Source organism: Vibrio sp. 1727, assembly GCF_033344415.1.
Classification (GTDB): Bacteria; Pseudomonadota; Gammaproteobacteria; order Enterobacterales; family Vibrionaceae; genus Vibrio; species Vibrio alginolyticus.
In genome coordinates this window covers 57171-109302 of sequence record NZ_JAWPOT010000017.1, presented here as the reverse complement: position 1 = coordinate 109302, position 52132 = coordinate 57171, and the positions used below count along the sequence as shown (strand labels likewise).

General features: G+C 50.9%; 77 protein-coding genes (2 of these 77 only partly in view). 62 read left to right on the top strand and 15 right to left on the bottom strand.

Going from position 1 to position 52132, the window contains the following annotated elements:
• Positions 1 to 3186, top strand: partial view of a conjugal transfer protein TraG N-terminal domain-containing protein gene (locus tag R8O10_RS16745; RefSeq protein ID WP_000534551.1) — the 3' portion only. Its footprint begins 429 nt before the window's first position; the window shows 3186 of its 3615 coding nt (coding positions 430-3615); its start codon lies beyond the left edge, outside the window; its stop codon occupies positions 3184 to 3186.
• 37 nt (positions 3187 to 3223) lie between these two features.
• Here R8O10_RS16745 and R8O10_RS16740 read toward each other — a convergent pair whose 3' ends face one another.
• Positions 3224 to 3586: a hypothetical protein gene (locus R8O10_RS16740; RefSeq protein WP_000683483.1), complete on the bottom strand. Its 363-nt coding sequence runs from the start codon at positions 3584 to 3586 to the stop codon at positions 3224 to 3226.
• A 715-nt stretch (positions 3587 to 4301) separates the two neighbouring features.
• On the opposite strand from R8O10_RS16740, the gene R8O10_RS16735 reads away from it, so the two are divergent.
• From R8O10_RS16735 to R8O10_RS16720, 4 genes are read left to right on the top strand one after another with little or no spacing between them, the layout of a single operon-like run.
• Positions 4302 to 4574: a helix-turn-helix domain-containing protein gene (locus R8O10_RS16735; protein WP_000356489.1), complete on the top strand. Its 273-nt coding sequence runs from the start codon at positions 4302 to 4304 to the stop codon at positions 4572 to 4574.
• On the top strand, positions 4574 to 5107 hold the full coding sequence (locus R8O10_RS16730) for a transglycosylase SLT domain-containing protein (protein WP_000790610.1): 534 nt from the start codon (positions 4574 to 4576) through the stop codon (positions 5105 to 5107). The genes R8O10_RS16735 and R8O10_RS16730 overlap by 1 nt, the downstream gene beginning before the upstream one ends.
• A gap of 10 nt (positions 5108 to 5117) precedes the next feature.
• Positions 5118 to 5726 carry a hypothetical protein gene (locus R8O10_RS16725; RefSeq protein WP_000891157.1) on the top strand — a complete coding sequence of 203 codons (609 nt, stop codon included), beginning with the start codon at positions 5118 to 5120 and terminating at the stop codon, positions 5724 to 5726.
• Positions 5723 to 6274 (top strand): FlhC family transcriptional regulator, encoded by a 552-nt coding sequence (locus tag R8O10_RS16720; RefSeq protein WP_001020646.1) that lies wholly within the window; start codon positions 5723 to 5725, stop codon positions 6272 to 6274. The genes R8O10_RS16725 and R8O10_RS16720 overlap by 4 nt, the downstream gene beginning before the upstream one ends.
• 59 nt (positions 6275 to 6333) lie before the next feature.
• Here the strand turns inward: R8O10_RS16720 and R8O10_RS16715 are convergent, their stop codons facing one another.
• From R8O10_RS16715 to R8O10_RS16705, 3 genes are read right to left on the bottom strand one after another with little or no spacing between them, the layout of a single operon-like run.
• Positions 6334 to 6753, bottom strand: coding sequence for an H-NS family nucleoid-associated regulatory protein (locus R8O10_RS16715; RefSeq protein ID WP_000651490.1), 420 nt, complete (start codon positions 6751 to 6753; stop codon positions 6334 to 6336).
• A gap of 1 nt (position 6754) precedes the next feature.
• Positions 6755 to 7048: a hypothetical protein gene (locus R8O10_RS16710; RefSeq protein ID WP_000919078.1), complete on the bottom strand. Its 294-nt coding sequence runs from the start codon at positions 7046 to 7048 to the stop codon at positions 6755 to 6757.
• A gap of 16 nt (positions 7049 to 7064) precedes the next feature.
• The gene (locus R8O10_RS16705) at positions 7065 to 8048 is read right to left on the bottom strand and encodes a ParM/StbA family protein (RefSeq protein ID WP_000077457.1); all 984 of its coding nucleotides are present in this window, start codon (positions 8046 to 8048) and stop codon (positions 7065 to 7067) included.
• Between the two features lie 498 nt (positions 8049 to 8546).
• Between R8O10_RS16705 and mobI the strand changes: the two genes are divergently transcribed.
• From mobI to R8O10_RS16690, 3 genes are read left to right on the top strand one after another with little or no spacing between them, the layout of a single operon-like run.
• Positions 8547 to 9086 (top strand): conjugative transfer protein MobI(A/C), encoded by a 540-nt coding sequence (mobI, locus tag R8O10_RS16700; protein WP_001447712.1) that lies wholly within the window; start codon positions 8547 to 8549, stop codon positions 9084 to 9086.
• Positions 9087 to 9090: 4 nt separating this feature from the next.
• Complete coding sequence (locus tag R8O10_RS16695) at positions 9091 to 9378, top strand: hypothetical protein (RefSeq protein ID WP_000127321.1); 288 nt, start codon at positions 9091 to 9093, stop codon at positions 9376 to 9378.
• A gap of 20 nt (positions 9379 to 9398) precedes the next feature.
• Positions 9399 to 10463: a RepB family plasmid replication initiator protein gene (locus R8O10_RS16690; protein ID WP_000044788.1), complete on the top strand. Its 1065-nt coding sequence runs from the start codon at positions 9399 to 9401 to the stop codon at positions 10461 to 10463.
• 1036 nt (positions 10464 to 11499) lie between these two features.
• Here R8O10_RS16690 and R8O10_RS16685 read toward each other — a convergent pair.
• Positions 11500 to 11934, bottom strand: coding sequence for a hypothetical protein (locus R8O10_RS16685; RefSeq protein WP_004201092.1), 435 nt, complete (start codon positions 11932 to 11934; stop codon positions 11500 to 11502).
• Positions 11935 to 11951: 17 nt separating this feature from the next.
• Positions 11952 to 13067, bottom strand: a complete 1116-nt coding sequence (locus R8O10_RS16680) for a phosphoadenosine phosphosulfate reductase family protein (RefSeq protein WP_000946104.1) — start codon at positions 13065 to 13067, stop codon at positions 11952 to 11954.
• A 267-nt stretch (positions 13068 to 13334) separates the two neighbouring features.
• On the opposite strand from R8O10_RS16680, the gene R8O10_RS16675 reads away from it, so the two are divergent.
• The 17 genes from R8O10_RS16675 (at position 13335) to R8O10_RS16595 (ending at position 22934) form a co-directional block, all read left to right on the top strand.
• Positions 13335 to 13943: a hypothetical protein gene (locus R8O10_RS16675; RefSeq protein ID WP_000849069.1), complete on the top strand. Its 609-nt coding sequence runs from the start codon at positions 13335 to 13337 to the stop codon at positions 13941 to 13943.
• 4 nt (positions 13944 to 13947) lie between these two features.
• Positions 13948 to 14469 carry a hypothetical protein gene (locus R8O10_RS16670; protein ID WP_000393783.1) on the top strand — a complete coding sequence of 174 codons (522 nt, stop codon included), beginning with the start codon at positions 13948 to 13950 and terminating at the stop codon, positions 14467 to 14469.
• A gap of 2 nt (positions 14470 to 14471) precedes the next feature.
• Positions 14472 to 14993, top strand: coding sequence for a hypothetical protein (locus R8O10_RS16665; protein WP_000648873.1), 522 nt, complete (start codon positions 14472 to 14474; stop codon positions 14991 to 14993).
• A gap of 96 nt (positions 14994 to 15089) precedes the next feature.
• Entirely contained in the window at positions 15090 to 15563 is a 474-nt protein-coding gene (locus R8O10_RS16660; RefSeq protein ID WP_000057876.1) for a hypothetical protein, read from the top strand.
• On the top strand, positions 15529 to 15867 hold the full coding sequence (locus R8O10_RS16655; protein WP_342761341.1) for a hypothetical protein: 339 nt from the start codon (positions 15529 to 15531) through the stop codon (positions 15865 to 15867). The genes R8O10_RS16660 and R8O10_RS16655 overlap by 35 nt, the downstream gene beginning before the upstream one ends.
• A 4-nt stretch (positions 15868 to 15871) precedes the next feature.
• Entirely contained in the window at positions 15872 to 16726 is an 855-nt protein-coding gene (locus R8O10_RS16650) for a hypothetical protein (RefSeq protein WP_000539391.1), read from the top strand.
• A complete protein-coding gene (locus tag R8O10_RS16645; protein ID WP_000829617.1) occupies positions 16726 to 17685 on the top strand; it encodes a S49 family peptidase in 960 nt (319 codons plus the stop codon). The genes R8O10_RS16650 and R8O10_RS16645 overlap by 1 nt, the downstream gene beginning before the upstream one ends.
• A gap of 15 nt (positions 17686 to 17700) precedes the next feature.
• A complete protein-coding gene (locus R8O10_RS16640; RefSeq protein ID WP_000139696.1) occupies positions 17701 to 18561 on the top strand; it encodes a DsbA family protein in 861 nt (286 codons plus the stop codon).
• A 33-nt stretch (positions 18562 to 18594) separates the two neighbouring features.
• On the top strand, positions 18595 to 19023 hold the full coding sequence (locus R8O10_RS16635; protein WP_000591076.1) for a hypothetical protein: 429 nt from the start codon (positions 18595 to 18597) through the stop codon (positions 19021 to 19023).
• Positions 19024 to 19080: 57 nt separating this feature from the next.
• Complete coding sequence (locus tag R8O10_RS16630; protein WP_000422769.1) at positions 19081 to 19440, top strand: hypothetical protein; 360 nt, start codon at positions 19081 to 19083, stop codon at positions 19438 to 19440.
• A complete protein-coding gene (locus R8O10_RS16625; protein WP_000919343.1) occupies positions 19440 to 19886 on the top strand; it encodes a hypothetical protein in 447 nt (148 codons plus the stop codon). The genes R8O10_RS16630 and R8O10_RS16625 overlap by 1 nt, the downstream gene beginning before the upstream one ends.
• Positions 19883 to 20401 (top strand): nitrite reductase, encoded by a 519-nt coding sequence (locus R8O10_RS16620; RefSeq protein ID WP_000210757.1) that lies wholly within the window; start codon positions 19883 to 19885, stop codon positions 20399 to 20401. The genes R8O10_RS16625 and R8O10_RS16620 overlap by 4 nt, the downstream gene beginning before the upstream one ends.
• The gene (locus tag R8O10_RS16615) at positions 20401 to 20631 is read left to right on the top strand and encodes a hypothetical protein (protein WP_000972665.1); all 231 of its coding nucleotides are present in this window, start codon (positions 20401 to 20403) and stop codon (positions 20629 to 20631) included. The genes R8O10_RS16620 and R8O10_RS16615 overlap by 1 nt, the downstream gene beginning before the upstream one ends.
• Positions 20618 to 21475 carry a hypothetical protein gene (locus tag R8O10_RS16610; protein WP_001167036.1) on the top strand — a complete coding sequence of 286 codons (858 nt, stop codon included), beginning with the start codon at positions 20618 to 20620 and terminating at the stop codon, positions 21473 to 21475. Before R8O10_RS16615 ends, R8O10_RS16610 begins: the two co-directional genes overlap by 14 nt.
• A 219-nt stretch (positions 21476 to 21694) precedes the next feature.
• Positions 21695 to 22222, top strand: coding sequence for a thermonuclease family protein (locus tag R8O10_RS16605; protein WP_001210659.1), 528 nt, complete (start codon positions 21695 to 21697; stop codon positions 22220 to 22222).
• A 57-nt stretch (positions 22223 to 22279) separates the two neighbouring features.
• Complete coding sequence (locus R8O10_RS16600; RefSeq protein WP_001043046.1) at positions 22280 to 22552, top strand: HU family DNA-binding protein; 273 nt, start codon at positions 22280 to 22282, stop codon at positions 22550 to 22552.
• Positions 22553 to 22640: 88 nt separating this feature from the next.
• On the top strand, positions 22641 to 22934 hold the full coding sequence (locus R8O10_RS16595; RefSeq protein ID WP_001239998.1) for a hypothetical protein: 294 nt from the start codon (positions 22641 to 22643) through the stop codon (positions 22932 to 22934).
• Between the two features lie 26 nt (positions 22935 to 22960).
• Here the strand turns inward: R8O10_RS16595 and R8O10_RS16590 are convergent, their stop codons facing one another.
• Together R8O10_RS16590 and R8O10_RS16585 are read right to left on the bottom strand one after the other, a co-directional pair.
• Entirely contained in the window at positions 22961 to 23263 is a 303-nt protein-coding gene (locus R8O10_RS16590; protein WP_000124640.1) for an XRE family transcriptional regulator, read from the bottom strand.
• Between the two features lie 4 nt (positions 23264 to 23267).
• Positions 23268 to 23618 (bottom strand): type II toxin-antitoxin system RelE/ParE family toxin, encoded by a 351-nt coding sequence (locus tag R8O10_RS16585; RefSeq protein ID WP_000270043.1) that lies wholly within the window; start codon positions 23616 to 23618, stop codon positions 23268 to 23270.
• A 162-nt stretch (positions 23619 to 23780) separates the two neighbouring features.
• Between R8O10_RS16585 and R8O10_RS16580 the strand changes: the two genes are divergently transcribed.
• The 4 genes from R8O10_RS16580 (at position 23781) to R8O10_RS16565 (ending at position 25709) form a co-directional block, all read left to right on the top strand.
• Positions 23781 to 24329 carry a hypothetical protein gene (locus tag R8O10_RS16580; protein ID WP_001061573.1) on the top strand — a complete coding sequence of 183 codons (549 nt, stop codon included), beginning with the start codon at positions 23781 to 23783 and terminating at the stop codon, positions 24327 to 24329.
• A 340-nt stretch (positions 24330 to 24669) separates the two neighbouring features.
• Entirely contained in the window at positions 24670 to 24864 is a 195-nt protein-coding gene (locus tag R8O10_RS16575; RefSeq protein ID WP_000343597.1) for a hypothetical protein, read from the top strand.
• A gap of 10 nt (positions 24865 to 24874) precedes the next feature.
• Entirely contained in the window at positions 24875 to 25246 is a 372-nt protein-coding gene (locus R8O10_RS16570) for a hypothetical protein (RefSeq protein ID WP_000516918.1), read from the top strand.
• Positions 25239 to 25709 carry a hypothetical protein gene (locus tag R8O10_RS16565; RefSeq protein ID WP_001281821.1) on the top strand — a complete coding sequence of 157 codons (471 nt, stop codon included), beginning with the start codon at positions 25239 to 25241 and terminating at the stop codon, positions 25707 to 25709. The genes R8O10_RS16570 and R8O10_RS16565 overlap by 8 nt, the downstream gene beginning before the upstream one ends.
• 14 nt (positions 25710 to 25723) lie before the next feature.
• On the opposite strand, the gene R8O10_RS16560 is transcribed toward R8O10_RS16565, so the two are convergent.
• Entirely contained in the window at positions 25724 to 26059 is a 336-nt protein-coding gene (locus R8O10_RS16560) for a hypothetical protein (RefSeq protein ID WP_000683477.1), read from the bottom strand.
• A 96-nt stretch (positions 26060 to 26155) separates the two neighbouring features.
• On the opposite strand from R8O10_RS16560, the gene R8O10_RS16555 reads away from it, so the two are divergent.
• From R8O10_RS16555 to R8O10_RS16450, 22 genes are all read left to right on the top strand, one after another.
• Complete coding sequence (locus R8O10_RS16555) at positions 26156 to 26644, top strand: DUF1643 domain-containing protein (RefSeq protein ID WP_001273096.1); 489 nt, start codon at positions 26156 to 26158, stop codon at positions 26642 to 26644.
• A 29-nt stretch (positions 26645 to 26673) separates the two neighbouring features.
• The gene (locus R8O10_RS16550; RefSeq protein ID WP_347880240.1) at positions 26674 to 27144 is read left to right on the top strand and encodes a hypothetical protein; all 471 of its coding nucleotides are present in this window, start codon (positions 26674 to 26676) and stop codon (positions 27142 to 27144) included.
• 549 nt (positions 27145 to 27693) lie between these two features.
• Complete coding sequence (locus R8O10_RS16545) at positions 27694 to 28638, top strand: hypothetical protein (protein ID WP_015063558.1); 945 nt, start codon at positions 27694 to 27696, stop codon at positions 28636 to 28638.
• Between the two features lie 73 nt (positions 28639 to 28711).
• Complete coding sequence (locus tag R8O10_RS16540; RefSeq protein WP_001280522.1) at positions 28712 to 30175, top strand: AAA family ATPase; 1464 nt, start codon at positions 28712 to 28714, stop codon at positions 30173 to 30175.
• A 61-nt stretch (positions 30176 to 30236) separates the two neighbouring features.
• Positions 30237 to 30629 (top strand): hypothetical protein, encoded by a 393-nt coding sequence (locus tag R8O10_RS16535; RefSeq protein WP_000018404.1) that lies wholly within the window; start codon positions 30237 to 30239, stop codon positions 30627 to 30629.
• Positions 30630 to 30677: 48 nt separating this feature from the next.
• Positions 30678 to 30872 carry a DUF2997 domain-containing protein gene (locus R8O10_RS16530; RefSeq protein ID WP_000757530.1) on the top strand — a complete coding sequence of 65 codons (195 nt, stop codon included), beginning with the start codon at positions 30678 to 30680 and terminating at the stop codon, positions 30870 to 30872.
• Positions 30866 to 32050: a hypothetical protein gene (locus R8O10_RS16525; RefSeq protein WP_000245300.1), complete on the top strand. Its 1185-nt coding sequence runs from the start codon at positions 30866 to 30868 to the stop codon at positions 32048 to 32050. The genes R8O10_RS16530 and R8O10_RS16525 overlap by 7 nt, the downstream gene beginning before the upstream one ends.
• An 11-nt stretch (positions 32051 to 32061) precedes the next feature.
• Positions 32062 to 32409: a hypothetical protein gene (locus R8O10_RS16520; protein ID WP_000039129.1), complete on the top strand. Its 348-nt coding sequence runs from the start codon at positions 32062 to 32064 to the stop codon at positions 32407 to 32409.
• On the top strand, positions 32406 to 32834 hold the full coding sequence (locus R8O10_RS16515; RefSeq protein WP_000988988.1) for a hypothetical protein: 429 nt from the start codon (positions 32406 to 32408) through the stop codon (positions 32832 to 32834). The genes R8O10_RS16520 and R8O10_RS16515 overlap by 4 nt, the downstream gene beginning before the upstream one ends.
• A 22-nt stretch (positions 32835 to 32856) precedes the next feature.
• The gene (locus R8O10_RS16510; protein ID WP_001348525.1) at positions 32857 to 33390 is read left to right on the top strand and encodes a hypothetical protein; all 534 of its coding nucleotides are present in this window, start codon (positions 32857 to 32859) and stop codon (positions 33388 to 33390) included.
• A gap of 11 nt (positions 33391 to 33401) precedes the next feature.
• Positions 33402 to 33971, top strand: coding sequence for a hypothetical protein (locus R8O10_RS16505; RefSeq protein ID WP_001256126.1), 570 nt, complete (start codon positions 33402 to 33404; stop codon positions 33969 to 33971).
• A gap of 2 nt (positions 33972 to 33973) precedes the next feature.
• Positions 33974 to 34519, top strand: coding sequence for a hypothetical protein (locus R8O10_RS16500; RefSeq protein WP_000435225.1), 546 nt, complete (start codon positions 33974 to 33976; stop codon positions 34517 to 34519).
• A gap of 116 nt (positions 34520 to 34635) precedes the next feature.
• Entirely contained in the window at positions 34636 to 35574 is a 939-nt protein-coding gene (locus R8O10_RS16495; protein WP_000268394.1) for a ParB/RepB/Spo0J family partition protein, read from the top strand.
• A 183-nt stretch (positions 35575 to 35757) separates the two neighbouring features.
• Complete coding sequence (locus R8O10_RS16490; RefSeq protein WP_001348524.1) at positions 35758 to 36009, top strand: hypothetical protein; 252 nt, start codon at positions 35758 to 35760, stop codon at positions 36007 to 36009.
• A complete protein-coding gene (locus R8O10_RS16485; protein ID WP_001096360.1) occupies positions 36009 to 36251 on the top strand; it encodes a hypothetical protein in 243 nt (80 codons plus the stop codon). The genes R8O10_RS16490 and R8O10_RS16485 overlap by 1 nt, the downstream gene beginning before the upstream one ends.
• 122 nt (positions 36252 to 36373) lie before the next feature.
• The gene (locus tag R8O10_RS16480) at positions 36374 to 36616 is read left to right on the top strand and encodes a hypothetical protein (protein ID WP_225452413.1); all 243 of its coding nucleotides are present in this window, start codon (positions 36374 to 36376) and stop codon (positions 36614 to 36616) included.
• Entirely contained in the window at positions 36609 to 37853 is a 1245-nt protein-coding gene (locus R8O10_RS16475; protein ID WP_000098294.1) for a DNA-methyltransferase, read from the top strand. The genes R8O10_RS16480 and R8O10_RS16475 overlap by 8 nt, the downstream gene beginning before the upstream one ends.
• Positions 37854 to 37866: 13 nt before the next feature.
• Positions 37867 to 38316 (top strand): hypothetical protein, encoded by a 450-nt coding sequence (locus R8O10_RS16470; RefSeq protein WP_001053910.1) that lies wholly within the window; start codon positions 37867 to 37869, stop codon positions 38314 to 38316.
• Positions 38298 to 38609, top strand: a complete 312-nt coding sequence (locus R8O10_RS16465; RefSeq protein ID WP_000380893.1) for a hypothetical protein — start codon at positions 38298 to 38300, stop codon at positions 38607 to 38609. Before R8O10_RS16470 ends, R8O10_RS16465 begins: the two co-directional genes overlap by 19 nt.
• Before the next feature lie 173 nt (positions 38610 to 38782).
• Positions 38783 to 39568 carry a ParA family protein gene (locus R8O10_RS16460; protein ID WP_001151305.1) on the top strand — a complete coding sequence of 262 codons (786 nt, stop codon included), beginning with the start codon at positions 38783 to 38785 and terminating at the stop codon, positions 39566 to 39568.
• A 3-nt stretch (positions 39569 to 39571) separates the two neighbouring features.
• The gene (locus tag R8O10_RS16455) at positions 39572 to 40753 is read left to right on the top strand and encodes a ParB/RepB/Spo0J family partition protein (protein WP_001207227.1); all 1182 of its coding nucleotides are present in this window, start codon (positions 39572 to 39574) and stop codon (positions 40751 to 40753) included.
• 48 nt (positions 40754 to 40801) lie between these two features.
• A complete protein-coding gene (locus tag R8O10_RS16450) occupies positions 40802 to 41074 on the top strand; it encodes a helix-turn-helix domain-containing protein (protein ID WP_000703827.1) in 273 nt (90 codons plus the stop codon).
• Between the two features lie 52 nt (positions 41075 to 41126).
• On the opposite strand, the gene R8O10_RS16445 is transcribed toward R8O10_RS16450, so the two are convergent.
• Together R8O10_RS16445 and R8O10_RS16440 are read right to left on the bottom strand one after the other, a co-directional pair.
• Entirely contained in the window at positions 41127 to 41762 is a 636-nt protein-coding gene (locus tag R8O10_RS16445) for an N-6 DNA methylase (RefSeq protein ID WP_000074431.1), read from the bottom strand.
• 91 nt (positions 41763 to 41853) lie between these two features.
• The gene (locus R8O10_RS16440) at positions 41854 to 41997 is read right to left on the bottom strand and encodes a hypothetical protein (protein WP_000939033.1); all 144 of its coding nucleotides are present in this window, start codon (positions 41995 to 41997) and stop codon (positions 41854 to 41856) included.
• A 326-nt stretch (positions 41998 to 42323) separates the two neighbouring features.
• Between R8O10_RS16440 and R8O10_RS16435 the strand changes: the two genes are divergently transcribed.
• The 10 genes from R8O10_RS16435 to R8O10_RS16390 all read left to right on the top strand — a co-directional run bounded on the left by R8O10_RS16435 (position 42324) and on the right by R8O10_RS16390 (position 48220).
• Positions 42324 to 42701 (top strand): hypothetical protein, encoded by a 378-nt coding sequence (locus tag R8O10_RS16435; RefSeq protein WP_001125904.1) that lies wholly within the window; start codon positions 42324 to 42326, stop codon positions 42699 to 42701.
• A complete protein-coding gene (locus R8O10_RS16430) occupies positions 42694 to 42975 on the top strand; it encodes a hypothetical protein (protein ID WP_000044823.1) in 282 nt (93 codons plus the stop codon). The genes R8O10_RS16435 and R8O10_RS16430 overlap by 8 nt, the downstream gene beginning before the upstream one ends.
• Positions 42950 to 43624, top strand: coding sequence for a hypothetical protein (locus R8O10_RS16425; protein ID WP_000344149.1), 675 nt, complete (start codon positions 42950 to 42952; stop codon positions 43622 to 43624). Before R8O10_RS16430 ends, R8O10_RS16425 begins: the two co-directional genes overlap by 26 nt.
• Entirely contained in the window at positions 43617 to 44123 is a 507-nt protein-coding gene (locus R8O10_RS16420; protein WP_000566443.1) for a hypothetical protein, read from the top strand. The genes R8O10_RS16425 and R8O10_RS16420 overlap by 8 nt, the downstream gene beginning before the upstream one ends.
• 5 nt (positions 44124 to 44128) lie before the next feature.
• A complete protein-coding gene (locus R8O10_RS16415) occupies positions 44129 to 44440 on the top strand; it encodes a hypothetical protein (protein ID WP_002210541.1) in 312 nt (103 codons plus the stop codon).
• An 8-nt stretch (positions 44441 to 44448) separates the two neighbouring features.
• A complete protein-coding gene (locus R8O10_RS16410; RefSeq protein ID WP_000647188.1) occupies positions 44449 to 44949 on the top strand; it encodes a hypothetical protein in 501 nt (166 codons plus the stop codon).
• Positions 44950 to 44952: 3 nt separating this feature from the next.
• Complete coding sequence (locus R8O10_RS16405) at positions 44953 to 46380, top strand: DNA cytosine methyltransferase (RefSeq protein ID WP_000936897.1); 1428 nt, start codon at positions 44953 to 44955, stop codon at positions 46378 to 46380.
• Positions 46380 to 47036 (top strand): hypothetical protein, encoded by a 657-nt coding sequence (locus R8O10_RS16400; protein ID WP_109883172.1) that lies wholly within the window; start codon positions 46380 to 46382, stop codon positions 47034 to 47036. The genes R8O10_RS16405 and R8O10_RS16400 overlap by 1 nt, the downstream gene beginning before the upstream one ends.
• 124 nt (positions 47037 to 47160) lie before the next feature.
• Positions 47161 to 47709 carry a phage head-tail adapter protein gene (locus R8O10_RS16395; RefSeq protein WP_225452416.1) on the top strand — a complete coding sequence of 183 codons (549 nt, stop codon included), beginning with the start codon at positions 47161 to 47163 and terminating at the stop codon, positions 47707 to 47709.
• A 232-nt stretch (positions 47710 to 47941) separates the two neighbouring features.
• Positions 47942 to 48220: a hypothetical protein gene (locus tag R8O10_RS16390; RefSeq protein ID WP_000746034.1), complete on the top strand. Its 279-nt coding sequence runs from the start codon at positions 47942 to 47944 to the stop codon at positions 48218 to 48220.
• A 90-nt stretch (positions 48221 to 48310) separates the two neighbouring features.
• Here the strand turns inward: R8O10_RS16390 and R8O10_RS16385 are convergent, their stop codons facing one another.
• The 4 genes from R8O10_RS16385 to R8O10_RS16370 are packed head-to-tail and all read right to left on the bottom strand — an operon-like array spanning position 48311 to position 51838.
• Positions 48311 to 48799 carry a hypothetical protein gene (locus R8O10_RS16385; RefSeq protein ID WP_000467110.1) on the bottom strand — a complete coding sequence of 163 codons (489 nt, stop codon included), beginning with the start codon at positions 48797 to 48799 and terminating at the stop codon, positions 48311 to 48313.
• Positions 48800 to 48813: 14 nt separating this feature from the next.
• Positions 48814 to 51006, bottom strand: coding sequence for a DNA topoisomerase 3 (locus R8O10_RS16380; RefSeq protein ID WP_000366823.1), 2193 nt, complete (start codon positions 51004 to 51006; stop codon positions 48814 to 48816).
• Positions 51006 to 51239, bottom strand: coding sequence for a hypothetical protein (locus R8O10_RS16375; protein ID WP_001191890.1), 234 nt, complete (start codon positions 51237 to 51239; stop codon positions 51006 to 51008). The genes R8O10_RS16380 and R8O10_RS16375 overlap by 1 nt, the downstream gene beginning before the upstream one ends.
• On the bottom strand, positions 51221 to 51838 hold the full coding sequence (locus tag R8O10_RS16370; protein WP_001249395.1) for a hypothetical protein: 618 nt from the start codon (positions 51836 to 51838) through the stop codon (positions 51221 to 51223). Before R8O10_RS16370 ends, R8O10_RS16375 begins: the two co-directional genes overlap by 19 nt.
• A gap of 167 nt (positions 51839 to 52005) precedes the next feature.
• Between R8O10_RS16370 and mobH the strand changes: the two genes are divergently transcribed.
• A protein-coding gene (gene mobH, locus R8O10_RS16365) for a MobH family relaxase (RefSeq protein WP_001326173.1) crosses the window boundary here: on the top strand, positions 52006 to 52132 show its start. The gene runs 2846 nt beyond the window's last position; 127 of the gene's 2973 nt are visible here — the first part of the coding sequence; the start codon lies at positions 52006 to 52008; its stop codon lies off the right edge, out of view.

Genomic DNA, 52132 nt, shown 5'->3' with positions numbered 1-52132 from the left:
GTCAGACGGCGAGCCTATGACACAGGAGTTTTTACTGCGCTTAACTCAGCAAATGGAGGCGGCTATGTTGACGTGAGGCGTTCCTGGAACAATTACATTCGGGAATGCACGTTAACCAAAGTCGATCTCAACCTAATGTCCCTTGATGAGTTGATGAACCGTTCAACTGACTCAGCTTTGCGATTCAACTCACAGCTCTACGGAACTAGGTTGTATTTGTCTACAGCAAACCCTGACGGCGCTGACTACACATGTACTGACGGATGGGTGGCTATTAGCACTGCAACCGCCAACCTAAGCAGCCCGGTTGTTGTTGATGCTCTTAACAGCCTACTGGGTATTGACACGTCAACTGGAGACAACGCTCTAACGAAGCTGACCGATTCGCTTCAAGCGATGGGTGCCACAACTACGTCATCAATCGACTATCTGAAAGCCGCCGTTCTGGAGCCCCTCTATTATGAAGCCGCAGCAGGACGTTATCAGGACCTCCAGGATTATGGCTCTGCATTGATGGTCAACCAGGCTATTCAGCAACGGAACACACAGTGGGCCGCAGAGCAGTCGATGTTCATGACCGTCGTCCGACCAATGCTGACGTTCTTTGAAGGCTTTATTTATGCTATAACCCCGATCATTGCTTTTATTATCGTGATGGGCAGCTTCGGCCTCCAGTTAGCCGGGAAATATGTACAAACCATCCTCTGGATTCAGCTATGGATGCCAGTCCTCTCAATTATAAACCTGTTTGTTCATACCGCCGCGTCAAATGAGATGTCTAGCCTCAGTGCTGGTGGTCTCAACTCCATGTACGCTCTTTCCTCAACTGGAGATGTTCTGCAACACTGGATTGCAACCGGCGGCATGTTGGCTGCGGCCACTCCGGTGATTTCCCTGTTTATCGTCACAGGTAGCACCTACGCCTTCACCAGCTTGGCATCGAGAATAAGTGGTTCTGACCACGTTGACGAAAAGATGCAAACGCCAGATCTACTCAAGCAAGGTCCGGTTATGCAAAGTCAGCCAGCGTACAATCACAACCAGTTCAGTGGTGCGATTGCAAACGGCGCAGAAAGCATGATCAGTACCTTCTCGCTTGGCTCCACCTTAGCATCAGGCGTGAGCTCCGCACAGGCATTACAAAGTCAGAAATCGGAGGCTTTCCAAAGCACTCTTGGTCGAGGTTTTTCTGATGGAGTAAGTCAGGATCAAGCCTATTCAAGACTCTCCAATGTCGGGCGCAACGTTTCGTCGCAAAACACAGCTCAAAGCCAATTGATCAACCAGCAAGCCAAGAACTTCATGGATAAGTTCCAGGTGGATGATAGCCACTCTGATGCTGTCAAAGGTGCTTTTGCCATGCAGGCTATGGGCACACTCGATGTTGACGAAGCTGCGTCCATGCTTATGCCTATGGTTGGCAAGGCCAGGGCAGCAATGAAGGCCGCTGCTGGTGTGAAATCAAACAGTACAGCCCTAGTTCCTGCTGGTGGTAATGGCGAATCAGGCGGCGGCAGTGATGTCCTGGACATCAAAGCGCAAGCGAAGGGAGCAACAGAGTCATCAACTCAAGACTCTTCAAGCTGGTCAGCGAGTGATGTGTCCCAGTTCATGAAGGGTGTGAGCTATTCGCAAACCGATAGCCAGGCGTTGACAAATCAATTAGCGCAGGGTTTCAGCCGTTCTGGAAGCGAGTCATTCAAGCAAACCTGGGGCGATAGCTTATCCCAGAACCTATCCAAGTCCGCTTCGGAACTGGTGTCTGCATCGGACACCTTCACAACAATGAGTCAGCTCCAAAACCAAATGGGCTCCATGACTAATACCGACTTTAAAACTCTCGGTGGTGCAGTAGCACAAACCCCTGCGGCCATGAACCAACTGAATGACTATTTCCGAAATGCCGCGCCGCAATCGGTTAAAGACGAGGCGGCTTCACTACAGCAAAGATACCAAGCCTACGGAATGTCTCCTCAAGTGGCCCAGGCAGCAGCGCGAATGACAGCAATGACCAACTCCAAAAATTACGAACAGGGTAAGGAGCTTGGCGGGTATCAAGCCGCACTACAGGCGATCAATACCGCGTCCGGTCGCAACGGAGCATTTAGTGGTGATGCTTACGGAAATAACGGCATTGAAGGCCCGAATGTTCAAGGCCTACCAGGTCAGGTTCAAGGGGCTGTAGGCAGTGGACCTAACATCCCAACCGGATTCCGGGAGAATGTGGCTGGGATGGCTGGAACTAATCCGGCATCAGAAGCTGGGCAGTTACCAACGAATAGCCCCCTTGTTCAAAATGAACATGCAGCCGGTACGTCAGCTCTTCATAACCAAGCACAGCAAACAGAGCGAAATGTATCTGCTCCTGAACTGAAAAAAGCCCAAGATAACCTTATGAACTCGCTTCCGGAAATGTCTTGGAGCGCTTCGGCGTGGGGAGCGTGGGACAACTCCAGTGATTGGATGGGCCGCAGAGCTGAACAAGCAGGTGGAGCTCTCATTGCTGGTGGTCAAGCTGGCGCTGATGCGTTCTCAAGAGCGATGGATCAAATGAGAACGATGACACCTGAACAACGCGACCAATTCATCGCGGCCACTCAACGCGGCGACCAGGCCGTGCAAGAGGAGTTTGGCTGGGCCGGTGATGCGATGGTCGGTATGGCTAAACTTGGCCGCAACGTCATGGGAGCTGCTGCAAGCGGCTATGATGCAGCGAAGGAGTGGTTAACTGGTAAATCTGATCTATCGGAAGCCGCTAAAGGGATGAGCATTGAGGAACGCGGCGCGTTCTATGCAGCAGCGCTATCCTCTGCCGCAGAAGCTGGTGGTGGAGCCGCGCAGCAGTTTATGAACCAGTACGGTGATGAGTTCAAAGAAACGATGCAGTCTATCGCTCAAAGCCGTTATGGGCTGACTGAATCCCAAGCCGCTGTTTATGCCGAATCGTTTGACACAAACGAAGGTCGCATGAACCAGGCTGTTCAGAATCTGAAAATGGAGTATGCAGAACGTAACCCGGATGGCTCACCGATGATGCAAGGAGGTCAGCCTGTTCTTTCTCAGCAAAACGAAGAGTTTACGGACAAGCTGGTAAACGTATTGCAGAACTCGACGGAAGCTGGAGACCGTTCAGGTAGCTATTTGACTGCCGTCAGGGGGTACAACATAGCAAATCAAAGGTTCTAAAAGACCAACCAAATAATAAGGGGGCCAGCAGGCCCCCTTATTCGTCTCCAGCTCCAATATGGAAGCGCTGGTCAAAATCATAGGAATCTTGAAACCCACCAGTTTGTTTTTTTCTGCGCCGGGTAGGTGGTGCCTCTTTATATGCTGACCGCGCAACGCGGATAAAGCACGTTAGTCCAAACAGAGCCCCGACAACCAAAGCAACTTGCCACTGGAAGTAAGCGATCCCTCCCCAAAAGATAACAGCAGCCCAAAGGCTTTTGTGAACCAGAAATAGGAAACGAGCACCCCAAACGCCGAAGGGAGCCAGCGCCACACCAAGTCCCCAAGGTGTGTCAGCCATCATGGCTATTCCCAGAAGCACCATTCCCAGCAGAAGAATATTGACCACATGTTTCATATCAACCCCCTTACTCTTTACCTCCAGTTTACCACGGCATCAAAAAATGCAACTGTGAAAATTTGACTATTTTTTGCTAAACAACCATTCCATTGGCAACTTCTTCGATTAGAATTTGCCCTCAAACTTTCACATGTGAAAGTTTGCCCTTACGGAACAAGGCGTTTATTGACAAAGCATTACATAGTTGAACATGTCAAACAAATCGCATACACTATGGAATAGGCCATTGCTAACGCTTTGGTCCCCATCTGCAACACCGCAGAGTTCTCTTTCTCAAATATCTCTTTCTGTAAACACCATCATCCTTGTGTGGTCGGGATGCGCCTTTGCCTTCCCTGCCCTCCTCAGCTCCTGCTGTATTCGCAATTTCAGCCCTCGCTGTATCCCTAAAATCACTTATACCTAAACGCTATTTAATATCACAAAATACCGCACTCCCCGTGCGCTATTTCCGCCATTCTTTTGGCGCACTTTCCATTGCTATCGCAAAAATATCCGTATCCCATTGATTACTAAAAGTATTGTAACTTTGTTCCGTCGGTACAAAGTTAAGTGTATGTTTTTAAAGGTTTTTTATTGTTGACAGCATCATTATTTGGGCTTGTAAAGGCGCAAAATGTGTCAGTTTGTGACAATAGAAGAACTCTAAAAGCGTTCATCGAATAACGCACTTTTTGTATGGCTAACAACGCAGTTTAAAGGGTGGCAAACAATGGATAAATGCCAATTGATAGACATCCCAAGCGACCCAGAGAAGAAACGTGAGTGGATCAAGTACAAACTCAAGATCCAGGGGCTTTCTCTGGCCGCATTGGGCAGAAAACACAAAACATCTCGGCAGGTGGTGTCTACGGCACTCTATAAGCCCAGTCCACGCTGGGAACATGAGATAGCTACAGCTTTGGGTGTGAAGCCGTCTGAGATTTGGCCGGAGCGGTACGACGAAGAACACGAAATACCCCTCAGACATAAGGAGGCAAGCTGATGAAGAACAAAGCCAAGGCGCTAGTTCTGTCTGCGGCTCTCCTTTCATCAACAGCGAATGCTATTGACCTGAGCGGAACCATCTTCGACAAAGCAGCGAAAGCATATAACCTCGACCCTCTTCTAGTGTATTCGGTCGCATTGGCCGAATCTGCATCAGGGAGAGGTAATGGCTCTATAAGTCCTTGGCCTTGGACGCTTCGCGTTCCTGGGCTTCCTTTCTATGCTAAGTCGGAAGATCAGGCAAAGGCTAAGCTCGCTGAGTTTCAGCAGCAGTACGGTCGTGCCATTGATGTCGGGTTTATGCAAGTGAGCATCCGGTGGAATGGTCATAGAGTTTCTTCTCCAGCAGATCTTCTCGACCCAGAGACCAACGTCATGGTTGGGGCAGAGGTGCTATCAGAAGCCATTCAGTCATCTCCAAATGACTTGGAGCTTGGCGTTGGCCGCTATCACGCCTGGGAAGACGAAATCCGAGCCAGAAACTATGGTAGCCGAGTCTTGGCTATCTATCGCAACCTTCGTGATTTGTGAGGGGGGCGGAATGTTGGAACTGGATATTATTGGTGCGTGGGATGCAAGAGCCGTCAACCTCGATCAAGAAGAAGCTGATAGAAACGTCTACGAGTTCGATCTGACATTGTGGAACCTGCTATCCACTCTGGCAAAAGAACGTCCAGATGATGCGGCCTCACAATTTTCTTTGGGCATGGACACCGTTCAAAAGCTGTCACTGGCAACACCTTCCCAATTGGAAGCTCTGGCCTCTGGCGTGTTGATCTCTTTCAAACTCGAAACAGCAGAGCAGAACATCATCACGCGACTCTCTGGCGACTACGACCCTGTAGTTTTTATCAACCATAGTGTTGATGAATTTGATGCTGCCTACTGGTTGCTATTTAACCGCGTCGCATCGAGAGACCCGGAGATGGCAAAGGAAGTTTTCGGGGTTTCGAGAGAGCTTGCGGAGCTGGTGGCTAAGGCAACAGACAGCCAGTTGCGCCACATGTCTGGAACAACGGTTACGCATTTTACGCTTCGTTTTGCTCCGAGCATCATTGAAGAAATTCTCGATGACAGCCGGGAAGAGTTAACACACCCGGTATTGAAAAAACTGCAACAGTCTCTACAGGGACGTGGGAGGTGGAGATGAACATTGGCAACTCTGGTACATTGGGTCGCTGGGTTACAGCTCGACACATGGCCCTTGCTGGGTACATCACAAAAATCATCATGATCGAGACTGGCCTGACCTACAAACAGGTCAGACGGCTTTACCAGGATCTGGAGAGGGACGGATATACTCTGGAACGAAAATCCAGAACTTTCCGGGGTGGTGCGACACTGATTCATAGTCACACATCCAAGATACAGGCCTCTCTTCTAATGCAGCTCTACTTCAACATTGGTGGAGAAGCCGTGTTGCGGTCTGTGAACATCAAAGCCTTGAACAAGGCATTTAGAATGTATCACGCAATCCGCAAAGAAGTGCCCGGAATGAAAGGTGCTCGGTGGGCTCCGTTTGATATTACTGATGCCTGGTGTCTTGCTTCGGAGCTGAGAAGTGGGGACGCAATGCTGGAGGTGTGCGACAACTGCAAGTGTACGTACTTCACCTCTGTTAATCAAAGAACCTGCGTTGAATGTCCGTTCTGCAAAGAACAAGGAAGGCATGGTGGTGGGGAGAAAGAGTGTGCTTGAGTAGACTATGACATTTCGGACCAGAAGATGAGCGCCCAAACTTTGCGGCGCTCATTTTTTTACTTCTTCTGTGGGATACGGTAGCGCTCCAGCTCGACAGCTCCCAACCCCTTGAAAGCATCCGGGCGACGTCCTTGCCCACTCCACGAAACTCCGTCTTTTGAATATTTAGCATTATCAGGTTCTGATCTGCTCGTGAACATTTCGTTGAGCAAGCCGATGTCCACACCGCAGGATTCCATGTCGCTCATTATTCGCTCAGCCTGAGCTCGCTTTTCTTTTTCTTCTTCTTCTCGCTTTTTGTACTCTTCCTCCAGTTCATTGAGAACGCCCTTCATTCTGTCAATGATCTCCCGAACTTCATCTAACGGGAGTCCTCGCAACAGGGTGCGAATGCGGCTTTTACGCTTTAACTCTGCGATTATTAACTCTCTACGTTCAGCCGCTGATAGCGTAGAGAACTCCTCGTGGTCTTTCATGTCATACGGAGCCCATCAGTTTTCCTTTAAGTGAATCACGTTGAGAGTTCAGTTTTGCGTCAGTCTGCACTGGCGAATTTTGATGCTGTGCAGGTTGACTCTCTGAACTCTGTTGCTCAAAAGACCCAATGTTGCCAGAAAATCGAAGAGAATAAAGACCCAATAGAGCAAGGGCGCGGAGCCGATCACTACGCGCCTTATGCTGCATCTGGGACAGTTCACGATAGAGCTCCGGAAAGGCTTGCTCCGATATGTTCAGATTAGATATTTTTCCATCCCATTTGCTACCAGCCACAACGACCTCCTATCTATCAGCCGCAGAACCAGAAGCCCCTGGCATTGGATGCCACGGATTCGTTGGGCAGTACGATCCTGCTCTTAGGGAAAAGCTCCTTGGCCGCATCTTGGTAAGCCTCGGCACCGCCGCCAGCCAGCAGAACTACGTCAGCATCCATCCCGTCCTCACGCATTGACTTCCGCATAGGGATCAAGGCGTTTTGAGCGACTTTGGTTGAGGCTTTCTTGAAGTAGTCTTTGATCGATACCTTTTCACCGTAGAGGAAGATTTCGGCCTTACCGGCACGAATAGCTTTCTCGATCTTTTCGATGCCAGGGGCACCGCCGTGGTCTTCCTGAATTAGCCGGTCCGTTTCCTGTAGCAACACCGACATCGCCTTGAGGCTGGTGCCAGATGAGTGATAGCGGACCTCTCCCTCTTCAAGAGCTACCCAGTCTACAGAAAAGAACCCAGGGTCAATTACAACGGTTTTTCCTCCCTGGATAATCTCCAGGAGGTCTTCATCTTTGGTTGAACTTACAACATCCATGTAAGCACCGGCAGGTTGAGGTACAACCACGACAGACTTAACCGCTACCGATCGTTTTGGCGTGATCTGGTGTTCGCCCTCAAGCCGAGCTTTCAACGCCTCTCTGCGCTCTACGTCCATGTACTGACTAACAGGCAGGCCAGTCACCAGCACATCGATCTCCTTCTGCTCGGACATCAGGAGTGCAGCGTAGAAAAGAGCCTTGTATGGATTGGTCGAAGGATAGTCGCCGTGAAGCTCACGCTCCCATCCTTGCAATCGGTCAGGCTCGACGCCTGCAACCCATTTCTCTCCATCAATCACAACCTGAATGCAGGTCCCTGCACCGCCAGTTAACTGTTGTGGCATCAGTTCCAATGGACCTGCCCCCACCGGCATGACGACTGTGCGAGCTTCCTCACCTTTATACCCCATTGCCATTTTCAGGTTGGAGTAACCAATATCCAAACCCAGAACAAATTGACTCATGAAATCCTCCAAAGATTGCTTTTAGATTGCTTTTCGATTGCTTGCCGCGTGTTGGATAGAGAATAAGGCTAAAAGCGGGGACAGATGGCCTGTGTAATTGCCCAAAAGGGGCATATAGGTTGCTTTTCGGTGGCTTTTTGATCGTTGAGTAAGGGAACCTATGGGAACGCTGCACGGATAGGCTCAGATAAACAGACCTTACCCTCGCATCGAGAACCGCTTGCCCTCCAGCATCGAGAGACGGTGGTAAAGAGGCATTTGGAATCTTTGATGCCATATCCAATATATCTGGAATCTTTACATATAGATTCATATTTAAAGAGGCTGTGAAAGAATAAGAGCATCAAGATTCCAGATAGATAGAGGGAAATTTGACAAATTCCAAAGATGGGTTAGCCTAGTGACAGAACTAGATTCCAGTATTGGAATAATCAGCTTTAAATTCCAGATAGATAGTTATGTGGATAGGAATTGGATAGGAATTGGGAGGGTATTGAGGTGAGTCTACCAACAGAGCGATGGCTAGATCTGCTAGATCCGAAGCTCGAAGAAGAACGATCCGAGATAACAGAGGATCTGCTAGAGGCAGAGGGACGAGAGTTTGTTGCAGAGGTACGGAGCAAACTGGATCACGCCTTAGCGGTTCTTGCTGTCGAGGCGCAGCAGGAAGCGGACATGTACTGGAACGCGCACAAATCAGCGCGTGAAGAAGCGTCAGAGGACGAACAAGGGCGTGTCGGTACACGGGTTCGCATTCTAGGCGTATCACTCGTTGCAGAGTGGTATCGCAACAGATTTGTCGAACAAGTTCCCGGACAAAAGAAAAGGGTTCTATCGACACATATCAAGAAGGGTCGCGGTCATGCCTACAGCATGTCGCACTTCAAGAAAGAGCCTGTCTGGGCACAAGAGTTGATCCAGCAAGTTGAAACCAGGTATGCCGTGTTAAGACAACGCGCCACTGCCTTAGCAAAAATTCGCCGGGCGCTAAACGAGTACGAGCGCCAGCTAAACAAGACACATAGCGACGAGGTGTGACAACATGACAGCATCTGTAGCGGCCACTGAATTGGCGAAACTGGGGAAATGTGAAGCGATGATCAAGAAAGTCGCCAGCCATCCTCGCCCTGCCCTGTCAAAGCGCCCACAATCGCCACAGGGGACAGATAGCACCCTTCGGGGTGAGTTCGCTCATTTCCGATATGAAGCGGCAGCCCTGCGTTTTATGAGCGGCACTGCGGGGGCTAAGCGTCGCATCTACCAGCTAGTGTTTTCAGCGACGGTAGCAGCGGGAGCATTGACAATGCTGGCGGCATGGACCACCAGCTAGAAAGTATCGACGGAACAATCATGAGCAAGAGAACCAAAGACAAAGACCTGGAGAAACTCGACGTAATCAAAGACTCACCGCAAATGAGCCTGTTTGAGATCATTGAATCTCCGGCCAAGAAAGACGACTACTCCAACACCATCGAGATCTACGATGCGCTGCCGAAGTACATTTGGGACCAAAAGCGTGAGCATGAAGATTTATCCAACGCTGTAGTGACACGACAATGCACCATCAGAGGCCAGCATTTCACGGTGAAGGTGAAGCCAGCCATCATCGAGAAGGATGACGGAAGAACCGTGCTGATCTACGCGGGACAGCGAGAGGAAATCCTTGAGGATGCTCTACGCAAGCTCGCAGTGAACGGGAAAGGCCATATCATCGAGGGCAAGGCTGGAGTCATGTTCACTCTGTACGAACTCCAGAAAGAGCTCTCGAAGATGGGTCACGGTTACAACCTGAACGAAATCAAGGAAGCAATCCAGGTTTGTCGTGGCGCAACACTCGAATGTATCAGTGATGACGGCGAAGCCTTCATCAGCTCCAGCTTCTTCCCGATGGTGGGACTTACCACCAGAGGTGAGTTTCGCAAGAAAGGCGGGAACGCCAGGTGCTATGTGCAGTTCAACCCGCTGGTAAACGAATCGATCATGAATCTGTCGTTTCGTCAGTACAACTACAAAATCGGAATGCAAATCCGCTCCCCTCTTGCACGGTACATCTACAAGCGAATGAGCCACTACTGGACTCAAGCATCGCCAGATTCGCCGTACACGCCATCGCTTATCAGCTTCCTGACACAGAGCCCTCGTGAATTGAGCCCACGGATGCCGGAGAACGTCAGAGCTATGAAGCTCGCTCTGGAGGCCCTCATCAAACAAGAGGTCATAAGCGACTACGACGCGAACCAGATCAAGGATGGCCGCAGAGTCATCGACGTGCGGTACGTCATAAGGCCTCATGAGAACTTCGTGAAGCAGGTGATGGCGTCCAACAAGCGTAAGCAGCAGACAGAGCTACGGGCCATCAAGCAAGGCATGATCGACCACGACATCATTGATGAACCCCAGCGTAAGGGGAGGTAGCCACCAGAAGCTCCCAATACCCCAGGGAAAAGAAAGATAGGCGCGTCAGCGCCTTTTTTTATGCCAGAAGAAAGCGCACAAGGTACGCCCACAAGGAAAGACCGGAAACGGAATGCCTCCGCATATGGGGGAGCTGCACGGATAGAGCGAACGTGACCCCAGATGCTTCGTGGGCTGAGGCTCGATATATGGGAACGTTGCACGGTAGTTGCAAGCCGAGTCTCAGTATCGTGCAAGCGTAAGCCACGACGAAGGATAAGTGCCATGCTGCTCCAGTGGTTCCCGTAGAGTGGTTCCCGTAAGGTATTGATAGTTAAAGGGTGAGGATGTGGGGGACCTGCACGTTATGAGATTTGATATGTGGGTACGTTGCACGAAAGCAGGTTCTGAACCTCTCGATATATGGGAACTCTGCACGATTGACGAAGCAGAACAAAGATTGACAGATCAGGACAAACCTAAAAAGGCAGTCAAAATGACTCCAATAGTCCATAAAGTGATCGTGCTCACATAAAAAGAGGCCAAAAGTTATCCACATTTCCTGTGCATAAACGGGGTTTTGGTATGTGGGAGCGCTGCACGATCACATGTGGGTACGCTGCACGGAGCAAAAAACGACCAAAATTGATATATGGGAACGTTGCACGTTAAGAAGAGAATATATGGGCTGACTGCACGTATAACCTTAGACATGTGGGAACACTGCACGAACACCAGTTCTGATATGTGGGAACGCTGCACGAAAGCTCTGTTTTGTAAGGATTTTGTGGAAAAAAAAGGGGTTCCGTGTGGATAACAGTGGATAAGATCCAAGGGTATGTGGGGGCGTTGCACGGCAACCTATGGGTTCGCTGCACGGCAACCTATGGGTTCGTTGCACGGAATAAATATGAAAATGCCAGCAATATCAATGCGTTGAATGACAACTCAGAGCGCCTAACCTGTTTTTAACCGCTTTTAATCCTTTATACAAAGATCTAAAGATCTTTATATTTATCCTTTTGATCGCTGAGCAAAAAATAATCAACACTGTTTTTTAGAGAAAAGTCTCGTATGCAAGGCCGAACAGGACGAGTATCACTAACAAGATAAGCATCGACAGCACAAAGTAACCAGACTCGTACACCACAGCTTTGATCACAGAAACGACGCTGATCGATCTTCCAGAGATCCTCCCGATGATCCAGTGAAACGCAACGAACGAACCAAGCCCACAGATCAGCACCACCGCTACGGAGACAAGTGCATGTTCCCTCAGGACAGACTCACTAAGGAAACCATACTGCATCCCCATCAATACAAGCCTGCCAATGCCAAACCCCAGACCCAATGCAACAGCTCCACGAACCAGCACAACCTTCAACGACTGGAGCCATGTCAGTTCAAGATCCATCCCCTTACGGGAAGACCGACGCACCAGCACCATAGATATGCCCAGCCCCAAAAACACCAAAAAAACAAAATCCAACATTACCACCTCTGCACAAATCAATCAGAACCACAGGCCTCTCGGCCAAATGCGCCACCAGGGAGAACCCACTTCTGCCCCTCCGGCACAAAAATCGGGAGCGTGTAATCCTCTCTGGATACCTGCTCCAATGCCTCAACATCACTAATCTGTATCGGCGCAACAGCAGAACCTAAATCTATTACGTCGATTTTTTTTCTTGATACCGTCACACCAAAGGTTTGTTCATACTGAGCAATCTTCCCAGCTCGTTCAGGCCAGTAGTGACGGATAGTGGACCAGATACGCTGTGAGTTGTAGATGCAGGTCATACACGAAGACCGGCTCCAACCAAGGCGATAAGGGACTGGGGCCAGAATGCGGTGACGCTCGATTACTTCCCATACCTCTTCCTCAGTCCAATGAAGAACGGGCCTCCAGGCATCAACTAACCGTGCAGTCTTCCCATATCTTCTGTCACAGGCATGAGCCTCAAGCTGGTTGTACTTGGATCTGTTTGCACTTTCCTCCCGGCGCTCACCAGTGATGAAAAGGATCTTCTTCCCCTTGAAGCGCTCCTGGTTATTAAGAGCTCTGCGGCCAACATCGATCTTCAAGGCTGATGAACACCACCTTGTTTGGAGTGATGGCGATTGCTGAGGGAAACGAAGGCGTGTACCAGGCTTAGAGCGCTTATGGTCTCTAGGCAGCACCAGAAGCCCCTCAGGCGTCTCTACACGATGGGGGTGGCTATAGGCATTGTCTTTGAGCATTTCGCCCTCAAAGCCGCCCTCAAGCCACGAGAAGTACATTGGGACACCCAGTTCTTCCCCGAGCTGACGACAGTAATCACGCATGAAGGCCCAATCCATCAACGAACTACCTTCCTGACCATCAACATCATGGTGCCAGAACTCCACCTTTGACTTATCAACACCCATGTCCACCAGCCGCAAGTACGCAGCAATCGAGTCCTTGCCTCCAGACAGGCAAACAATGATGTGGTCGTACAAACTCAAGTCCACATCCGGCGCTGAGAAGTACGTTGTTCTATCGTCACAACGCTGACTGGAAGATATACCGGTAAGAACCGACTCCAGTGATGGCAACACCACCTGGTCATCGAACAAATCTCCTTGGTTTTCTCGTCTCAACATAAGTCGCTCTTTTTTCTTTACTGGGTTGTTTTTATGATTTACAGTATTATAAAATGATGCTGTGAAAAGTAAAGTTTTCAGAACGACCAGTCACTCAGGAGAACTTGATAAGCACCAGAAAGCAATCTAAAGGTGGTTTTTCGGTGAGGTTAGTTCAGGGGCAACCTGTCTTGCTGATTGAAAATCATCAAGAAGTGGTTTTTTGGTGTGGTTACGGTTTGAGGGGGTGAGTATGTGGGAACGTTGCACGGTTAAAGGGGGCCGCACATGAAAACGATAAAGCGGTTCATCGTATGGGTGAATTACGGTCTTGAGGGTTGGAGCATTTTCGGATCGAGCGATGACTGGGATGAAGCGGTATCCATCCGTTCGGAAGCGATAGACGAATGCAATATTGATGAGGAAGACATCATCTTGGCAGAAAACAAAAACGAGCTGGTGGTAAAACCTGCGGCCAAGCAAATGACGGAGTGGCACCGGGAACTGGAAGCCGTCCTTATGACCTTGGATGACTGCCAGATGGAATGTGACGGCATGACATGGGCAGTAAGCCACCTACTCAATGACGCGGGTGTACCTCATGACTGCATGTATGGTTTTGTGCGAAACGAACAGACCAAGGACATCGTGACACCGCATTTCTGGGTTGTCCTGGATGATGGGTGGTTGGTGGATCTGAGGCTACGCATGTGGCTTGGCGATCACGACAACATTCCTCACGGGGTATTCCATCCCGATAACGAGCCAGGATTTTTCTACAAGGGAGACCCCGTTCAAAACCATAAAGGGATGAGACTGGGCAAAGCCGTCCTGGACATCATGACCGACGGAAAAATTTCACATGTGAAAGTTCCTGAACGACAAGACGGAGAGTAATAGCGTGGAATTTGATTACGACAAGTCAGTATCAAACGCACATCTTGAGGCCGCAGGCTGGGGTATGGATGCCTTTAATCACTCCAACCCATTTGAGAGCCATGTCATCTATGTGCGTGACTACCGCAACGATCACATCCGCCTGTTCACCATCAAGAAGGCTGACTTCGACACGATAAAGCTGCCGCTTCACCTTACCTCCGACATGCTGGCTTCGGTGATCGCTGAGTTCGTATCGAAGGCAGCAAAAGGGAAGTTGAATACGAAGGAGTCCGATACGCTGGCTCCTGCCTTGGTTGGCTATGCCAAATCAACAGAAACCTACCGGAGCTGGCGGAGAGTGTCTGGAACAACAGAGCGATTGCATATGGTCATCAATATCTACGCGGGTTCTGGATTGCTGAGACCTTTCATCGCTCGGGCTCCTGAGACCGTCCTGACGACCCAAGAGCTACTGGTCTTCTCATCACAGGTTAAGAACATGGATGTATCCAATCATCCAGAGTGGTTTAGGGGCCTGAGGTAGTCATGAAGGCAGTTCTCTGGATATTCGTCCTTATCATTGCACCTTTCGTCATTGCGAAAGTGGACCAGTGGCGCAAACGCGGCATTGGAGACACCTGGGCGTGGTGGAAATCAGAGAACATGCCTTATGAGCTGCGCTCGGCCACTCTGTTTTTATCCGAACAGGACATATCAACCACACAGCCGGTGCCCATGCACGGCAGGGTTGATCAGGTGTACAAAGCCAAGAATGGGGTTCTCATTCCCTTGGACACCAAGCTGCGCCAGGTAAACCACATCTATGAGTCGGACATTATCCAGCTCTCGGTTTACCGGGTAATTCTGTCACACAAGTACAAGGCACCCGTTGCCAAGTACGGCTATGTCCGAACCGTTGTTGAGACAGCGGACGGGGATAGAGTCCGTTACATCAAGACAAACCTTCTCAGCGAAAAAGAAGTGGTCAAGTTGTGGCACCGCTATCAATCCATCCGTTCTGGTCAGGTAAAAACCTCCTGTTCCTGTGGCGGAAAGTTTCACATGTGAAAGTTCTGGATTGAATTAGGGTTGCCCGAATTGGGCAGCTAGGCGGGGTTGCATTTTTGAAAAGTCCTGTACGCTGGTTGGTATAGGAGGTGAATAGTGGCCCAGCTTAAACATAACCGCTTCGTCATGTTGGGGTCCTTGGTAGCGACGGTCGTAGCTGCTGCGAATGGCTTGAGTTTTCTCACCCTTATGGCTGGTGGAATGACCCTTATCCAGTTCATGGCTTGGAAGCAACAAGATGCTGTCCGTAGCCGGTTTAAAGCTGCGAAGGATGCGTTTGAAGCGTTGAACGTTATTGCGTTCGACAAGCACTGGGTAGGTTCAACCGCGACGGTCGCCAAAGTGTCGAACATGATCACTCCGCCCGAACGACTGGATAAGCCCTGGGCGGTGCAAGTTCTGGCCGTAACCAAAGGTGGGACGTGGTTCGCAGTGGATCTGCAAGTGACCGGCACTGACAAGGTTCAGATGCTTAGCCTCCACCAGCTTAGTGAAAAGGCGGCAAAGACCATGCTGGCCTTCGACCTCGAAGTGTATGAAAAATTTTTCGGAAAACCTGATGTTGCATGAGGACAATGTGATGGAAAAAGTCAAAAGCGTAGATGCCGTGGAGTTCACGGCAGCAGATAAGAAGGCGATGACCCATGCGGCATACGCCCAGTGTTTCTTCATTCTGGCCCAAGTGATGGCATTCCCTTCCCTAGGGGTGGCTGGCGCTATGGTTGCTGCTCTGTGCGGCATGATGCCGTGGTTGACCAAGTTCGCCAAAGAGGCTCCATCGAAAGCCTTTGGCATGGTGATGGCTTCACTCTGCCTTGCTCCTGTGTACGGGAAACTCTGTGAGCTGGTGGTCCACGCGATTCAGGGAGCTTGAGCTTATGGGGGTAGTACGAGTTCCCTACCTCTTGGCTGAGCTGAAAGAACGCGGATGTGCTGATGAATCTGCTCTGGCGCAGGTTATGCAGCCTGGATGCCGAATTGGAGAGGAAGACCTACGGAAGTTGGCCGCAAATTTAGGGCTTGAAGTTTCTGAGCTGGCACCAGCGCCAGAGAACGCGGCCAACACCCGGTTCAAAGCAAAGCTGAGAGGAGGTTTGGCCTCCTTTCTTTTTGAGTACGACGGCTGTTTCCGACATGCCGAAGGCTCCAGCCATGCAGAAATGTTGGGTATCGAGCAAGAAGACGATATTGGTCTTCCGAGTCGAGCTGCTGACGCCATGCTCCTGGAAAAGATGCTTTACCAGGTAATCGCTCGGGCTAAGTACATGCTCGGCAAAATCGACAGCAAGTTTGTCAGGTCAGAACAAGCAATCGAGTTCCGTGAGCAACTTGCTCCTGGGATCTTCAGGCCAGGGTACAGAGGTTTCCGATTCAAGGAGGCTGCCGCTGGTGATTTGCCTACAGTCATGATTGACGGTCGGAAGTTCAATTGCGTTGCCAGTATAGCCAGAGCGCATGGACTTGATCCGGTAACGGTGCGTAGGCGCATTGCGGACACAAGGAAGGCCGCAGACAAACTCTCCAATGATGAGTGGAAACTCATCCTCGCCAAGAAAAAAGGTAAAGGGAAACCCTTCACCTATCTGGACAGGACCTACAGCAACATTGCCCAGTTCTGTCGTGAGCATCAGCTCAACACCAACCTTGTTTACCAGAAAGTCAAAGACCGGGCTGATAGCGCTGATGAAGAGTTCTGGGGACAGATAATCGAAACATGCAAAAGGAAAGACTAATGGCAGAAAACAAAGAGATCCCCTGGGAGAAAGAGCTCATTGAGAAGTACATGTTCACCCTGCATAAAGAGCAGGTGAAAGACCGGCGCTGGCGGACCATGTTGCGTGTGCTTCGCGCATCAGGTTTCGTGCTTCTCATGATCGGCTTCATCATTTTGGCATCTAATCCGGGTGGGATGCCGTGGCAAAGCGCCAAGGCTGGAGCCCCTCACACCGCGTATATCAACATCCGTGGTGAAATTGCTGCTGGCACACTGGCCGATGCTGATCACCTTATCCCGTCCATCCAAGCAGCATTCGACAACCCGAATTCACAAGCTGTCGTGCTTCGCATAAACAGCCCTGGCGGTAGCCCGGTTCAAGCAGGACGGATTTATGAAGAAGTGAAGGCGCAGCGAGCCCTTCATCCGGAGAAAAAGGTCTACGCCATCATTGATGACATCGGTGCCTCTGGCGGTTATTACATCGCCTCTGCTGCGGATGAAATCTATGCTGACCGCGCCAGTCTTGTCGGTTCTATCGGCGTCATTAGCTCAGGGTTTGGATTCACCGGCTTGATGGACAGGCTCGGCATCGAGCGCCGGGCAATCACTTCCGGAGAGCACAAAGCGCTTCTCGACCCATTCTCCCCTCTTACCTCTGATATGAAGAAATTCTGGGAGGGCGTTCTATCGAAAACCCACCAGCAGTTCATCGAACGAGTGAAGGCTGGGCGGGGTGATCGACTGAAAGACGCCCCAGAGGTGTTTTCTGGATTGCTCTGGAACGGGGAGCAGGCCAAAGAAATTGGGCTGATTGATGGCCTGGGGAGTTTGAACTCCGTGGCGCGAGACGTCATCCACCAGAGCAACTTGGTGGACTACACACCAACCGAAGACATCATCCGGCGACTGACCCAACGAGCGAAGCTCGAAGCCAGTTCCTTCGTGCAAGAACTCAGCGCTGTGAAAGTTTACTGATAGGAGCAGTTTGACATGACAGAACAAAGTACCAAATCACTACGTCTCGGGGTTTTTGCCGCCATTATTTTGGGGCTCGTAGGAACCGGGTTCGGAATCTACCAGCTCGTGAAAGAGAAGGATCTGGCGCAAGAGATCGCCAACGTGAAGTCCACGGTCAACCAGGTGAAAGATGCCGAAGGCGTCACCTTCAAAAGCAAGGCAGAGTTTGAGGCTGCTGTGGCCGAAAGCATCAATAAGTTTGTCGCGCAGAAACAACAAGCCGACATCGATCAGAAGTATGCCCAGTTCGAGGCGGCACCTGAAAAGGTCGAAGACGGCAAACACATCTATGGGGACCTTGGTGCCCGATTCACGCTGGTGGAGTTCTCTGATATGGAGTGCCCCTTCTGTAAGCAATTCCACGACACGCCCAAGCAAATTGTGGATGCCAGTAAAGGCAATGTGAATTGGCAGTGGAAGCACATGCCTCTCGACTTCCATAACCCGGCAGCTCACAAGGAAGCGTTGGCCGCTGAATGTATTGCTGAACAGAAGGGCAACCGTGGCTTCTGGGTCTTCGTGAATGAGATTTTCCATCACAGCAAAGGCAACGGTGCCGGTGTTTCTGACTTGGCCTCTGTTGTCACGGGTGTTGGTGCTGATCTGGATGCTTTCCGTGAGTGTCTCAGCTCTGGCAAGCACGAAGATAAAGTTCAAGCTGACATCCAGAAAGCCAAGAGTTACGGCGTTAATGGTACTCCAGCAACCTTTGTTGTAGACAACCAGACAGGCAAGAGTCAGCTACTCGGTGGTGCTCAACCGGCACAAGCCATCATGGCGGTGATGCGAAAAATGATGATTGAGTCGCAACAAGACGACTCAGCGAACCAATAAAAACTTTCACATGTGAAAGTGGAGTGAGAACTGATGATCAAGATTACAACTAAATTGGGGTGCCTTCTGGCGGGGCTGCTTGTCCTGTCGGCTTGCTCAAGCGTCCCTCAGACAAGCAACGAATACACGAAAGCCCTGGATGATACCAAACAGGTATGTGCTGCCTGTGCTCTGGTTGGTAATGACCTGCTGGTTGCCCTCAACAAGTCATGCGACAAACCCATAACCCCGGAGACTCTAACCAGCGTCATGAACAGTAACTCGATGTTTGCCGCCATGATGGCAATTAACTCCATTGGTGGAACCGACCTTTATCAGGTTTACCGTGATGCGGCTATCGACACCCTGCGATGCAATGAGATGGACACTTGGCCTGAACGGACCAAGGTGCGTTTCCAGCAGCCCGACATGCAAAAGGCGCTGGCCTTGAGGGTTTCTGTCAGACAGCAGAATGCAAATTAACTTTCACATGTGAAAGTCAGGTCCCTCAGGGGCCTGATTTCACTATGAGGTGTACCAATGGAGTTACAAGAAGCAAAAAATGCTCTCGATAGCCTTCACCCCCACAAGGCCTCAGCCCCTTTGAGGCTTGTCATCCACCAGCCTGGAGGGATTGGTGGAACCCCTACCGTAGGGGTGAAAGCAATTCATGCTGGGTTTGATTGGGACAGCAACACCATCCTGATCTACCCGGAAGAGCAGCTCACCCGGTTGACGCCGGATGAGGTCGCCGCCATCACGAAGTCAGTATCGAAGGGACAGTCCTGGCATTCATATCAGCAGTTCAAGAAGTATCGGGAGCAGTTGGCCGAAGCCACGGAGGAAATTAATAGGCTCAGGGCTGAGCTGGGCAGGTATCAGAATAACGGGAGGGGGTAATGCTAAAACGCGGAATTATCAATCTCGCTGCTAGTTACATCATTGTTGATGCCCTACTCCGGAATGCAGCAATTTGGATCTTTGGCTTGTCCTTCTCCATTGGTGGCACTTACGTCGCTGGCGAGGCCAGTACATGGGGCGTTTACCTAGCCACTTCTGGTGCAATGACACTCTGTTCTGTCGTAACAGCCTACCTGCTCGTGACCTATCACCGCTGGGGGCTGATGACGGCCAGGGTCTGGCTGCTATTGAGTGCCTGCCTAAACGGCTATGCCGTCTATTTGAGCAGCCACAACATCCAGTTGGTGGTGGCACTGCTTTCCAGCCTGTTTATTGCTTTGTGGATGCTCAAGACCCTTGAGCAACCAGCAGTGAAGGGGACGTACAAGGTAATCGCTGATCTTCACCGTCAGCTATGGGGAATGTTGAAGGGACAAACACAATGACGACGAATACTCAAAACGCGAACGCCAACCAGGTTCGGTCTTTACGCGACATGCTTGTCCCCGCCCTGTTGTTCTATGTGGTGATGACGGCCATGTTTGTGGGTCTTGACGCATTCATGGATAAACCCACCAGCATGAACCTGCCATTTATGCCGTTCCTTGTCTCGATGGTGAGTTTTACCAGTGACGCACGTCGAGCGTGGGACTGGCGGAACGGGACCAAGGTTGTGGCCGTATTGACTGCGGTAGCCATGCTGTTGGCATTCATCTATCAACTCGCGGTCGGAGAGGTAAATCTCTTAGGGGTTGGTATATACCCGGCCACAGCCATCCTTCTGTTGGCAATCACCTGGGTGATTCGCGCTATCGGAAAGACGGCTCCTTTCCAGTTCCTGGGGAGACACCTGGCGCGGTTTGGTGCATCGAAGTGGGTCCAGCGTACCGCCGCAGTCATTGTGCTCGCGGGTGGCCTTGCCATCACTGTCTATGCCTACTGGCTTAACCACGGGAGCTGATGATGATCATTGCAACGAAGAGCGGCTTGCTGGTGGCCGCAGAACTAATCAAGGAAGAGGCCGGGTACTGGCTACTACAGCCTCGTGACCAAAAGACGCCGGTCAGAGTGAATAAGCAAGATGACAATAAACGCGCTTTCACGCATATGGGAGACGCCCTTCGCTGGGCAGGTGATCCTGAGCTTGCAAAGCAGTTCGATGCCGAGGGGGAAGAACATGCAAATTCGTGACTACATGACAAAGTTGTTTGAAGCATTTGGTGATGTAGAAGAAGTCACCCGAGAAATGCTTCTGGAGCAGGCGGAGCTCATTCATACGATCAGCGATAAGTGTCAGAGCACAGGCCTGTTTCTGGATAGTCAGGTTCGTTTCAACCAGTTCGTTCAAGAGATTGAGGCTGACGACAATGTAGAGGATCGGTTGCTTCATGCTTGGTGCTGGGTAATGGACCGAATAGTGAAGGCACCAACATCCTTTCACATGGATGGGGCTGTGATTTTGACAATGCCTCTGGTCGCCAGATACCTGCCACCAGTTGAACGGGAGCCGGAAACCATCGTGGTGAATCTCGATGAGGACTACAAGGCTCCTGTAGGCAACCAAACACTCTGCGAGCTCATTATGGAACGGAGGCATTGGCCGCAAGGTGCAACGTGCGCGACCCAAGAAGCGGATGGTGAAATCCTCTACTGGGACGCCCCGGTTCAGGTAGTAGAGGAAGGCAGAAAGGCCGCTGGCAAGCATGGCATGATGGCTGAAATAGGATTAAAGCATCAAGTAGACTTTTGGTTTTCTGACATGGCCGAAACTCGGCTCGCAACCGATTGGAACACCGCCGTCATCACACCTCACTGCTTGCTACTTTCCTATCTTGATGTGCTCCAAAAGAACAAAGTGCCGTTTGATGAGGGGGTGCGGCTCGCTGCCGAATGGGTAACGCAACTTGGTGGGGAGTCTCGTAAAGATACCGAGGAAGAGCCGGAAGCTGATGCTACGGTGCTTTCCCTTGGGCGAGCCACAGCTCATTGCTTTAAACCTTATCCGGACACACAAAATTTCTATTACGAGGCCTAAGCCTCACCCAAACAGGAGGATCAACATGCGATACCAGGTATTTAAAACGAAGGAAGGGGGCCTGCCGGTGTTTACTGCACCGTGGTACTGGTTGGCCTCTGCCATTGCTCACTGGTCATCTCTTAACTGGGATGCCTGTCGAATCGTAGACAGCAAGGCGGATAAAACAATGCTCTGCTGGGCCAAGGCTCTACCGGCTGCAAAAAAGATGGAGTGATTATGAGGTTCGGTTTTGCAAAAAAGACGGGGATTTCAGCGTTCCTATCAGCAATGCTGGTGCTGGCTCCTCATGTGTGGGCAGAGACCTTCACTGCAAAGGTTGTGGGGGTGTCTGATGGTGATACGGTCAAAGTGCTAACGGAACAAAGCTGCGATACCGGAAAAGACTGCCGGAGTGGCAAGATCCAGTACCGAGTAAGGCTCGCGGAGATCGATACTCCAGAGAAAAAGCAGCCATACGGCTCAAAGGCGAAGCAGGCCTTATCAGATCTGGTGTTTGGTCGAATGATCAAAGTGGAGCAAATCGACAAAGACCGTTATGGCCGCCTGGTTGCCAATCTCTATGTCGATGGCAAATGGGTCAATGCCGAAATGGTCCGTTCTGGGAGTGCGTGGGTGTACCGGCAGTACGCCAAAACACCGGAGCTGTTCAAGCTGGAGACCGAGGCCAAAGCCGATAAGCGAGGTCTCTGGGCATTACCGGAATCGGAGAGAACTCCCCCTTGGGAGTGGCGAAGAAAGCACTAACCACACCCCAGAGTATGCAGGTGTAAACAGTAACCAAGAAAACAAACAGGAATAACGATGAACAAAAGCGAACTGATTATGAAAGTGGCCGAAGACGCTGATATTAGCAAAGCAAAGGCCGAAGCTGCGGTAAATGCGCTGATCAACTCAGTGAAAGAGGTGCTTAAAGCGGGTGGGACAGTAGCGCTTACTGGGTTTGGTACTTTCCACGTTAAGGAACGCGCAGCGCGAACCGGACGGAATCCCCAGACTGGAGAGAACATCCAGATCGCGGCGGCCAACATTCCTGGGTTCAAAGCTGGTAAGGGGTTGAAAGACTCCGTGAACTAGATCTTAATCATGTGACACATGAATAAGGTTTACATAAGGCTCCTTTCGTGGGAGCCTTATTCATATCAGACATGAATAAGGGGGCGGAATGAGGTTGTCGTCAACTCAAAAGGACGTTTTGTTCATTCTATACGCAATTGAGGCCGGTGGAAAAGCCGAGCCTGTACCAGGTGTAAAAATACTGGAGATGATCAACTCAGCTCGCCAGAGCGGTATTCATGGAACGAACTTCCGAACGTCATGCCACACGCTGGTGGAGAATGGCCTGTTGAACAAGTACCGGAATGCTTCTCTAAAGCTGGCCTTTAGGCTGACCGACGATGGCAGGGAACGTGCAGGAGAGATATACCGCAAACGGCTGGAGGAAGTGCAAGATAAGTAATACGCCCCATAACGGGGCGTATCGAGTTAAACGGCAAAGCCGTAGTGGGTGCCGTCCGGAAGTTCAACATCGAGGCGTAGCTTGCCACCGGAGGCCTCAACGTACCGCTTAATGGACGACAGCTTGAGATCTCGTCCAGGTTTTTCCATCTCGGAGACTGTCGGCTGTCTCACACCCAGAGATGCAGCAATTTCCCCCTGGGTAAGGTTCATGCGATCACGAAGCTCTGCCAAGTGGATGTTCAGTAACATCTCAGTGGCCGCTTTCTGTGCTTTGGCAACAACCTCAGGCTTTTCTGTTGCCAGCATTTGGTCAAGAGTTCTTGCCATAACGTCACTCCTTCTTCAATTTATCCAAGTGCGCCGCAAACTCGCGGTCTGCAATTGGGATCATTACTTCATAAAACCTTTTCTCGTCCCCGGTCTTGTTACCGGCGCAGAGAAGAATCCCCTTACGCTTTGGATCGAACGCAAAGAATGCCCTGATAGGATCTCCTTTGCTTTGGACCCGCAGCTCTTTCATGTTGCTGTAGGATGAACCGTTAACAGTATCCGCGTATGGTCTCGACAGCATGGGACCTCTATCTCGCAGCACCATCATCGAAGCCAGCACGTTGGCTCTATCGGTATCATCCAGTGCATCGAACCACTCATCAAAGGTGTCAGTTGTCTCGATGACCCACATGGTTTCTCCTTACTTAATATAGGTGCAATCCTATATAGATTCAAACCTATAATCAAGAAAAATCGGCGGCTATGGGGGACGAAATGCCGGTAAGTAGTCATGTGACTAAAATAGGGGGTAGAATAGGCCTCAATATAGTCATGTGACTAAAAGGTGTACTGAATGAACAACCTGCCCCTACTGCTCGACGCAAGAGAAGCCATTGACTACTACCACCAGCATCCAGACATGACTGATGCAGAAAAGGCCTATGTGGTCGCGTTCCTAAGCGGAGAGGGGCGCTCAAACAGTCAGATCAGAGAGGAACTGGGGATTGAGAAGGTATACACGGTTACACACCTGAAACGCGCCGGTACGCTGTCGGAGGAAGAGCTCACACTCTGGCTCAGAAATCCACGCAAGATCACCCTGGGACATGTGAGAGCCGTGGCTAAGTTACCTATCAGCAAGAGAGAAAAGCTCCTGAGGGATCTCCTGCATACCAGGACACCGGTTCATACATATGAGGCGATAGCGAAGGGCAAAGAAGTGGATAGGGATGCTGACATTAAGCGTCTGGAAACCCTGATGAGCGATGCGACGGGTAGGCCCATCAAAATTCGCTATAACCCCGCGAAGCGCTCCGGGGAGCTGACGCTGGGATTCTTCACGCTCGATGACCTGGATGACGTGTGCAAGGCTCTGGGGTTTGATCCAAGCGAGCAGATGTAAACCAGAAAACTTTCACATGTGAAAGTCTTGCAAGGTGTCTTTTTATTGTTTACAGTATCATAAAATGAATCTGTAAAGGTGCGCGATGAATGTGCTTCCAACGAAAAGCTGGCCTTGGGCGTTATAACTCAACCAGACCTGAGTGGCTGGCGGCGTACCGAAACGCAAGATGTATGAGAAGCTCAGGTAAAGAACCTGATGCTTCTCTTTCCGGGATAGCTTGGAAGGCGCAACTCATTGTTGCCCATGAAAGAGGCAGAATTGACAGCCTGGCTGTCCCTTTGGATGCCAGATTGATAGCAAAGAACCTCATCGACGAGATCCTTGCTGAGGAGAACTGATGGACGAAAAAATTACCTACGAAGAAATGCTTGAACAACTCGACCAGAAAGGCATCCGCGTCACCAACGGGGCGAGACGGCTTTATGTCGCGTTGAACAACGGAGTCAAAGCTGAGGTGCTGGGTAACTGCGGTCCCGCCACAATCAGCTTGGTTGACGGGATGATTGTTGTGGAAGAGCAGACTCTCCACTAAGGGCAGCAGCATGGGCAAAAAAGTACACATCATTTGTGGAAAGTGCGGCAGTGACGAGATGAACTTTGTCATCAATGGACACTGTCCAGACGATCCCCAGAATGTTGCCAGTATGTCCTGCTCAAATTGTTGCGAACTGACAGGCATAGCCGAGTGGTCGGAATTTAATGGACGTGAGCTGAAAGGTGAAGCCGTCGCCCTATCAACACCGGCAAACGTGAATGCTCTTCTAGGATTGCTTCGCCAGGCGATGGACAGCGTTGAGTATCGCCTCTATGGCGGGGGCATGTCATTGAGCGGTAATGATGCTGCCGAACTCATAGACCTCCAGGAGCGAGCTGAGAAGGTCTTGTCTGTTCTTCGGAGTGATCAGCATGAGTGATTTATACGAACCGCTTGAGTTTGTGTTCTGCGGCTTTAGGAAAGGGGACGCTGGGCTCTTTATCTCGGTAGCCACTTTGCGCGATGGTGTTTTAGGCCGTGAGATGTATTTCTCAAAGGGAAAAAGCAAAAGGCGCTGGGTTGTCGGTGGCATTTACTCAGGGGCCTCGTTTTCGGACAACGGAGCAAAAGGTCTGGATGATGCTCATTACGTTAAAGCATGGGAAGTGCAAGGCGACAAGATAGAGTGGCAAGCAAAAAGCGAGCAAGCCGAAGCCTTGGCGCGAAGCGAGAAACTTGAAGCCGACGATAGGAAGCGCAATGAACTCGAAGAGCTGATGCTACCCATCAGGAAGCAATATGGGGCATTAACAAAGCGACGTGATAGGGCAGGGGCCGCAGCTCTTGAAGAAGCTGTCCTGAGAGCGCTGAGAGCGCCCATCAGGAAGGCTGAGGAGAAATAACCGTGGAGCCAGTCTTAGCTAAAGCATTCGCCGGTTTTAAAGTCGTAGCTGTAAGTGCCCATCAGATTGGCTTTTCGGCTTTTTTTGCCATTGGTGTTTGCTGGCGCTTTAGGGGTCGCAAGTACGCCATAGAACAGGATACCAACAAGTGCCGCTTGCCACGCGAAAACAGCAACCAGAATCCAAAAAGCAGCAGCCAGAACCGGCAGTTTGTGCAGAAGGTTGAGCACCGGCTTGGCCCAAATCACTGCCGGGATAGCCAGCACTGCGTAACCCCAGTTGGTTGCCTCAAGCATAGCCAGGCCAAGAACAACAACAGCCATCAGCGCGATATTCAGTACATGTTTCATGGTCATCTCTCCTTTTCAACTTACACTTTTATCCTATCACAGCATTAAAAAATGCAACTGTGAAAGGGCGTTTTTCATTCAAAAAGAGGTGACACTTTGAGTGCAATTATCAGCAAGTGCGGCATGTACAGATACCGTCTGGAAAGGGATGTGCAACCCGAAGGCCTTGTGTTCGGTTATTTTGGTGTAAACGGCTCTACGGCCACGGCCACCGAGGACGATCACACGGTCAGAAAGTGGATAGGGTTTACCAAGGTCAACGGAGGGAGGCGATTCATAGTCGGTAATGCTTTTGCTTTTCGGGCGACCGACGTTCGAGAGCTGGCTACGGCGGTTGATCCTGTCGGGCCTGAAAATGAAATCCACTTGGAAAGGATTATTCGGGATGCTGATGTCTTGGTGCCCTGCTGGGGGAGCCGAACTAAGCTGCCTAAGTCTTTGCATGTTCATTTGGACAGGCTTTTAGAGCAGCTCGTTGCATCTGGGAAGCCGGTATTGGCATTTGGCGTGACTGGTTCGGGGGACCCGAAGCACCCACTAATGCTTGGATATTCGACAAAACTTGTGCCCTGGGGAGGAAAATAATTATGTCGATGCTTGAAGCACGTTACTTCGTGGCAAAGATAAGCGATGCACAGGCCGTGCTCTGCGATGAGGAGCTGGCGACACTGGAAAGGCTGATCCGGAAGGTTGATGATGGCCGCAGAGCAAATGGCAAGAGCTCGCTTACTTGCGTTGTTGTCGAAGAAGATTGGCCGAACTGGCAGCAAACGGTTGACTCTGTACTTTCACTTGCTGACGGGAAAGACAACGATTGGACCAATGCCACACCAGAACAAATCAAGGCCTTTTGGGTCGATGACTCAGTTTGGAAAACTCTGGATGGCCGGGATAAATGGATTGAAGATCTCGACCTGCTGGTGGACGGTTCCCCGGTGGCTTCTGAGTGGGAACCTTTTGGCTTGGAATCAGGGCAGTCTGTCGTCATACGAGGCGGATGGATAGAAGGGAATGCCTTGAGTGATGATGGCGTACCGCTAGTGCAGGCATTCGTCGCTTGGAAACAGGGCCAAGACAACCACTAAAGGAAAATTACTTCGGAAGGGCGGCTATGGCCGCTTTCTTTTTAATATTTACAGTATCACATAATGATACTATGATGTTGTTAATTTACTTGGGGAGGCGCTTATGCTCACTGCTAAATGTATAGGGTGCGGATGCACCGATGATCACGCTTGTGTTGAAAACGGTCAACCGTGTCACTGGCTTCGCGTGAATAGAGTGGAAGGTATCGGGGTCTGCTCTTCGTGCCCGGATGCTCTCAATCAATTCGCATCGACCAGCCAGGAACAAGCAACTGGACAGGATGACTACCGGAACAGTCCAGAATGGAAGGATTTTTCATCACGCATTGGTAATGCACTATGCGGGGGCCGGAGCAAAGCAAAGTAAGGTAAAAACGGCTATGCCGTTTTTTATTTGTCTATTACGGCATCACATTATAAGCCTGTAAATGCTGAATCTGTAATTGCCCAAAATGGGCGTGAGCAGGGGCGGGGTGTGAGGTCGTTCTAAGGCAAAATACTTTGTACTGGCAGAACAAAGAAAGAATGAACTTTCACATGTGAAAGTTTTTGGGGTACGGGATGGAACAAGCAATTCAAAGTTACTTGGCTGACGACCGGCAATATCAAGACAGGATTACCGCAGCTCTCAGCCAGGTTGAAGAGAAAGGTGCAGAGTACGAAGCTCTTTGCCAACAGCGTGCTCAGTTGGGGATCTGGCAAAAAATTATAACGTTCTGGCAGTTTCGTCGAGACATCGCCGTTATACGTTCAGCACTAAAAGGCCATAACAGCGATTTGCGGTATTTGCGCCGTGGGAGAGACCAGCTCAAAGAGGGATTGGTTTCTCGGGCCGTGAAGCAAGCGATTGACGGTAGCCAGATTCTGGAACGAATCACCCAAGCTCAAGATAGGCTTGACGCCGCATCTCGACTCCACGAGAGCAACAAGCGACTGGTGGACATGGGGCAAAAAGCCTTACGTGAAATCAGTGAGGCCTCTTCCAGTATTTCATCAGCACAAACAATGGAGGTTCTCGACCTTGTGACTGACAACAAGGGCATTTCCGTCATGTCGTCGATGTCAAACTCCTCGGCCAGCAGTGAAATAGACGATGCGAAGAGAGCTGTGAAAGCCTTCGCAAATGCGCTGGGGGATCATCGTGACATTGTGGGCTCACTGCACCACTCAATGGCAACTGAGTTTATCGATCTGGGTATGGACTTTGCCGGTTTGAATGATGGTTTCGACTTTGGGAGCGTCTTCTCGCTGTTCAGCTTGTCGTCTGCCAGTTCCTCTCTGGACAAAGTAGAGTCTCGCGTTGAATCTCTGATGCCAGATCTAAGACGAGCCGCCTCCAATTCGGCAGCAGAGTATGCCCGTGTTAACGAAGAGTTCTTTGGCCTAAAACAACAGGCCTGTTGCCAAGTGCATGAGTTGCTGGTGACAAATGGTATAGACGTGTCAGTCAAGCGCGTTGAGTCCGCCGTGAACAGCTACAGAGTTGGAAGGTGATATTTACAGCATCATAAAATGAACTTATGATGTGAGGTGATCAACAAGTCGAAATTTATTTAAAGGATAAGCGATGAGCGATATTACACAGCAAATGGACAAACTTGAGATTCCAATCAAGTTGTCCTTTCCAGTCATCAACGTTAGCACTTTTGAGCTGGGCCGTGCAGAGAGCGTTTTCTCTGACATTGCAAAGAAAGTCGGCAAGCACTTTATTGTGATGCCATTCAAGAAGCTGCCCGATCCAGGCACGATGAAGGCAATGGTGGACGAGTCCAAGAAGTCCTCCAAAAACGGTGTTGTCGTGTTCGACACTTTCTTTTTCGACCGACAACGTGCAAACCCGGAAACACTCCCAGCCCTCAAGTCATCACTGACCTATCTGGAGAATGAGGGGATCAACTACATCATCGCTGGCAAAGACGTCTTCAATGAAGAGTTCGTTTATCACATCGATCTCCCGGCTATGAGCAATCAGGAAATCCTGAAACTGCTCCAGACCTGTGAAGATAACGTGAAAGATGGTGGAGTCTTCGAGAGCAACGAACGTGCTGTCATCGCAAACCACGCCCTGGGCTTGTCACACACCCAGATGAAGAACGTCTTCACCTATTCCGCTTACTTGAAATTCAAGGGTGAAGAATACCTGGGCGAGATCCGAAAAGAAAAAGCTCACATCTTGCGTGATGTCGGCCTCGATGTGCTTGAGGCCATTGATATTGGGAATGTCGGTGGGCTCGAAAACCTCAAGGAGTTTCTCCAGATACGTAAAGCCGGTTGGGACAAAGACCTTCCGGTAAAAGGTGTCCTTCTGGCCGGTGTACCTGGTGGTGGTAAATCGCTGACGGCAAAAGCCGCTGCCGGTGTACTTGGCACTACCTTGGTTCGCCTGGATATGGGCCGTTTCTATAGTAAGTATCTCGGTGAAACCGAGCGCCAGTTCAATCGTGCATTGCAGACCATTGAGCAGATCGCACCCGTTGTTGTGTTGATTGACGAGATGGAGAAGTTTTTTGGTAATGCCGATGGCGAACACGAAGTATCCAAGCGCCTGCTGGGCTCTTTCCTCTACTGGCTTCAAGAGCGCAAGAAGAAGATCTTCATTGTGGCGACGGCCAACCGGGTTCAGTCGCTGCCTCCTGAATTGATGCGAGCTGGCCGCTGGGACCGAGCATTCTTCATTGATCTGCCAAGTGTGGCTGAGCGCCAGAAGATTTTCGAGATCCACCTCGCCAAGCAGAAGGCCAACATCGCCGCGTTCGATATGCCTACGCTACTGCGTACCACCGAGGGATACACCGGGGCAGAGATTGAACAGGCCGTCATTGACGCGATGTATCTGGCGAACGCTCAGGACAAAGAGCTCAACAATGAAGCGCTGGTGGATGCGGTCACTCGCATTACCCCGACCAGTGAAACTCGCCGAGAAGACATCAACCAGATTCGCAGTTTGCGGGATCAAGGCTTCTATCCGGCCAATAACTTCGATGTTCAAGAGCAGAATGGCTCTGGACGAAAACTCGCCATCGAGGACTAAGCGATTAACTTTGTCATGCCGGAACACGGCATGACCCCCGAAACAACTCAGGAGTGATGAGATGAGCCATATCGTAAAAGGCAAGGTGCAGGTCGCCTACAAAGACAAAGAGCTGCTGTTGAAGGCTCTGGAGGGAGTTGGCGTCGTTGTTGAAAACGAAAAGCTATACCGCGTGGGCGCTGGCTACACCTTCGAGAAATACCCGATTGTTCTGATCGACCAGAACAACAAGGAGCACCGGATTGGCTACAAGGAAAAAAACGGTGTTTGGGAGCAGTACCAGGAAAACTACGGCTCTTATGGCCGCTGGACGCAGCAGGCAAGCAGCAAGGTGCAGGATCGCTACATTGCCTTCCACTACGAGCAGCAGTTGAAAGAGGAAGGTTTCAGCGTGACGGTGAAGCAGCATCACGATGGCACTTTGGAACTGGAAGCTGAGGAAGCTGTTTGGTAATAGCGCCAAGGCAATCAGATTAGTTGAACTTAACGACGAGGTGACAAAGTGAAAAAGGTAAACATCAAGATCAAGGGCGGCAAGATTGCTGCCGATTTCACGGGGTTTCAGGGTAAGACCTGTGAAGCGCTGGAGCAGCGTATTCGCCCGGAAGAGCTCGAAGTCGAAGAAAAAGAGCTGAAACCCGAGTACCACTTCAATGCTGGTCAAACCCAGCACGAAACGGAACAGAACGAATGGTGATGAGAAGGACAGGGCGCGTCCCCCTTCTTTTGCTGGTTGGTCTCATGGTCGCAGCTCCTGCGGCCTTTGCCAGTGACTTTGTGACTGGCGTAATGGTGGGGCAAATGCTCTCAGATGACTCAGGCAGCAAGAAGGTAGAGGACACTGGCCCGGAGAGCAAAACGGTCATTGATTACCATGACGGTCAGCCAGTTGTGACCAAAGTGGAGGCCTTCAAAAGCAATAAATGGCGCAAACTGGATGGCCCTCAGGGCGGCTATTTTGTTTGCCCAGGTGAATACCGTAGCTATTCGGGAAGGCTGCGTTGTCGCGTCCATGATGACGGGCTCAATGGCTTTATGGGCGGTATGACTGATGCTCAGGAGCTACCGCTCCAAGAAGCTCTGACCAAGTTGGAAGGTAAACCCATCTCCCTGCAAACCATTGAAGTCCACGGGAACAACCTGGCAGTCAAATACCAGTTAGCACCACCAGCACAAACGCACGTCAAAACTCAGGACCTGGGGGTGGTTAAGCAAGATGGTGAAATGCAGAAGGTTGCCAGCCAACCACCAGCGCTATCCATAGAGACTGCACCAAAGAGTGAACCTCCCAAGCAGATTGGTGCTGCACAAGACACCGACCGCAATACCAGTGCGTTTCAAAGTCCGTTCGAGGAGGTAAGTGACTCCATGATCGGTCTAATGGATAGCTCTTTCGTCAAAGTCATAGCGGGGTTGATGCTGGTGTTTGGGGTTGCTAGTGGAATTATGAGGCAGAGCCCATCAGGAATTGTGATGGGGATAATGCCTGCAATTATGATCATGACCGCGCCAACGGTTATTCGTACCATGTTCGATACAGGCGCGGCCAGTACCAAGCCAGTGGAAGATAGCGGAAGCTCATTTCCTTTCTTCTTGGTGGCAATAGTGCCGGTGCTGATTTTCTTTGCCTATAGAGCTTTTATGAACAACCGGAGCGACTCCGAAATTGATGAGTTGTTAAGAGAAGCCCGACGTGCTGAAAGGGCTGAACGACCAAGCAATGAGCCTCCCTCAGTGGATGAACTCCGTGAGCGCCAGCAACAAAACCCAGAAAGAGAACCGGTGGTTGTCAGCTCATCAGCTCCGGCACCAAAGGTGCAAAAGGAAGAGCCAATCGAAGTACAGCCAGGCAAGCGCAAAATTATTTTGGATTAGTGGGGTAGGTTATGAGCAAAAAGCGCATCGTAATCAAAAATGGTGAGGTCTGCGGGTTTGCCGATGAGGTTTCCTTCAAAGGCCTTGAAGTGCAGGAATACAGTAAAACAAGGGTTTCGCGCATCGTGCCGACGAGCGGCATTCTAATGATTGCGTTCTATGTTATTCGCGGACTTTGTTCAGACGAGTCAAAGATTGCGGCATGGACTCGTGTTTGGCGTTGCCAGTGGAAGGTGCTGATCGACGGTAAAAGCTATGGACCATTCAGCAGTCGTGCGGATGCTATCTCGTTCGAGAAGGACGAGATCTACAAACAAGGCAAATTCTTTGCCGATGCCACTCACGAGGCGGCAGTATGATGACACGGGCGGCTATGGCCGCGCTGTTATCCGCGTTGGTAATAGGCCTTGTGTCTGATTTGTCCGCACAAGAGCTGGTGGTAAGCCAGGTGGCTATAGACAAGTCCACTGAGGTGGAGAAAGAAGCTACCTTCCACAACCGCAAGTGGGTGTTAAGGACGGGGCAGGTTAGTGGATTCTTCATCTGCCAAGGAGATAACAAAGACATTTACTACCGGCATGACAGGGTGGGCGCTCACTGCCAGAAGACATCGACTGGGTGGCGCAATGTACTGGGTCTCAGGGACGATGTTCCGGAAGTTGAGCTGAGCGTGTACCTGGGGACCGTTGAAGGTGTCCCCGTGAAAGTCCTTCATCAGGAAGTGGATGGTTACGATCTGAAAGTGCAGTACAAGGTTGCACGTAAAGGGTCAGCAAATGAGTGAGAGTGTGCGTCGGTCAACGCCGATGGTAAAGATTAAAATCCTGCCGAGTTTCGTAGGGGTTCCCTTCCCGTCGGTGCTACTTATCGTTGCGGGGCTCCTTAATGGCCCTTTGTGGGGCTTTGCCGCATTCGTCTTTCATATCGTCATCAAGCGGTACATCTACAGAGAATACCGGAGGTTGCCATATCCGATGCCAACCGGCTCAAGGCCTATGGATGAGTTGAGCGAGCTCCTTGTAAAGGGGATACCGGAGGAATTTTTCCGGCGGCTTGACGCAGCTTGCAGCTCTGATGCGTCAGTACAAATAACCTGCCCAAAGAAATACCGGCTGCTCAAAATGTCGTTGAATCGCTATGCCAACCGCGCTGGTTGTTACCCGCAGTTCCGGGAGGGGGATGAAATAGCGATTGAGGTAACAGAGCAGAGACCAAGAAAAGCAGGAGCAGGGAAGGGCTTTCCAAGTATTCAAGTTCTGAAAGCGTCAGAGGGTGTTCTGAGTGAACCGGAGCAGCCTATCGAAATTCAGAAAGATAAGCGCAAGATTATCTTGGATTGAGGTGGGTTGGAATGCGGTCATTTTTATACAGAATATTGCTTCTTTGCTTCGTCATTATCGTCCAGATAGGGCTAATCGCCATTGATGCGAGCCCGTTGGTTGTTGCTATGTTCCTCTCGCTAACAGCTTTAGTCGCTGGGGTCTGGATGGCGTACCTTCATTCCCGATTTTTGATGGCGGTGACTCCAGTAGTTATCTCTGTGCTAATGGCGACCCTCGCCATGAAAATGTTTGAGCCGAGACTCTTTGTTTCTGCCAGCGAAAAAGGCTGGTTCCCTTTGTCATTGTTCGTCTCGATACCGTTTTACTTCTACTTGAGTTACTTGCTTGAGATAGAGGAGAAGAGACGTACATTCCGGGCCAATGTGATTGGGTTTTTGCGTGGAGTTTCGGAAGAGATCCGTCGTTCAACCAGAGAGCATAGAGATCAAGGTGAGATAAGACACGGTGGAACAGAGCTGGGGAGTATTGACGAACTACAAAGGGGCGAGGCCAAAGAGCCAGAAGTCATCAGCTCTACATCGGACCAGAAAGAACAAGGCACTCCCAAGCGAGACAAGAGAAAAATCATTCTGGACTGAACATGGAACAAATCAGAAAAGGCTTAACCCTCGAATACGCAAAAGAGAAGCGTGAGAAGCTCTTGGCGGAGCTCAAATCAGATGAACACTACAGCCAGACTGAAACAGTAGCCTATGGGCACCACGACCCGCTCAGCGTTCCTGTGGCAGCCTGCGATAGTTGTCATGGCCGGGCGCAAATGCAGAAGGTTATAGGTCCTCCTGTGCGCTGGAATATGGTCTGCCTGGGTTGTGGGAAGGCGATCCAACAAATCCAGAAACGACCGTGGCAAGCAGCAATGGCGTGGAACCAAATTAACTTGGGAACACAGGACTACAGACAACTGCCCCTCTTTGGACTTGGGAGTCTGTCTCCTGAATCAGCAAGACAGAGAATGGTGGGAATACGCAGGAACCTGGAGCTGAGAAAGAGCCTCGCCGGTATCGAGAGGACGATAGCCCACAAGGAAGGTCAACGCCCACCAGGGAAAGAGTACCAGCAACGACTGGAAGCATATCTGCAATGGGCCATGCTGGCGCTGAGGTTGCTCAAAGTCAAAGCAAGTTAGTGGTGAGAAGGAAGAGAGAACCCGGTACTGTAAAGCGCCGGGTTTTTTATGCCGCCCTGTTTACAGTATCAAAAAGTGATGCTATAAAGTGAGCAAGTCACAAGGAGAACCAACGAATGGCTGTTATCAACTCACTCCGCGCTCTCAAAGGCGTAACCGCCCCCGAAGAACTGAAAAAAGGGGATGGATTCACTATCTCTCCTCAGCTTCTGCTGGAGGAAGAAGGGTTTAACACCCGTGGCGCTTTCTGCGAGGACTACTACGAGCGCCCGGACATCAAAGCTGGTATTCGAGTGCTGGCCGATGCTTACAAGCGTGGCGACTATGTTCCGCCGATCATCGTCAAAGTTATCGACGGAAAGGTGTATGTCCGTGAAGGTCATCGCCGTCGCCGCGCCATCCTGCTTGCTATAGAGGAAGGTGCCGACATCCAGTTCGTGCAGGTCGTAGAGCACAAGGGCGATGAAGCCGAACAGAGCCTTCTGATCGCCACCAGCAACGATGGGCTCCCTCTTTCTCCACTTGAGCGAGCCGTGATCTACGCTCGGCTTGCAAACTGGGGGTGGAGCGACCAGATGATTGCCCAACGTGTTGGCCGCTCGGCTGAGCACGTTCGTATCGCCCGTGCCCTTTTGGAGATGCCTCTGGAACTGAAACGGATGATTCAGGAAGGCTCTGTGGCTGCCACCTACGCTCAGGAGCTCTACAACGAGCACGGCACCAACGCTGTTGAGATCCTGAAAAAGGCGCAGGAAGAACAGGCCAGTGGCAATGACGGCAAGAAGGCCCCGAAAAAACTGACCAAAAAGTCTGTCGAGAAAGGTCCCCGCCTGGGCAAAAAGGTGGTTGAAGCCATGCACCGAGGCGTGAGCTCTATTACCAGTCGTCTGGACAACATCAAGCCGAACGATGACGGTGAAACGTTCACCCTTACCCTGAGCCGGGAAGATGTTGATGCGTTTCAGGAGCTGAAAGCCAAGCTGGCGGAGCTGGAGCCCAAAACTGACGAGTCCAATGAAGACCAGCAAGAGCTGGATTTGGCGGGTAATCAGTAATGGGGCGCTGTACTGTTGAGGATGCCATCCAGTTGCTGGAAGGGGGAACCATTGTTGCGGTCGTACCGGCGTCATCCGGACCAGATACGCTGGTGGTTTCCTCTATCAGGCTTGAATCCGGACTGACAGTACAGTTTTCCCCTCCAGCGGCAGCCAGTGTCAGTGTTCAGCTCGCGGAGCTCGATGATGAACAGTGACAAGAAATCGTCTGAACTAGCCAGACTGAGGCGTCAGCATCAGCTAGTTTGCTCTGTCATCGCAGCCTTGCTCATCTGTGCAGGTATATATGGGACCGTTGCACGTTTGGGCTTCATCCTGATGGCGCCATTGTTTGTTATCGCCTTAGGTGTGTTAGTCGATGCGTTCCTGCCAAGGGTAAGTTGGTTCTTCTGTGTGCGGGACGTGAGAGACATATTTGGGTGGAGAAAACGATAGTGGCGAAGTTGAAGGTTTATGGCGGGATCACTTATGGGGCCGAGGGGCAGTTCAGAACTGTCGTTGCGGCCACAAGTAAGAGCAAGGCTGCTTCAATTCTGAATATCACGATTTACCAGATGAATAGCTGGTGGACGGAGACTTTTAACAAGTACGAGGTCGAGGCGGCGATGTCTGAGCCGGGGGCTATTTTTTCAAAGCCTCTCGATGGCAGAGACCCATTTGTAAAGCAGGAAGGATAATTGTGAGAAGTGTTTTTGTATGGTTGAAGGCCGGGGCAATACTGGCTTTCCTATTCTTCGGTATTGCTGGTGCTGTCAACCGGGTCTATTGGGTTAACAGCCAAGGTTTGAGCCAGGGGTCGATGTCATCCACATTGGTTAAAGAAAAGTTTGGCCTAGACCTTGGTGCAATGTGCCGTTATGACAAACCCCAGCATGTCGAGTTCAAAGTCCTTCCTGATCAGACAATCCAGTTCCGCTGCTCATGGTTTGAAGGTGGCGGATTAACCTGGTGGCCTTTCTACACCGAGCATGATGTAAAGAGCGCCGAGGCGACCTCTGTGCTCAATGACATATTCCAGGGTACGGAGGGGCATGATGAGTAGCCAGCTAGAACTCTTTCATGTCCAAGAGGCGTATGCCAAGGCCGATAAGCCGTTATCGAATGAGGAGCTCTACGATTCGGTGGCAGAGCTCGCTGGAATCCCGAAAAGCGCTCTGAATGAACAAAGTGAAATTGGCAAGGCAAAGGTCAAGCGGAGCAAGCTGAAAAGACAGATACGCTGGTATCAGCAAACCCTCAAGTCGATGAACCTTCTCCAGAAGGTGGACGGCGAGCGGGGTGTCTGGGAGCTCTCAAGCAAAACCAAGAAGGGCCTGCATGAAGCGCTAGGTGGCGTTCGACTGGTCGCTTATTCAACAAATCTTGGGCTGGCGGTGTGGTCAAACAACAAGAGCTTTTTCTCTGACCTCGATGAGCCGGTGCATCTGTGTGTGACATCTCCGCCGTTCCCGCTCCGTATACAGCGTGGCTATGGAAACGTTGATGAAGCCAAATGGGTGGATTTCATTACTCAGGCACTCGAACCGATAGTCAAGAACCTGGTGCCAGGAGGAAGCGTTGTCCTGAATGTCAGCAATGACATATTCGAGGCCAAGAGCCCCTCCAGATCTCTCTACGTTGAGCGAATGGTGCTGGCGCTCCATGATCGGCTTGGGCTCTCTCTCATGGATAGATGGCCGTGGATCAACCTGTCAAAACCACCAAGTCCGACCCACTGGGCTTGTGTGAACCGTTACCAGTTGTGTGCCGGGTGGGAGCCTGTTTATTGGTTCACCAACGACCCTGACAGGGTGCGTTCTGACAACAGAAGGGTCCTGATCCCTCATACAGAGAAACATCAGAAGCTGATGGCCCAAGGCGGTGATAACAGAGTGGTCAGTTATGGTGACGGGGCATATCGACTGAGAGGGAACGCATTCTCTAACGTCACGGAAGGACGGATACCGAAAAACGTTATCCAGCGCGGCCACCGTTGTGCGGATACTCTGGAGCTTCGGAGAATCGCTAGAGAACTGGGGTTGCCACCGCACCCGGCAATGTTCCCAACAGACATACCTGAAATGGCTATCCGCTTTCTGACGGAAGAGGGCGACCTTGTTGTTGATCCGTTCAGTGGGTCGAATAAGAGCGGGTTGGCCGCAGAAAGGAATAACCGGCGCTGGATCGCCTGTGACATCATTCTTGAGTACATTCGCACCCAGGCGGAAATGTTCACCGGCTTTGATGGATTTTGGATGAACCCGGCCATAGCAGCAGTGGGCGGGGGAGCGTTGAATTAAGAGAACAATGCCCATGAATTTAAGTATTATCGCAAGAGTCTTGCGCCAATTGGCAATTATTTTTGTCCTCTCCGTGCTTCTTGTGGCCGGATATATCTACTATGCCGGTAAACAACATCAGCAGGCAGCAATCAACTTTTGGGGTGAGCAATACCAGCCTGATGCCATCTCGACGCAAATTGATTGGGGGTTTATCGGTAATTGGGTTATTCCTCGCGGGGGGCCAATTATTTCTCCGGGCATTGCTGGAGTGTGTCCCAATACACCACTTCCCGTTGTGCCTCTTAAAACTGGTCCTGATGGCCGGGGTTATGTTCTCTGTGGCATTGGAAGTGAGGCTGTCGCTACCAGCTTTGATGTCAATGACATCCAGGATGAAGAGATACGAAACACATTAAAAACGATGTTTGAGGAAGAATTTGAAAAAACTGTTAAGGGGGATAAATGGACACTCAAGAACTGAACCACATGATAGCTGAGGCCTACAGCCGGGATTTGCAAAAGCCTGAGCTGGTATCGTTCAAAGAGGTGAGTCGCTGGGGGCGTAAGTACGGTTTCCCCGTCGTATGCACTCTGGCCGATGAAAGTGAAGAAAAGCAGATTCACTGGGCTGCCAGTTTGCTCATTCAAGTAGCCGGTACTTGGCCGCGAGAAGATATGCCGGAATTGCTCACACCGGAACGGGGCTCCGCGCTGTTCAACGATGCGATGCAGTTATTGGCGAATGGGCTTGGAGCAGCAAATCAATTGCGCTGACAGCACAAACCTTGTCAATAAGCGGCCTTCATGGCCGTTTTTTTGTTTAAAGTTTGTTTTAACAGAACCATAATTAGATATTGCAGTATCATTTTATGATCGCTACAATCTTTCACATGTGAAAGTTTGGGGGTGGTCTTGATCACCTGCGAGAAACCAAAATAGAGGTGGGTATGGCAAAAGTAATCAGCTTCGCCAACCAGAAAGGCGGAGTGGGTAAGAGTACCCTCTGTATCCAGCAGGCCTTTTATCTGGCGTTACAGAAGAAAAAGAAAGTGCTGGTCTTGGATATGGATGGTCAGGGGAACACGTCCTCTCGACTGGCCCCCAGACGAGAGCTTGAGGATGGTGACTACGAGCCCATCCTCACTGGAACCAAAACCGCAGAGCTGTTCGCTTACGAGCTGGACGGCATTGAGGTCATGCACTGCCCTTGCGGTGCAGACCTCATTCATACGCCGAAGAATGACCCGGATCTGTTTGAGATGGAGGCTGTGCCTCTTGACCAAGCCATGAATCCGGCTCGCCATTTGGCTGAGCTGTTTGAGAACTACGACTACGTGCTGATTGATTGTCCGCCTAGCCTCGGCAGAAAGCTGGTGGCAGCGTTGGTGATGTCTACCCATGTGGCATGTCCGGTAAAGCTCTCTGGCTTCGCTGTGGACGGCGTAGAAGGTCTCCTGAACACGATTATTGGTGTGCGCGAGGCATACAACCAAAATTTGGAGATCCTGGGCATCGTGATCAACGACATGGACCGCTCTGTCAATCACGACAAAGCCCTCAAGTCGCTGGAGAACACAGTTCCGGATCTGCTGTTTGAGAACAAAATTATGCACCGGCCTCCGCTCGATACGGCGACGACTGATGGCATCCCTGTCTGGGAGCTTCGCTATGGACATGTCGCGGCCAAAGAGGTTGAGGCGGTGTTGGAAGAACTATTAGAGAAGGTGGGCTAAGCGATGGCATTGAACAATTTAAAAGGCCTGTCCGAACTTGCTAAAGCCGCCAAAGGCAAGAAAGGCAAAGAGGTTCTTACCGTACCTGTTGACGACGTTGTATCCAAGGTCCAGGTTCGTAAGCGCTTCCGTAACATTGAAGAGCTGGCGGCAACCTTGCTGACCGAAGGGCAGCAATCTCCGATCATCGTGTTCCCGAAGAATGAAGAAGGCAAGTTCGTCATCCAAAAAGGGGAGCGGCGTTGGAGAGCGTGTAAACACGCTGGTATCGAGACCATTGACCTGGTGGTGAATGATAAGGTCCAGAACAATTTGGACGAGACTGCTGGTGAGCTGATCGAAAACATCCAGCGGGATGACTTGACTCCGGTAGAGATTGCCGAGGCGTTAAACCTGTTTATTGAAGAAGGTTGGAAGCAAAAGGATATTGCTGATCGGCTCGGTAAGAATATCACTTTCGTATCTACGCATCTGTCGTTGCTCAAGCTACCTGACTGTGTGCGTGAGTTATACGATAATGAAGTATGTTCTGATACAGAGACCTTGAATAACCTTCGTCTCTTGTTCGATCTGAATGAAGAAAGATGTCGCGCCGTCTGCGCGGTGGCTATGTCTGACGGGATTACTCGTAAACAAAGCCGTGAGCTGCTGAATGATGCCAAACGTATCAAAGACGAAATGGAAAAAGGCCCACTGACTGGCTCCCACCAGAATGATGAGCTTGGCGCTGGCAACACCGACGAGCAATCCCTCAACTCGGGTGGGGATGGTACGTCGGAACAAACCGGGAATGACGACCTGAACCTTGCCCAGGAGGAACTGGAAGGGGGTAAAAATTCCAATGGTCAGGACGATGATGACGAAGACCCTTTGCGTGATGAAGAGGGTGAGCACAAAGATCCTGTCAAGCAGCCAGATAACAGCGGCAAGGACAAAGATGAAGAAGGCGGTGATGCTCTTCCTCCTCTGCCGAAGGACAAGGAATGGAAGAACGTCCGGGCTGACAGTTTGATTTTTGCTGTCAACGTTAACCTGGATGGCGAGACCAAACGTGGAGTCATCATGACCGACCGTGTTGCTCTGGTTCCGTCTACTGTCTGGGTTAAAACGCTCGATGGCGAAGGCAAGGAAAAGCATGTTCATGTGCCTGTGTCAGACATTGAACTCCTGAGTGTCGAAGGCTAATAAAGGAGGCCCAGCCAAAGAGGTTGGGCCTGTCAAGAACAGGTGAATATGAAGATCTCACAGGACATGAAAAGAAAATTTGCTTTGGTGAATGCCCTGTCTAAAACGGAGAAGCCAAGTCTCCAAGACCTTCACAAGGCAACAAATATTCCTGAATCAACGATCAAGAGACAGTTGTCTGCCCTGCGTGATGAGTTCGGAATGAATATCTTGTTCGTCAGGGAGTCTACCGGCGAACGAGGTGCCACCGGCTACTACATGCTGACAGACTGGGGGATCTTAGACAGGTCTTCGTTCTTGAACCGGTACGGAAAACTGTAAGGTGCCATAGAGCAGCGCATTGAATGCAAAACCCGCCAATCGGCGGGTTTTTTTATGCTGCCACGGTAGCGGCGGTTGCTGGAGGTTTTTCGGCGTAGTAGGCGATGTTCTTGGTTCGTCTGCTAAGGGTGTCTATGCCGACGATACTCAGCGTTTTGGGAGTGGTATTGCGGGACTCGAAATAATGGAATAGCTGGATCATGCAGCACTTCACCATCAACGGATCGATGTCTTCCAGGTAGATTGAGGCTTCTCTCAATGCTTCGGGACCGTGGTTCTCGATCAGGTTTTCCATCCAGTGAATGGCGTTGATGCCAGAACCACAGCAGGGCTCATAAAAGTCTGCCGAAGACTGTGAGCCAACAATGAGTGACATCAAGCGGCCAATCTCTGGAGGAGTGGGGAAGTAATTGGTGCCCTTCTTGTGGAAGCCAGACATGCTTAGGACGTAACCCAAAACATCGCTGGTGGGGTCGCGCTTAATGGCGGCAGACAGGACGTGAGAGAGCTCGAAGGCGACCGGCTGAAGTTCTTCCGGGATCTCCTCCTTGGCTGGGTATAGGCCAGTCTGCAAGTATGCCCACTGGTCAATAAAGGCCTCAACAAACCGAGATGTGCCCATTCTGTATCGGGACTGCTCGATGAGAGATAAAGCCTTGGATGTAAGTTGCTGTGTTTCTGGTGACATAAGCGCTCCAGTTTGTTCTGACGAAACATTCAAGAGGTAGAAACGAAGAACCCCGCCGAAGCGAGGTTCTTTGCTTTCCTGCCTGATCGCCTTAATGCCGAAGCAAAGACGTCTTGATAAAGTCGGGGCAACCGGACATTTCCCGGTCGATGAAGTCCTGACGTTTCGCCAGCGGCCATTTCATGAACGCCGCGAGCGGGATGCGCTTATTCGTGTTAGTATTGCCTTGCAGCATAACAAAGCTCCTTAATTGCTTGATTGTGTTGTAAGGGCTGCAACGAAGGTCGAAGAGCGATGCGGCCCTTATTTATGATTATTACAGCATCATAAAATAATATCAAGAGACAATAAAACGATACCAAGAAACAAAACTTTCACATGTGAAAGTCTCCCCGCTGTCCACCTCGCACACTCCAAACGCCCAAACGCCCAAATAACTTGTCTATCTGCCCAAAATGGGCGCGTAAGCGTCCGATAGAAAGTAATTGTTAGTGAGATATTGACTACACGGAATATGGCTATATCATAGAATCATAAAATGATGCTGTAAAAGTGATATGTATGCCAAAGCAAGCAAATCATCTCCGTTTGAAGAAACCTTGCGCCAACTGTCCATTCCGGAAGGAGGGCGCTATCGAGCTGGCCCCTGGGCGATTAGAAGGCATCATCAACGACATCGTTGAAAACGACATGACGACGTTTCATTGCCACAAGACCGTGCACTCAAAGTCAGGTGGTGAATGGGATGAAGAGGGTAACTATGCACCTTCGGGACAAGAGTCGATGTGTGCCGGTGCTGCGGCTTACTTGATGAAAATAGGCAGGCCGACAGTGGCTATGCGAATTGCCTTTGCGTTTGGTGATGCAAAGGTGTCCGACTGGGACGAAGCTCAAGAGCTGGTTGTCGAGCCTTTGGTACAAGGGGACCGAAATGAGTAAGCGATATGCGGTAGTGCCGCATCCGAAACTGAAACGAGAGTACAAAGGTCGGCTGGTCAGAACTACTCGGGTACTAAAAAACGGCTGGGGGTTGATCCCTCTAGGGGCTGTGGCAACGGTCACGCATCAGTCTCCCAAGGGATCAGAACTGACCTTTGAACCATGCGACTGCTGCGGCCTGAAAGCCATTATCAGTCATGTAAGCATGGACTCCATTGAATTTATCGAACCGATTACTGAGGAAGAAGATGGACGAGAACAAGCTCAACATTGAAACGGTCGATGGGCACAACGAGCTGGTAGTCAGCTTTTTGTCCAGAATGGTAAGCCTGAGTGACGAGGAAAAGCAGACAGTATTGTCCTGCCTTCCGGACACCGGCAAACAAACAATCACCCAGCTCTATGAGGCGCTGCGTTCTCAAGGGCACCAGGATCTTGCAGAGAAAGTCGAACCATACCTCCAGCAGGGGGTGTTTGGGCCGATCTTCGATAACGCCAAGTCCAAGGTGTTCGTTCGGGACGAAGCGCCTTTTTTCCTCATGGATGAAAATCCTTTGAACTGGGATGACGCTAAAGCATTCAATCGCCTACGTATGAGTACGACCTGTGTTCTTGGCCGTGGCGGCTGGACTATCGGTGAGCGCTTTGATGACCGCTTTGATACCGAGGTGGGCGGAACACAGCTTATCGTCACTCAGTCACTCAACGAAAAAGGTGAGATTGAAGGAGGACTTCCTACCTCGATGTCGCTGAATGACTTTGCTGAGTTCCCTAAACAGCCAAGGCCTCCTCAAATAGTCGATTACCAGGAAGACAAGCGATACACGCTTGAGGAAGCGGAAGCTATCCCTGAGCTCGCACCAGTGGTTCAGCGTCTGAAAGAGCGCATCGAAGAGTATGAGGAGAGAAGAGCCCATGATTGACCTGACATGCCGCCTTTGTGCTGGTTCCGGTGTTTATGACTTTTCCCCTTCCAAAGAAACCTGCGGTATGTGCCAAGGGCATGGGAAATTTGTTGACGCCAAAGCAATGCTGGTGGCTGCCATCGAGCTGGCAAAGAAGCAACGCGAGCCTGTCATTGAAGTGGTAATGGGGTTGGTGCTCCAGGGTGTGGATGTTAGAGGGAAGGAGCCTGGAGAGCGGTTCAAGGCTGCTCAGGCCTTTAACGCCCCAGGGCACAACCTATTACGATACGGGTGGGATGCTTGGGAGCTCTATGCCCTCCATGAGGGTGTAAGTCCAGAACTTGCATCGCTTGGCCGAAGTGTGATGCGCGAGTGGCATAGCCATTCATGGGGCCGGTTCAGTGGAGAGGTAGGCTTTAACGCCGCCGAGATCATGATCAAACAGGCCAAAGACAACCCAGAAAAAGCAGAAGAGCGCTGGGCGTTCCTGCTTAGTGAAGAATGGATGGTGGAGTAATTGTCGTGACAGAACAAACCAATAAGAAATTGATGCTGGATGAGTCTCCAGATATGCCCCTGCAATTCAAGTGGAGAAAGTTTGGTGGTGCGATTTTTACTGCCACGCAAACAATGGAGCACGTCAAGGAAGGACGTAAGCTCGGGCCGACTCCAGCAGGGATGCTACCTCAAGAAGTGTGGCTGAACCGCCTGATCGCTATGGAAGAAACCCTGCCACGAGGGAAGTTTTTTGACAGATTCCGCCGCCGCGACAAAAACGAGCAGTATGACTTGGCCGCCGATCATCTCCGTCTTGTCGGACAGAAAAAGCGATAGGGGGATAGATGAAAGCCCAGGCATACCCACCATCAGTCATTCGTAAAGGCGCTGTGTTGTACGCAGCCCTTTATTACATCTCTGATGATGATAAAGCAAAGGTCGAGGTTACAGAGTGGATAGTTCGCTCTATTCAGAAACGACGCAACTCAACCAGCGATCAACGCTATGTCAATCTTGCCCAAAAGTTAGATGGGATTACGTGGGGGAAAAGGTCACGGAAGAATGGGGACTTTGGTTGGTTGCCATCTATACCGAGCTGGTGCTTGAAGCAGTTCCGGGAAGGTGGCGAATTGCCTTTTGGCGTTTATACGACGCGACTGGCCGCTCTCAAGTTTGCGAAAGTCAGCTTGCAGGAAGAGGTCCAATATTGCGAGGCCGAGCTGAAAAAGGCTCAGACAGAAGAGGATACTCAGGAACTCCAAGAGGAGCTGGCGGAGAACCAGAGACTTCTGAAAGCTGCTGGAGCAATGGTGAAGCGCGAGCAAAACAAGAAGAAAAGAGGTTGACCAATGTTACCGATCGTCTCCCCCTCCGTAGTAACCAAACAACTTGCGTTCAATCGAGTAGGCGATAAACGCAAGGTTAGGGTTTCGTCCAACTTTTTGGATGTTATGGGGTTCAAGCCAGGTATGGGCATCGCCGTTGAGCCAGGGGAGGGGATGGGCGGTTTTTCGGTGATCCCAGCGACCGATGAACTACAGACACACCAGGTTTATCAGCGCCGGTATCAACCAAAGAGTCGCTCCAACAACCCGCTGGAAACCGTTATTGAGTTTTCTGGACAAGGGCTCATAGATAAGTGCTTCCCTCGCTATACAGAGCGTTTCCACGTCGAAATGCGAAAAGGTCGAGTAGTCTTCACTCCCGTCGCAAACAGAGCCTTTGCCATTGCTGATCGGTTCAGAAAAACCAGCCCTTTCCGTGCCTTTGTGGCATTGACTGGCGGGGTAGACATTCATGTTATGGAATCGCTTGGCTGGAAGGCTGAGATTGTTTTGGAACATCGTCCAGTTGAAGCCAGAGACAGAGCATCCGGGCGGAACCTGAGTGAAGTACATGCGCTCAATACGCTGGTGAACAGCTCCCCGCGTATCCTGCTGAATGAAGACATTCATCACCTGGAGCTGGATCGCCTTGGAGCCTTGCTGGCGGAGTGCCCACCAATTGGTTTGGCCCATTACTCGTTGGGGTGTGATGACCACTCAAACGCCAAAAGTCCAAGGGACAAAGAGCGTTCTCTTGAAGATCTCTCCACCATGCTCGACATGGTTTACCCGGCACTAAAACAGATCGAGGTCGTGAACCCTGCCGTCGTGCTGGTGGAAAACGTCCCGAACTTCAAAGCATCCGGAGCCGGGGCGATGATGGGAACGACACTGCGGCGGATGGGGTACTTCCTCACTGAGATGGTCTTGAACGGTCTGGATTTCGGCGCGTACCAGGGGCGAGAACGCTATTACATGGTGGCGTCGGTCTTCCCTGGGTTCGTTCCACCGAAACCTGAGCAGAGAGCTGGTGGACGATTGTGGCCGGTGATCGAGAAGCACCTCGGGGATTGTGCAGACGTCACAGCGTTGAAGTCAATTCAGGCCAGAGAGTCAACTTCTCGCAGGATGCCTGCGTTCTTGACGAGAGAAAGCACCAGTTGCCCGACCATCCTCAAGTCTCAGGATCGTGGGGTAAAGGATGCAGTGTACATCCAAGACGGTGGCCGCATTTACAAGCCATCGGTCGATCTGGTTCAGGAGTTGATGTCGATACCTGATAGCTTTGATATTTCGTGGATGGCAAAAGAACAAGCGACAGAAACACTTGGGCAGAGTGTGGATTACAGATTGCATTCAGCGGTCATGGCCGCAGTTCGGGATCACCTGAATGTGAATTGCGGTCGCCATACCGTGGTGCAGCACGGTATCAGAAGTAAGGAAGGTAAATAATGGCAGTCATTTACTACGGCGAGGGAACCCATGACGCCGGTTTCGTCGGGTTCCGTGTCGCACGAACAGTTGGGGTGGCGGATGATTACCGGCAGGAATACTTCTCCTTGAGAGAGTATTCCTACGCAACAGCTCACCGGCTGGCCTACAGCTTGGACCGAAAGTGGGAAGCTGAGGCAGAAGAGGTGAAGCGTCAGAATAAGACTTGTAAGCGGCGACGCAACTCCGGGCCAAATATCATTGCTGAGGGGCTGAGGGCTTATATCAGTATCGAGAACCGGAGCCGGATGGGGGTGAAGAGAACCTACTTCGCACCTTGTTTTCTCGTCACAAAGCCAGGCTACGGCAATGGGGATATTGTTTTCAGGATTTCCACTCATGGCTACGCAGAAGCCTACGAAAAGGCGGTGGAAAAATATTGTGAGATCCATGATTTGACGGATGAGCAGTATGTTGAGTTGCTTGACTGTATGCCGAGTACAGAGGTGTTCACTGGATACCTGCTGAATGCTCTTTTAATACGCGGTCATCGCGCCACAAAAGCTGAAATACTGAGTAAGCTGGGGGCTGCGAAGAATGAAGATGACATCACCAATAGCAAAGGGAAAAGCGGCCACAACAGAGTGCGTTGCCCAGAGTATCGGTGGGCGCAATAACAGCGCCAGATGTTCAAACCATGTTTTATAGCAACACCTCTTTGGGGGCGGAATTATGTTTTTTGATAACAAAGTAGAATCTCACTCGCTCGTAATGGGAGCCAGCGGGAAGGGCAAATCGGTCTTGTCCGAACAAGTGCGGAAAAACGCGAGGCTGCGCGGTGATCTGCTGGTGGATACTGAGATGTACCGTGAAGGTCGAGGGTTGAAACCATACGAGCATGAGTACGCTCGTCGCTTAGTTCTGGGGCTAAGTGGACCGTTGCCGCGTGAACTGCGTGGGAAGCCGGTGACGGTTATCTCTGATGTGTCCAGACCAAAAAAGGTAAAGCGTCAGCCAAAGCAATTTGTTAAGACCGTAAATGGCGTCACCCTTGAACGCCAATTGGTGGCAGATGCAAGAGACCAGTTGGAAATGCAAACAGGCGTCTGGCTCAAACAACCTCAGCTCATCGAGCTGATGGAAGAGTCGGGCATAGACGAAACTCTAGCCGATTTTGGTGAGGCTGAAACACAGATCCGAGAAATGCTGGCGGATGCGTTGGCGATGAAACTGGTAGGGCGCTCATGGCCCAAGTGTGGAGCCCTCTATAACGCGGCAGAAAAGTCCGACGTTAACTTTTCCTCCGAGCTTGATGCTGCGGCAAAAGAAGCTGGATACATGGTTCGCTGAATGGGATTTGGTGTGGACAAGATAGATCGGCAAAGTTGGCTCGTTAAATTCAGGCGAGCGAAGTGTCAGGACACTTTAGACACGATGCGGGATGCGGCCATTCGCAACTATGAAGGGAATATTCGTGTTATCGCGGATATTGTATTGGCCCATGAGGCGAGAGAGACAGAAATTGAAAAAGGGATGTTTTGTCTAATAGTTAGATAGTCTGATGAGCTATCAGGTGGTGATTATGAAAAAGAGAATACTTCATCTGCCCGTAAAAAAGATTTACTTCGATCAGATCAAATCTGGAGAAAAACCAGATGAATATCGCCTCGTCACAGACTACTGGATAAAAAGACTAGAGGGGCGCGAGTATGATGAAGTCCATGTTAAGTGTGGCTACCCAAAGGCTGGAGATATGTCCAGGATAGAGATTCGTCCTTGGCGTGGCTTCTCAAGGAACGTCATAACGCACCCGCACTTTGGAGATTATCCGGTTGAAGTATTCGCCATCCATGTGAATTGATTTTGGTATTCTGATTTAAAACTATTGTAGCTCAGGTATCAAAAGAACTTGGGTAATTAAAGATAAGGGGCCGACGGCCCCTTAATTGTTTTAGTTTGTGAATATTGAACAATCGAGGTGGGATAGCGCTTGTTCGTAGCTACCTTTGTTGTTCGTCTTACGCAGTGCCACCAGCTCAACAATCAATTGGCTTAAAGCCAGTGATTGAGGCTCCCAGACGCGCTTGCATTTGTCAGCCATGTTGGCATTTACGTCTGTAATGACGTAGAGGAAATCAGGGACGTCTTTCAAGGTCCCCAGGCCTTTTGCCATATCAACAGCCTCAGGGTTTTGATAGCTTCGAGTGGCGCTCAGGTCATCGTGGGAAATATAGCTGGCAGATGTCTCAGCGAAACCTAACACCATGCCTTTTCCTGCGCTTTTTGCAATGGCCGAGCCGATAGCTAGAGTTGGCATGATGGCCTGACCTATTTGGCGGGTAGATGCAGTTGCCAAGCCTGAGGCGATGTTCTTCCCGGCATCTTCGGCAGTGGCAGAGCTGGTTGTGAGCATCGCAGTTAAAATGATTTTTCCAAACATACTTAATTCCTCTATCAATCCATAAAGTCCGACTTTTTGAAGGGCATAGTGCCTTTGCAATCGGGATACGCTGTGCAGCCCCAGAACTTAGAGGCTCGTTTCTTGCCAGGGGCTTTTCCTTTCCTGAGACGCATCGGGCTACCGCAATCTGGGCAGTCTGGACAATCCTCCGCCGCGATACGTTTCTCGGGTTTCCCTCGGTTGTCTGGGAACGTCTTCTTGCAAGCCTCGTTCTGGCAGCCCCAGAAAAAACCGTTCTTCCCTTTGATCCGGTGCATCTCTCCACCGCAGTTGAAGCATTCGTGTGAAGGAGGCTTCGCGCCCTCGAAGGCTTTAGCCATCGCGCCACCTTCTTTGGTCAGAACCGGTGCGGCCACTTTGAGCTGCTCAACCATTTGGCAGATCCAGGTGGAAATCTGCTTCATGAAGACAGACATGTTCCCGGAGCCGGAGGCAACTTTCTCAAGCTCCTGCTCCCAAGCCGCAGTCATGCCGGGTGATTTGATGGCTGGTGGAAGCACTGCTATAAGCGCATGAGCCTTATCAGTTGCAAGCAGTACCTTTTTCTGACGCTTGAAGTAGCCTTTATCAACAGCGCCCTGGATGATGCTTGCGCGTGTTGCTGGAGTGCCTAAACCGGCTGTGTCTTTGAGGATTTGTTTGAACTTCTCCTCAGTCACGAACCGGGCAATGTTCTCCATCGCGGCAAGCAATGTGGCTTCGGTGAAGTGCGGTGCTGGCCGCGTCATTTTGTTTGCCAGCTCGGCCCCATTCAGCAAGGCAGGTTCGCCCTGGCTAACCCTGGGGAGCTTCTCTTGTTCAACCGGCGCGTCGGTGTCTTCCCCCTCGTCCTTGGGACTGCTTTCACTATCAGAAGCAAACAAAACCTTCCAGCCTTGTTTGGTAGGTGTCTTACCAGCGGACGCAAAGAGGTGACGCCCACACTGCACCTCGATGGAGGTTTTGGTGAACTCGAACTCGCTGTAGAACTGCGCGATGTAGAAACGACGGATGGCGTCGTAAAGATTGAACTCGATCTCAGACATGGCACTGATGTCTGTTCTGGCCGGTGTTGGAATGATCGCGTGGTGCGCGGTCACTTTGGCGTCATTGAATACCCTGGCCTTGCGATGAGGATCTGCGCCAGCCACCAGCCCAGAGACGTTCTGATCGGACAAAATGAGCGCCTGGAGAATGTCCGGAATGTCTTCCTTTTGGCTCTCGGGTAGATAACGACTGTCAGTACGAGGGTAGGTGGTCGCTTTGTGCGTCTCGTACAGAGCTTGAGCTGCATCCAGTACCTGCTGAGCTGTGTATCCCCATCGTTTGCTCGCGTATTGTTGCAGCGACGTTAGATCGAAGGGGAGGGGGGCTGACTCTTTACCTGGTTTGGTTTCTGCTTTGCTGATAACAGCATTGGCACCATTGACCTGGGAGGCTACCTGCTCGGCATAGGCCTTATTGACGCACCGGCCTTGCTCGTCACTGCACTCTTCTGGTGGTATCCATTGGGCGGCAAACTGTCCATTCTGTACGGACACGTTCACACCCAGAGTCCAGTATGGTGAGGGGGTGAAACCGGCGATCTCTCGGTCCCGTTGACAAACAAGAGCGACGGTTGGGGTGATAACCCTGCCAACGTGAAGAGTGTGGTTGAAGCCGACATCTCGGGCCAGCACTGTGTAGAGGCGGCTCACGTTCATGCCTACCAACCAGTCAGCGCGTTGCCGTGCCAATGCGGCGTAGTAGAGTGAGACCGTATCCTTGCCATCCTTTACGTTGTTCAGCGCTTTCTTGATGCTTGACTCATCGAGAGCCGTCAAACAAACTCGGCGAATAGGGCCAGAGTAGCGGAATCGATCCAGAAGCGAACGGGCGATAGCCTCACCTTCTCGGTCGTAGTCCGTTGAGATGTAGATGGTGCTCGCCTTTTTGACCAGTCCCTCAACAATTTTGTACTGTTTGAACGCACTCTTGCGAACGTTGTACCGCCATGACTCTGGTGCAATAGGGAGGGTCTCCAGTGACCATGACTTGTAGCGTTCGTCATAATCGTCTGGCATATACAATTCCAGCAGGTGGCCGAACGCCCACGTAATAACGCGGTTTCCTCCATCATGGAGAAATCCATCACCTCGTTGGGAGGCCTTCATTACGCCAGCCAAATCTTTTGCCTGAGAAGGCTTCTCGCAGATATAAAGGTCCATTAAGCAGCTCCTCTCATCTTTGATTCCAGATTCGCCAGCTCAGTCCAGCTTTGAGCCAGACCTTTGACTTCGGGGTAGTCTCTGGAGAGGTTTTCGAGGACTCCAGAAATGACATAGGCCGCTTCGCTGGAATTACCCCTCGAACCGGCCTCCTGGAGCATGATTAATAAAGCGTCGAAGAGCTCAGCCTTACGGCCTAGCTCTGTCTGGTTTCTTATTTCAGAGCTTTGCATGGGTTCACCACTGAATAGGGACGCACGGACTCGCGCACAATGCGGCGATCTGCGTCAGTTACAGCCTGACTGGTGCAAAAGTGCGTCCAGGCATTCAGATAATCTTTATAGGTGTGGGTAGGTGGTATGCAGCCGGTTACAACGTCCTTGGGGATGTTTGTGGTTCCCTCGGCTTCCACAAAGCGCCAATCGTGCTCGTCCATACCTTTGCCACCATCGCAATAGCGTTCCCAGCGTGACAACTCGTACAGCGAGTAGCCTTTGCCTTTATTCATGGACTTGAAGGTATTGATGGCTTCGTTGACATCCCCGTGCTGTTTGATCCCTGCTGGAGTTTTATCTGAACCAGCGGAGTCATCTTTGACCTTGTTCATCGTTGCGCTGACATTACCGTCGCCCAGCACATGGATATAACCAGGTTGACGTAATGCAGCACCACCGCGCCCCATGTTGTCCCATGCCATCGACAGTTCCCGGCTAACTCGGGCAGGTTTGTCATTTTCGGCAGGGGCAGTCTGGGGCTGAGGCTTTTGCTCGGGGGCGTTAGAGGCACACCCGGCCAGAATTGCCACTCCCAGAATTGCTATCAGTTGTCTCATCGTGTCGTTCCTCATAAAAAATTGTCGATGAGCCCATTCTAAAAGGGGGGGGATGGAAAGCTGGTTTCTCAAACTGCCCAAATTGGACAGATAGGCGTGTGTGCGATCTAAAGGTGTTTTGAGAGCATGTAGCGACGAGAAATACGATAGGAATATGGTCAACCTACATGCTGAAAGCCCTTAACAAGTTATTTGGTGGGCGAAGTGGAGTGATCGAGACCGCGCCGAGCGTCAGAGTGTTGCCGCTTAAAGACGTGGAAGATGAAGAAATCCCTCGATACCCACCTTTTGCCA

Excerpts from the sequence above, each read along its gene's own strand:
- R8O10_RS16470 (WP_001053910.1), top strand. The coding sequence starts at position 37,867 with ATGAATTTAAGTATTATCGCAAGAGTCTTGCGCCAATTGGCAATTATT.
- R8O10_RS16480 (WP_225452413.1), top strand. The coding sequence starts at position 36,374 with ATGTCATCCACATTGGTTAAAGAAAAGTTTGGCCTAGACCTTGGTGCA.
- R8O10_RS16465 (WP_000380893.1), top strand. The coding sequence starts at position 38,298 with ATGGACACTCAAGAACTGAACCACATGATAGCTGAGGCCTACAGCCGG.
- R8O10_RS16605 (WP_001210659.1), top strand. The coding sequence starts at position 21,695 with ATGAGGTTCGGTTTTGCAAAAAAGACGGGGATTTCAGCGTTCCTATCA.
- R8O10_RS16610 (WP_001167036.1), top strand. The coding sequence starts at position 20,618 with ATGCAAATTCGTGACTACATGACAAAGTTGTTTGAAGCATTTGGTGAT.
- R8O10_RS16655 (WP_342761341.1), top strand. The coding sequence starts at position 15,529 with ATGAAAAATTTTTCGGAAAACCTGATGTTGCATGAGGACAATGTGATG.
- R8O10_RS16645 (WP_000829617.1), top strand. The coding sequence starts at position 16,726 with ATGGCAGAAAACAAAGAGATCCCCTGGGAGAAAGAGCTCATTGAGAAG.
- R8O10_RS16540 (WP_001280522.1), top strand. The coding sequence starts at position 28,712 with ATGAGCGATATTACACAGCAAATGGACAAACTTGAGATTCCAATCAAG.
- R8O10_RS16630 (WP_000422769.1), top strand. The coding sequence starts at position 19,081 with ATGGAGTTACAAGAAGCAAAAAATGCTCTCGATAGCCTTCACCCCCAC.
- R8O10_RS16370 (WP_001249395.1), bottom strand. The coding sequence starts at position 51,838 with ATGAGACAACTGATAGCAATTCTGGGAGTGGCAATTCTGGCCGGGTGT.
- R8O10_RS16650 (WP_000539391.1), top strand. The coding sequence starts at position 15,872 with ATGGGGGTAGTACGAGTTCCCTACCTCTTGGCTGAGCTGAAAGAACGC.
- R8O10_RS16535 (WP_000018404.1), top strand. The coding sequence starts at position 30,237 with ATGAGCCATATCGTAAAAGGCAAGGTGCAGGTCGCCTACAAAGACAAA.
- R8O10_RS16730 (WP_000790610.1), top strand. The coding sequence starts at position 4,574 with ATGAAGAACAAAGCCAAGGCGCTAGTTCTGTCTGCGGCTCTCCTTTCA.
- R8O10_RS16600 (WP_001043046.1), top strand. The coding sequence starts at position 22,280 with ATGAACAAAAGCGAACTGATTATGAAAGTGGCCGAAGACGCTGATATT.
- R8O10_RS16390 (WP_000746034.1), top strand. The coding sequence starts at position 47,942 with ATGAAAAAGAGAATACTTCATCTGCCCGTAAAAAAGATTTACTTCGAT.
- R8O10_RS16665 (WP_000648873.1), top strand. The coding sequence starts at position 14,472 with ATGAAGGCAGTTCTCTGGATATTCGTCCTTATCATTGCACCTTTCGTC.
- R8O10_RS16405 (WP_000936897.1), top strand. The coding sequence starts at position 44,953 with ATGTTACCGATCGTCTCCCCCTCCGTAGTAACCAAACAACTTGCGTTC.
- R8O10_RS16460 (WP_001151305.1), top strand. The coding sequence starts at position 38,783 with ATGGCAAAAGTAATCAGCTTCGCCAACCAGAAAGGCGGAGTGGGTAAG.
- R8O10_RS16510 (WP_001348525.1), top strand. The coding sequence starts at position 32,857 with ATGGTAAAGATTAAAATCCTGCCGAGTTTCGTAGGGGTTCCCTTCCCG.
- R8O10_RS16520 (WP_000039129.1), top strand. The coding sequence starts at position 32,062 with ATGAGCAAAAAGCGCATCGTAATCAAAAATGGTGAGGTCTGCGGGTTT.
- R8O10_RS16720 (WP_001020646.1), top strand. The coding sequence starts at position 5,723 with ATGAACATTGGCAACTCTGGTACATTGGGTCGCTGGGTTACAGCTCGA.
- R8O10_RS16420 (WP_000566443.1), top strand. The coding sequence starts at position 43,617 with ATGATTGACCTGACATGCCGCCTTTGTGCTGGTTCCGGTGTTTATGAC.
- R8O10_RS16585 (WP_000270043.1), bottom strand. The coding sequence starts at position 23,618 with ATGTGGGTCATCGAGACAACTGACACCTTTGATGAGTGGTTCGATGCA.
- R8O10_RS16490 (WP_001348524.1), top strand. The coding sequence starts at position 35,758 with ATGATGAACAGTGACAAGAAATCGTCTGAACTAGCCAGACTGAGGCGT.
- R8O10_RS16560 (WP_000683477.1), bottom strand. The coding sequence starts at position 26,059 with ATGAAACATGTACTGAATATCGCGCTGATGGCTGTTGTTGTTCTTGGC.
- R8O10_RS16615 (WP_000972665.1), top strand. The coding sequence starts at position 20,401 with ATGATGATCATTGCAACGAAGAGCGGCTTGCTGGTGGCCGCAGAACTA.
- R8O10_RS16595 (WP_001239998.1), top strand. The coding sequence starts at position 22,641 with ATGAGGTTGTCGTCAACTCAAAAGGACGTTTTGTTCATTCTATACGCA.
- R8O10_RS16425 (WP_000344149.1), top strand. The coding sequence starts at position 42,950 with ATGGACGAGAACAAGCTCAACATTGAAACGGTCGATGGGCACAACGAG.
- R8O10_RS16515 (WP_000988988.1), top strand. The coding sequence starts at position 32,406 with ATGATGACACGGGCGGCTATGGCCGCGCTGTTATCCGCGTTGGTAATA.
- R8O10_RS16435 (WP_001125904.1), top strand. The coding sequence starts at position 42,324 with ATGCCAAAGCAAGCAAATCATCTCCGTTTGAAGAAACCTTGCGCCAAC.
- R8O10_RS16375 (WP_001191890.1), bottom strand. The coding sequence starts at position 51,239 with ATGCAAAGCTCTGAAATAAGAAACCAGACAGAGCTAGGCCGTAAGGCT.
- R8O10_RS16525 (WP_000245300.1), top strand. The coding sequence starts at position 30,866 with ATGGTGATGAGAAGGACAGGGCGCGTCCCCCTTCTTTTGCTGGTTGGT.
- R8O10_RS16450 (WP_000703827.1), top strand. The coding sequence starts at position 40,802 with ATGAAGATCTCACAGGACATGAAAAGAAAATTTGCTTTGGTGAATGCC.
- R8O10_RS16735 (WP_000356489.1), top strand. The coding sequence starts at position 4,302 with ATGGATAAATGCCAATTGATAGACATCCCAAGCGACCCAGAGAAGAAA.
- R8O10_RS16495 (WP_000268394.1), top strand. The coding sequence starts at position 34,636 with ATGGCTGTTATCAACTCACTCCGCGCTCTCAAAGGCGTAACCGCCCCC.
- R8O10_RS16505 (WP_001256126.1), top strand. The coding sequence starts at position 33,402 with ATGCGGTCATTTTTATACAGAATATTGCTTCTTTGCTTCGTCATTATC.
- R8O10_RS16705 (WP_000077457.1), bottom strand. The coding sequence starts at position 8,048 with ATGAGTCAATTTGTTCTGGGTTTGGATATTGGTTACTCCAACCTGAAA.
- R8O10_RS16695 (WP_000127321.1), top strand. The coding sequence starts at position 9,091 with ATGACAGCATCTGTAGCGGCCACTGAATTGGCGAAACTGGGGAAATGT.
- R8O10_RS16640 (WP_000139696.1), top strand. The coding sequence starts at position 17,701 with ATGACAGAACAAAGTACCAAATCACTACGTCTCGGGGTTTTTGCCGCC.
- R8O10_RS16430 (WP_000044823.1), top strand. The coding sequence starts at position 42,694 with ATGAGTAAGCGATATGCGGTAGTGCCGCATCCGAAACTGAAACGAGAG.
- R8O10_RS16680 (WP_000946104.1), bottom strand. The coding sequence starts at position 13,067 with ATGTTGAGACGAGAAAACCAAGGAGATTTGTTCGATGACCAGGTGGTG.
- R8O10_RS16385 (WP_000467110.1), bottom strand. The coding sequence starts at position 48,799 with ATGTTTGGAAAAATCATTTTAACTGCGATGCTCACAACCAGCTCTGCC.
- R8O10_RS16380 (WP_000366823.1), bottom strand. The coding sequence starts at position 51,006 with ATGGACCTTTATATCTGCGAGAAGCCTTCTCAGGCAAAAGATTTGGCT.
- R8O10_RS16620 (WP_000210757.1), top strand. The coding sequence starts at position 19,883 with ATGACGACGAATACTCAAAACGCGAACGCCAACCAGGTTCGGTCTTTA.
- R8O10_RS16410 (WP_000647188.1), top strand. The coding sequence starts at position 44,449 with ATGAAAGCCCAGGCATACCCACCATCAGTCATTCGTAAAGGCGCTGTG.
- R8O10_RS16740 (WP_000683483.1), bottom strand. The coding sequence starts at position 3,586 with ATGAAACATGTGGTCAATATTCTTCTGCTGGGAATGGTGCTTCTGGGA.
- R8O10_RS16575 (WP_000343597.1), top strand. The coding sequence starts at position 24,670 with ATGGACGAAAAAATTACCTACGAAGAAATGCTTGAACAACTCGACCAG.
- R8O10_RS16400 (WP_109883172.1), top strand. The coding sequence starts at position 46,380 with ATGGCAGTCATTTACTACGGCGAGGGAACCCATGACGCCGGTTTCGTC.
- R8O10_RS16455 (WP_001207227.1), top strand. The coding sequence starts at position 39,572 with ATGGCATTGAACAATTTAAAAGGCCTGTCCGAACTTGCTAAAGCCGCC.
- R8O10_RS16440 (WP_000939033.1), bottom strand. The coding sequence starts at position 41,997 with ATGCTGCAAGGCAATACTAACACGAATAAGCGCATCCCGCTCGCGGCG.
- R8O10_RS16445 (WP_000074431.1), bottom strand. The coding sequence starts at position 41,762 with ATGTCACCAGAAACACAGCAACTTACATCCAAGGCTTTATCTCTCATC.
- R8O10_RS16580 (WP_001061573.1), top strand. The coding sequence starts at position 23,781 with ATGAACAACCTGCCCCTACTGCTCGACGCAAGAGAAGCCATTGACTAC.
- R8O10_RS16590 (WP_000124640.1), bottom strand. The coding sequence starts at position 23,263 with ATGGCAAGAACTCTTGACCAAATGCTGGCAACAGAAAAGCCTGAGGTT.
- R8O10_RS16725 (WP_000891157.1), top strand. The coding sequence starts at position 5,118 with ATGTTGGAACTGGATATTATTGGTGCGTGGGATGCAAGAGCCGTCAAC.
- R8O10_RS16625 (WP_000919343.1), top strand. The coding sequence starts at position 19,440 with ATGCTAAAACGCGGAATTATCAATCTCGCTGCTAGTTACATCATTGTT.
- R8O10_RS16500 (WP_000435225.1), top strand. The coding sequence starts at position 33,974 with ATGGAACAAATCAGAAAAGGCTTAACCCTCGAATACGCAAAAGAGAAG.
- R8O10_RS16685 (WP_004201092.1), bottom strand. The coding sequence starts at position 11,934 with ATGTTGGATTTTGTTTTTTTGGTGTTTTTGGGGCTGGGCATATCTATG.
- R8O10_RS16475 (WP_000098294.1), top strand. The coding sequence starts at position 36,609 with ATGAGTAGCCAGCTAGAACTCTTTCATGTCCAAGAGGCGTATGCCAAG.
- R8O10_RS16635 (WP_000591076.1), top strand. The coding sequence starts at position 18,595 with ATGATCAAGATTACAACTAAATTGGGGTGCCTTCTGGCGGGGCTGCTT.
- R8O10_RS16715 (WP_000651490.1), bottom strand. The coding sequence starts at position 6,753 with ATGAAAGACCACGAGGAGTTCTCTACGCTATCAGCGGCTGAACGTAGA.
- R8O10_RS16690 (WP_000044788.1), top strand. The coding sequence starts at position 9,399 with ATGAGCAAGAGAACCAAAGACAAAGACCTGGAGAAACTCGACGTAATC.
- R8O10_RS16570 (WP_000516918.1), top strand. The coding sequence starts at position 24,875 with ATGGGCAAAAAAGTACACATCATTTGTGGAAAGTGCGGCAGTGACGAG.
- R8O10_RS16565 (WP_001281821.1), top strand. The coding sequence starts at position 25,239 with ATGAGTGATTTATACGAACCGCTTGAGTTTGTGTTCTGCGGCTTTAGG.
- R8O10_RS16675 (WP_000849069.1), top strand. The coding sequence starts at position 13,335 with ATGAAAACGATAAAGCGGTTCATCGTATGGGTGAATTACGGTCTTGAG.